Origin of the sequence: Acinetobacter sp. YH12231 (genome assembly GCF_013417755.1) — a bacterium.
Lineage (GTDB): Bacteria > Pseudomonadota > Gammaproteobacteria > Pseudomonadales > Moraxellaceae > Acinetobacter > Acinetobacter amyesii.
The window spans coordinates 1-57671 of record NZ_VPDJ01000009.1 but is presented as its reverse complement, the minus strand read 5'-3'; the positions used below and the strand labels follow the sequence as shown (position 1 = coordinate 57671).

Below are 57671 nucleotides of genomic sequence, written 5' to 3'. Positions count from 1 at the left end.
TTTAATAACTCAGCTTTTTCACCATGATGTAAAACCGCATCAAAATTGCCATGATAAATATCCGTGATCACTTTAAATTGGTCCACGAGGATTTTTGGCATGCTATTTAAGTGTTTCAACACAAAAGTATTGTCTGCAAGTACGACGGGCTGACTACCCACCGATAAAATCGCAGCAATTTGATTCAGTTGATCTGCATCATTATTAGCTAATGAAAGCACACCCTTACGTGCCAAAATGGCATATTGGTTGTTTTCACCGGTTGGGCCTTGTAGCTCAAAACTTTGTCCAGCGGCTATGGCCTGCGGTGCTTGAATCGCAATGTCTGAAAAATGCTGCTTCGCCCAAGTGTTAAAAGCTTCATATGCAGGGAAGTGTGTAGCTTGCGTTTCTGCCTGAGCCGCATAAGGTGTAGCCAGTTTTTTCACAGACACTTGATGCATTAAACGGTAGAGATATAAAGGACCGCCCGCTTTTGGACCTGTACCTGATAAGCCTTCGCCGCCAAAGGGTTGTACACCAACCACAGCACCTACAATATTACGGTTAATGTACAGGTTGCCGACTTCTGCATGACCGATGACTTTTTGAATCGTGTCATCAATACGTGTATGCAAGCCCATGGTTAAACCATAACCTTTGGCATTAATTTGTGTTAATAGGTTTTCAATCTCACCATATTTGTAGGTGATTAAATGCAATACTGGCCCAAAAACTTCGCGTTCTAAATCATTTAAATTTGGCAGTTCAATCAAAGTTGGTGCAACGAAGGTTCCCGTACTTAAGGCATTGCTATCAGCATTAAACATGATTTGATGTACGGGATAGCCTTTGCTACGCATCTTCTCAATATGTTTTTCAATATTTTGCTGTGCTTCAAGGTCGATCACTGGGCCAATGTCAGTTGCTAATAGTGCGGGATTTCCGACACGAAGTTGCTTCATCGCACCTTGTAACATGGTACGGACAACGTCCACATTATCTTCTTGTACACAGAGAATACGTAGGGCAGAACAGCGTTGACCTGCACTGTCATAGGCAGAGTTAACGACATCCAATACCACTTGTTCTGTCAATGCTGATGAGTCAACAATCATGGCATTTTGACCGCCAGTTTCAGCAATCAATACCACGCTTTCGCCAAATTGGTTTAAGCGCTGTGCCACGGTTTTTTGCAAGATACGTGCGACTTCCGTTGAGCCAGTAAACATGATGCCTTGGACACGTGAGTCCGCGCTGAGTTTGGCACCAATGATTTCGCCACGGCCAGGAAGGAGTTGCAATACATCAAACGGAACACCTGCTTCCCATAAAATATGTACAGCTTGAGCAGCAATCAGAGGCGTTTGTTCAGCAGGCTTGGCAATCACGGTATTACCTGCAACCAAGGCTGCAGCAATTTGACCTGTGAAAATAGCAAGCGGGAAGTTCCATGGGCTAATGCACAGCACAGTGCCAAGAGGTTCAATTTGCGTATTTTCTGCTAGATCAATCATTTGAGCTGCATAATAACGTAGGAAATCTACAGCTTCACGGACTTCAGCAATAGCATTGGCATAAGTTTTACCACTTTCACGTGACAACAACACCAAGAGAGATTGCAATTGTGCTTCCATCAAATCTGCCGCACGGTTTAAGCATGCAGCACGCTGATCTTTGTCTAAAGTTTTCCATGAAGCTTGGGCATTTACAGCATTATTGAGAGCGATTTCCGCTTGTTCTAAACTGGCTTCGCTGACACTACCGACCACATCACTACGGTTTGCAGGGTTTGTAATGTTGATACTTGCAGTATGAATTTCTTCTAAATTAGCGCCCATTGCACTAGCATGCCACTGGGTATGTGCATGCTGTACGGCCGTGGTATTGAGCTGAGATAAGTCGCGATCATTGGTTAAATCGAGTCCTTTTGAGTTGCGACGTTCTGTGCCATACAAATCTTGCGGAAATGGGATGGATGGATGCTTAGCGCCAGTCACACCTTCTTTTTCAGCAGCCGCTAATATCGTCTGTCTTGGATTTTCAATTAAATCTTCAATTTTTAAATTTTTATCTGCAATACGGTTAACGAAAGACGTATTCGCACCATTTTCCAGTAAACGTCGAACCAAATAGGCCAATAAGGTTTCATGGTTACCCACTGGTGCATAAATTCGACACGGCACACCCAGTTTGTTGTCTGACTTCGAACCCACCACTTGTTCATAGAGGGGTTCACCCATGCCGTGAAGGCACTGGAATTCATACTGGCCTGGATAGTAAAGCTCTGGCTGTGCTAATTGGTAGATCGTAGCAACAGTTTGCGCATTGTGTGTTGCAAACTGAGGGTAAATTTGCTCAGGCGCTGCCAAGAGCTTTTTAGCACATGCAATATAAGATAGGTCGGTATGAACTTTGCGCGTAAATACAGGATAGTCACTCATACCTTCAATTTGCGCTTTCTTAATTTCGCTGTCCCAGTATGCACCTTTCACTAAGCGGATCATTAAACGTTTTTGGCTACGCTTAGCGAGGTCAATAATATGGTCGACCACATAGAAACAGCGTTTTTGGTAGGCTTGAATCACAAATCCAATACCTTTCCAGTCCGCTAATTTAGGCTCAAAACACAGGCGCTCAAGTAGTTCCAAAGAAATTTCTAGGCGGTCAGTTTCTTCAGCATCAATGTTTAGACCAATATTGTAATGCTTGGCTAATACAGCAAGTTCTAGCACTTTGCCATAAAGCTCGTTATGCACACGATCGATCTGCGAGCGTTGGTAGCGTGGGTGTAGGGCAGATAATTTGATCGAAATGCCTGCTCCGTTATAAACATCCTTACCTTCAGAAGCTTGACCAATCGCGTGGATCGCATCGGTATAGTCTTGATAATAACGTTCTGCATCAGGTTCAGTTAATGCTGCTTCACCTAACATGTCATATGAATAGCGGAAGCCTTTGTCTTCTAAAACTTCTGCATGTTTAAGCGCTTCATTGATGGTTTCACCTGTAACAAACTGTTCACCCATCATACGCATAGCCACGTCTACAGCTTTACGGATAATGCCACGACCACTGCGTGCTAAAATACCCGTCAATAGACTAGAAAGACTTTTTTGTTGAGGGGTTTCCATTAATTTACCCGTCAGCATTAAGCCCCAAGCAGCAGCATTTACGAACATGAGGCTACTTTGGCCAACATGATCTTTCCAGTTACCTTGGTTGATTTTATCTTTGATTAGTAAATCACGTGTTGCTTTGTCTGGAATACGGAGTAGCGCTTCAGCTAAACACATGAGCGCGATGCCTTCCTGTGAAGACAATGAAAACTCTTGTAGCAAGCCTTGTACAATGCCTGCTTTACCTGTACCGCTTTTACGTTCACGTAATGAATGGGCTAAGTCAAAAGCCAATTGTTGAATTTGATCGCTGATCGGGGAAGGGATTTCACTGTGTGCTAATAAGTTTTCAATGCACTCAGTTTCAGCACGAAGCCATGCTGTATTAATCGATTGTTCAAAGCTATTCTTGTCTTTAAATTCAATGATGTAGTCATCGCTTCCCGTGACTTCAAATACTTTTCCATTCATGTTTCAATTTTCCGTGTCAAAGTTCTATGACGAGCAAATAAATCTTGAGCTTGATCCTTTATTTAATTTATCATCACAGAATATTTAGCGAATAACTCACTATAGTTTTAATAATATTTAGAGAAAAATTCAGATGACTAGCCCATATTTGAGCTTAGACCGTATAGATATTCGAATTTTAGAGCTGCTGCAAGACGACGGAAAATTGTCCAATATTAAGCTTGCAGAAATGGTGAATTTATCACCCACTGCGGCGTTGGCACGTGTGCAAAAATTATCGAAAGAGGGCTTTATTTTAGGCTATGAAGCACGTTTAAATCCGGTCTTACTCAACAATGGATTTGTGGTTTTTGTAGAGATTTTACTAGATAAAACCACGCCCAATGTATTGGAAGATTTTTCGGATGCAGTGCGTCAAATTCCAGAAATCGTAGAATGTCATATGATCAGCGGTGGTTTTGATTTTGTAGTGAAAATACGCTGTGCAAATATGGAAGAATTTAGAAAAATTTCAGGGCAGGTGCTTTGGCAGCTACCCGGCATCAAGGAAACGCGCAGTTATCCTGTGATGGAAGTAATCAAAGAAAGTATGCAAATTAAGCTGAAACCTGCGGCTAGGCCGAAGTAGCTAATCATCAATAATCGAGTATAAAAAAAGGGGCATTTAGCCCCTTTTTTAGTGTCAAAAATTTTAGATTTCAGACATTTCTTTTTGATATTGCGCTTCGGCTTTTTCAAAGCGTTCAACAACTTCAGCCTCAGGTGCTTTGCCCAATAAGCTCACGACAACGATACTGATTGCAGAGAAAATAAAGCCTGGAATGATTTCGTATAAACCAAGGTGGCCTAAGTAGTTTTTCCACACGATTACAGTCACAGCACCCACGATCATGCCAATGATTGCTCCGTTAAGCGTCATACGTTTCCACAGCAATGAAAGAATAATCAGTGGGCCAAATGCAGCTCCGAAACCTGCCCATGCATAAGCTACTAAGCCTAAAACTTTACTTGCAGGGTTCATTGCAAAGGTGATTGCAAATACGGCAATTGCCAAGACCATCGCACGTCCAATCCAAACCAATTCTTTTTGCGATGCATTTTTACGAATAAAACCTTTGTACAAATCTTCCGTCAAGGTGGTTGAACACACCAATAACTGGCAACTGAGTGTGCTCATCACCGCAGCTAAAATTGCGGCTAAAATAATCCCTGCAATCCACGGATTGAATAGAATTTTAGTCAATTCCATAAATACCGTTTCAGGGTTGGCATTAACGACGCTTGCCAGTTCTGGGTGAACTTGGAAGTAAGCAATACCGATATAACCCGCTGCTACAGCACCGCCTAGACACAGGATCATCCATGTCATACCAATGCGTCGTGCATTTGGAATGGATTTAACAGAATCGGCTGCCATAAAGCGAACCAAAATATGCGGCTGACCAAAATAGCCTAAGCCCCACGCCATGCTGGATAAAATCGCCACTGTACTTAAACCTTCAAATAAATTAGAAGCTTGTGGGCGAGCTGTTTCCAAAATAGCCGCAAGATTTTGACTGTTATCACCTAAAGCAAGGTAGGCGATGATCGGTGTGATCAGCAGTGCAAAGATCATCAGACCCGCTTGGAAAGTATCGGTCCAACTGATCGCTAAGAATCCACCAATGCAGACATAACTGATGGTTGCAATTGCACCAATCCACAGTGCTGTTGTGTAGTTCCAACCGAATAAACTTTCGAAAAGTCGTGCGCCAGCCACCATGCCAGAAGCACAGTAAATCGCAAAGAAAACTAAAATCACTACAGCTGAAATGATACGTAAAATCTTTTTACGGTCTGCAAAACGGCTCGTGAAATAATCGGGCAGGGTCAGGGCATTATTTTGATATTCGGTATGAACACGCAAGCGACCTGCAACGATCAGCCAGTTCAACCAAGCACCAATAATTAAGCCGATTGCAATCCAAGCTTCAGAAAGACCAGATAGATAAATTGCACCAGGGAGACCCATGAGTAGCCAACCACTCATGTCGGATGCACCTGCTGAAAGTGCAGTCACAACACTTCCTAAACTTCGTCCACCTAAAATGTATTCGTCAAAGTTATGCGTTGCTTTGTAGGCATACAAACCAATGGCAAGCATTGCAAGAATATAAAAAATAAAGGTGACTAATGTCGGGTTTAAATGGCTCATAGGCGGTTCGTCCTTATTGAAAGCAAATCATCTCTGTCCTAGATGAAAATTTGTACTTCTGTCGTAAGTCGCAGATTCAAGCACGATTTAAAAATTACACTCTGTAACCTTTAAGCATATTTTATGTATGTTTTACGTAAATGATATTTTTTCTTATTACAAATCGAATTTTTTATTGTGCTGCTGAAATGTTGTACAGAAGGGAATTTAAATTTTGAAATGTAAATCTACTTAAGACTTTTCATCACAAAAAGAGAACTAATGAAATTAGGTAAAAATTACACAATGTTACATGGTGAACAAGAAATGTGCATTTGAAATATTTGGTTGCAAATGTGCATCACATCATCTGTAGTGAGATGATTTGAACAGGTCGAATATGAGGTATGCACAGTCTTGGTGCGTAATTAGAGGGAATGCGCAGTGACAACGGTTCAAATGGAAAAAACGAGAATAGAGCATGATTTATTGGGGGATAAAGCAGTCCCGCAGTCATGTTATTACGGTATACATACATTGCGTGCCATCGAAAACTTTCAAATATCAAAGCAGCATGTCGGACAAAATTTAAACTTTGTACGCGCTATTGCTCAGGTAAAAAAAGCGTCAGCAGAAACCAATTACCAATTTAACTTAATACAAGATGATATTCGCCAAGCGATTCAGCAGGCGTGTGATGCATTGATTGATCATCCAGAACAATGGGCAGATTCATTTCCAATTGATATTTATCAAGGTGGAGCAGGCACTTCTATTAACATGAATGCCAATGAAGTCATTGCCAATATTGCTCTTGAATCACTCGGAGATGCAAAAGGCAGTTATCAACGAATTCATCCAAACGACCATGTCAATAAGTCACAATCGACCAATGATGTCTATCCAACAGCGCTGCGTCTAGCGACATATAGTGCTTTTGATGCTTTATTTGGGGTGTTAAATCAGCTAATTGTAAGCTTACATGTTAAAGCCGATGAGTTTAAACATGTCATCAAAATGGGGCGTACACAGTTACAAGATGCTGTTCCGATGACATTGGGGCAAGAGTTCCGAGCATTTGCAACATTATTAAAAGAAGATTTGAAGTTGATTGAACAAAATCGACAGCTTTTATTGGAAATTAATTTAGGTGCGACGGCAATTGGTACTGGTGTGAATTCTCCTGGAGGTTATGCGGCCAAGGCCGTTGAAAATCTAGCTCATTTGACCGGTCTAAAATTGCAAGGTGCAGAAGACTATGTCGAAGCAACCAGCGATTGTGGCGTATTTATTTTATTATCGAGTTGCTTAAAACGTTTAGCTGTCAAACTTTCTAAAATTTGTAATGACTTACGTCTTTTAAGTTCTGGGCCACGTACAGGTTTAGCGGAAATTCGATTACCTGAGTTACAAGCAGGTTCGTCGATCATGCCTGCAAAGGTCAATCCCGTGATCCCAGAAGTGGTCAACCAAATTGCATTTCGAGTAATGGGGAATGATTTAACCATCACTTTGGCTGCAGAAGCAGGGCAATTACAATTAAATGTCATGGAGCCTGTGATTGCATTGTCCATGAATGAATCGATTGAGCTTTTGGTGAATGCAGTAAAAACATTAGACAGCAAATGTATTCAAGGGATTCAGGCAAATGAGCAAGCATGTTTTGATGCTGTGATGCGTAGTGTAGGTATTGTGACCTTACTTGATCCATATTTAGGTCATGCAAAATGTGATGAAATCGGTAAGCAATGTATTGCCGAAAATAAAACCATTCGCCAAGTGGTTTTAGAGCAAGAGCTGTTAACTGTAAGTCAATTGGATGAAATTTTCTCGATTGAAAATTTAGTTTCTGAAGTGACACCATTTAGTATGCCACTCGCTCAAGTGAGTTAAATGCTTATTTAAGACTTTTAAATAGTAAATGATGAGTAAATGACGAAGGTTAATCTTTCGTTTTTTATTTGAAGAAATTAGTGGTAAATCTAGAAAACTAATCTGATGGCAGTGATGTTTTAGATTTCTAAAAGAAAGTATTAGGTTGAGAATAAAACGCTATATTTGCTTAGGATTGTAATTATTGTTCTATATATAGTCATGAAGGTTTGGATGAAAAATTTAGTGCATAGATAAAGTCAGAAAAGCTTTAACTTGCCCAAAAAAGGATGTAATCGAAGTACAATAGGTTTTTTATCATGTTGTAGATAGTCAGATGTTTAATAAGTTAGTCGATTTATTCAAAGGCGCTAAAGAGTCGCCTGAGCAACTTTACTTAGAACAACACCACATTCAATATGATGAAACTCAGGGCTATATCATTGAAGGTGTAGTTTTAAATACTTTGTCTGAACGTATGGAATATTTGTCGAATAGAAAAATGACAAATTTCGACGATTTAAAACAGCTCTATGCGACTGCAATGATTATCAATGAAAAAATAGACTTGGAAATTGCAAATCAACGCTTTGTTGCACGATTAGGCAATACTGAAGAAAATCTGTTGCAATTTAAACATTATGTCAAACTATTGAATGATTATTATCGTCAATTCATCCGTGATCGTAAGTAAGTGAATGGACTGCAGTGTTTGAGTTTGATGTGTGCGTTAAGGGTACTCTTCAATAGAAAATACAATCGCAAATCCATATTGGTTAAAACACTGTATATAGTTGCTTAAATCTCGGAATGTAAAAAGCATCGTGTTAATATGATCACTAAGTGATTAAAACATTAAAAGCTATTTACATCATGTTCCAGCAAGAAATTTCACAACTCAATCTTAAACAGCTCAAAGCTGGCGAAAAGCGGTGGGTCGGAAACTTACAAGGCTCATCTGCTGCATTATTATTTAAAGAAATTAGCAAACAATCGAAACAGTTGTTTGTGATTGTAGCACGTAATAATCAGCATCTCGGGCAGTTAGAAAGTGAGCTGGAATTTTACGGAATTAAGCCGACTATTTTCCCAGATTGGGAAATTTTACCTTATGACCGGCTGTCGCCACATCAAGACATCGTTTCTGAGCGCTTGGCGATTTTGTCCAATATGCCACAGCAAGGTGTGTTGTTGGTTTCAGCAACAACTTTAGCGCAGCGAGTTGCGCCTGCATCTTGGGTATTAGGTGAACACTTTGATATTAAAGTAGGTCAAAAATTTGATATAGAACAACAAAAATTAAGATTAGTACAAGCGGGCTATCACTTGGTGGATACCGTTTATGATCATGGTGAATTTGCAGTACGCGGCAGCATCATGGATATTTACGCTTCGGGGCAAAGTTCACCGATTCGTATTGACTTATTTGATGATGAAATCGATACCCTCAAATTCTTTGATCCTGAAACTCAGCGAACCACCCAAAATTTAGATCATTTTACGGTTTTACCTGCAAAAGAATTTCCATTAAAAGAAGCGCGTTCACTGTTTCGTGATCGATATGCGGAAAATTTTCCGACGGCAAATCCAAAGAAAAATCCAATTTATCAGGATGTACAAGATGGCATAGCTTCACCGGGTATTGAGTTTTATTTTCCGTTGTTCTTCTCTGAACAAGCCATGAGAGAGCAAAGTACGCTATTTTCGTACTTACCAGAGAATGGCATTGTCATTACAGATAAAGCTATTGATGACACATTGATTCAGTTTTGGTCAGACATTGTGCGTCGTTATGAAGACCGTCGTCATAATGTCGACCAACCGATTTTGCCGCCAGAGCAGATTTTCCTACAACCAAATCAAGTGTTAGAACAATTAAATCTTTGCCGTCGTATTGTGGCTTCACCTGAGGCTTTTGATGAACGTAATGGCGTGATCAATCTTGCTGCTGAGATTCCACCCCGTTTACCGGTCGATCCAAAACGTGAAAAGCCATTTTCTGCGGTTAAGCAATATATCGATGCGGCAAATTATCCGGTGCTTTTGGTGGCTGAAAGCGCAGGTCGACGTGAAACCTTAAAAGATGCGTTGCGTCCGAGTTTGGGTGATATCCCGACGGTCGAAAGTTTTGATGATTTTATGCATTCTATGCATGCGATTGCGATCACCAATGCGCCCTTAGATCGTGGTTTATTGCTAACTGACAAGCTCAGTGTAATTTCTGAAAATCAGCTGTATGAACATCGTGTGGTTCAACGTCGTCGTAAACGCCAACAGGAAGTATCAGAAGAGTTTCTTGTTCGTAGTTTAACCGAGCTAAGTATTGGCGCACCTGTGGTTCATATTGATTATGGTGTGGGGCGATATGCAGGTTTAATTACCTTGAGTATCGATGACCAAGACCATGAATTTTTGCAGTTAGACTATGCCGATGCAGCTAAGGTGTATGTCCCTGTAACAAACCTGCATTTAATTAGCCGATACAGTGGTGGTGACCCAGATCTAGCACCATTACATAAATTGGGCACAGATGCATGGTCTAAAGCCAAACGCAAAGCTTTAGAGCAGATTCATGATGTGGCGGCAGAACTTTTACATATTCAAGCCCGTCGTCACTCGAAGCCGGGTTATGGATTTGAACTGGATCAAAGTCTCTATATGCAGTTTGCCAGTGGCTTCGCCTATGAGGAAACCCTAGATCAAGCCAATGCTATTGAAGCGACACTGTATGACATGCAACAAGCGAAGCCGATGGATCGCTTGGTTTGTGGTGATGTCGGTTTTGGTAAAACAGAAGTAGCTATGCGTGCTGCATTTGTGGCAGTACAAAATAACAAACAAGTGGCAGTACTTGTTCCAACCACGTTGTTGGCGCAGCAACATTATGAGTCATTCAAAGACCGCTTCGCGGATTGGCCTGTACGTATCGAAGTTCTTTCACGTTTTGGATCATCAAAATCACATACTAAAACCATTGAAGACCTCGCAGAAGGTAAAGTGGATATTGTGATTGGCACACATAAAATTTTGCAGGAAAGTGTGCAATTTAAAAATCTCGGTCTCATGATCGTGGATGAAGAGCACCGTTTTGGTGTACGTGATAAAGAGCGAATTAAAGCCTTACGTGCCGATGTCGATATGCTGACGCTAACTGCAACGCCTATTCCACGTACGCTGAATATGGCTTTTAGTGGTATGCGTGATCTATCAATTATTGCAACGCCACCTGCACGTCGTCTTGCTGTGAAAACCTTTGTGCAAGAACACACTGGAGATTCGATTAAAGAAGCCATCTTGCGTGAACTATTACGTGGCGGGCAAGTGTATTTCTTACACAATGAAGTCGAGACCATTGAACGTACGGCAGAAACTCTACGTGAATTGGTTCCTGAAGCCCGAGTTGCGGTAGCACATGGTCAAATGCGTGAGCGTGAGCTAGAGCAAATCATGCAGCAGTTCTATCACAAAGAATATAACGTACTGGTGTGTTCAACCATTATTGAAACTGGGATTGACGTGCCAAACGCCAATACCATTTTGATTGAGCGTGCAGATAAACTTGGACTAGCGCAGTTGCACCAACTACGTGGTCGTGTTGGTCGATCGCACCATCAAGCCTATGCTTATTTACTAGTGCCTTCGCTCAAAGGTTTAAAAGGTGATGCTGAAAAACGCCTAGATGCCATTTCTCGTGCATCGACTTTGGGTGCGGGCTTCATGTTGGCTACAGAAGACTTAGAAATTCGTGGCGCAGGTGAGTTGCTGGGTGAACAGCAAAGTGGCTCAATGCAAACCATCGGTTATAGCCTGTATATGGAAATGCTTGAAAAAGCCACCAAAGCCATTCAAAAAGGTAAAACGCCTAACTTTGACTCTCCATTGTCATTAACGGCTGAAATTAGCATGCACATGCCAGCCTTAATTCCAGATGATTATTTAGGTGATGTACATCAACGGTTATTGTTCTATAAACGCATTAGTAATACGGATACTCAAGAGAAACTCGATAACATTCGTATGGAGTTGATCGATCGTTTTGGCTTACCGCCGCAAGCCGTTAAGCAGTTATTCTCTGTCCATCAGTTACGTTTAAAAGCGGAACAATTGGGTATTACTAAAATTGATATCAGCTCACATGGCGGCAGTATTGAGTTCTCACCAGATACACCAGTTCAAGCCATATCGATCATCCAAATGATGCAAAAGCATCCGACTTTCTTCCGAATGGAAGGTGGACAGCGTCTAAAAGTGATGGTCATACTCGAAGAGTATGACAAACGCATTCAATTTATAAATGACTTATTAGACAGTTTACTGAAGGAATTAGCGCCAAATCACTAGATTTGGCGTATAAATTGCTTGTTTAGAATGAGTAGATTTTTATGCGTGTTTTTTATATAGAAGAAACGCTTGATTTTTTTGAAAAATTTATTAGAGTCATAAGCAAGCAACGTTTTATTCAAATGCGGTTTATTTGTAATGAAACGTTCTGTACAGAATATTCACACCCATAAGGATGTGATAGTATTAGCCATCATTCTAATTTTGCATCATTTATAAAGATATGTTTAGTTTACATCCACAACTTGCTCAAGATACGTTTTATGTAGGCGACTTTCCTCTGTCAACATGTCGTTTGATGAATGATATGCAATTCCCGTGGCTTATTTTGATTCCACGTGTTCCGGGAATTACAGAGCTTTATGAATTAAGTCAGGCAGACCAAGAGCAGTTTTTACGTGAATCAAGCTGGTTATCAAGCCAATTGTCACGTGTATTCCGTGCAGACAAAATGAATGTAGCTGCATTGGGTAATATGGTTCCACAATTACATTTTCATCATGTTGTTCGTTATCAAAATGATGTGGCTTGGCCGAAACCAGTTTGGGGTACGCCAGCAGTTCCTTATAACAATGATGTCTTGGCACATATGCGCCAAACACTAATGCTTGCACTACGTGGTCAAGGCGATATGCCTTTCGATTGGCGTATGGACTAATCCCGATTTACGGACAATATCAGGATAGTAGAAGAATGAGTGTCCGTATGGGGGCGATCGAGTGCCGTTAGACAATTTAATCAGCAAAGAGCCTAAACAGTTTGAATATTTTCATCGTTTGATGGGATATATCATGCTGTCTTTGGTGATTGTTGTCTATCATTACACTCAGCCAGATACGCATTATCAAATCTATATTCCTGCATTTTTATTTTTTCTGATTTTAGTCGTTCCTAAGTTTTCTCATTGGCTAATTTATCGATATAGCAATCAAACTAAACGCAATGTGCTGTTTCTGATCGATATCATCGTTATTGCTGTACTGATGTCTGCGGTACATTTAAGTCTTGTTTTAACCTTTCTTGCGGTTTTTGCGCTGCTATACACAACAATCTATAACAAGATCAATTTCTTAATGATGTCGTTGGCAGGGATTGTAGGCGTCACTGTATTCTATTTATGTAATATTTATATATTTGGTTTTCAAGAATATTTTGAATCGACCAGTAGTGAATTAACCGTTCTTGGCTTTCTGTGCTTAATTACATATTTCAGTGTGGGGACTTTTTATCAACATACCCAAGTTCAGTCTTTGAGTAATAAAAAGAACCATTATTATGATCAGATGAATCGTTATATGGAATTCGCCAATCAGCTGAGTCGTTATGCGCCAATGCAACTTTGGCAATCGATTATGAAAGGTGAGTCTGAAGCTAAAATCGAATATAAACGTAAAAAACTCACGATTTTCTTTTCAGATATCCAAGGATTTACCGAGCTTTCTGAAACATTAATCCCAGACGATTTAGCATTTCTACTCAATGACTATTTGAGTCATATGACTGAAATTGCCAAGCAGTATGAAGCGACTGTCGATAAATTTATGGGGGATGCAATTCTAATCTTCTTTGGTGATCCACATAGCCAAGGCGTAGAGCAAGATGCAAAAACCTGTTTAGAGATGGCAATGGTCATGCGTCAGCAAATGAAGTTACTGCGTGAACGCTGGATTAAAATGGGTTATCCGCCGCTACACATTCGTATGGGTATTTCTACAGGGTATTGCCACGTTGGGAACTATGGTGCAGCTCACCGTATGGCATATACCATCGTGGGTCGTGATGCGAACTTGGCTGCACGATTGCAAAGTGCGGCCGAAGTCGATGAAATTTTGATTTCAGACGATACGCATCATTTAGTGAAAAATGACTATTTATGTGCACCTAAAGCACCGATCTTCTTAAAAGGTATCAAAGGCCCAGTACGTACTTGGCAAGTGATGGAAAAATACACCTCACAGAAAACAGATTATCAACGTTGGTTCGATTACGAATATAAAGGCTTCAATCTATTATTGAACTTAGATGAAGTGCAAAACTTTGAATATCCTGAACTAATACATGTTTTAGAACGTATGATTCAACGCTTACAAACTCAGCAAAGAATGACCAACTCTGCTGGTATCGTAAAACTGAATTTAGAAGATGAAGTGATCGAAGAAGTCAAAAAAACTGAATCGCACTCTTAATTTCACATATACATTATATAAATTAGATCTAATCGTATTGCCTTAAATTGTAAAAATAACTCAATTCATTCTTTTATCAAAACGTCTTCTTTTTTTTGAATTGTTGAATAGTTTTATGCATAAAAAGCCAGTTACGATGAACTGGCTTTTTGATTATAGAAAATTATCTATAAATTAATGATTTTCTGAAGCATGGTTGATGGTGTATTTGGGAATTTCAATTTCCAAATCTTCATCTTCAATTTTTACTTGGCATGACAGACGAGAGTCTGGTTCTAACCCCCAAGCACGATCGAGAAGATCTGCTTCGACATCATCCATTTCATCTAGACCATCAAAACCTTTACGTACAACCACATGGCAAGTGGTGCATGCTTTAGACATATCACATGCATGCTCAATTTTGATGCCGTTTTTTAACATGCTTTCGCAAAGGTTAGCATTTGATTCGACTTCAAACTCAGCGCCGTTTGGGCAGATTGTTGCGTGAGGCAGTACTTTAATACGTGGCATAATCTTGACCTATAAATTAATTTGAGTTTGACCAGTCATCGAGTTTTGTGCCTTTCAGTGCGGCATCAATGTGCTGATTCATACGAGCTGCAGCAAATGCATCGCTATGTATTTTAAGCTGTTCTACAGCATGTTCAATAGCTTTGATATCAGTCGTTTCAAGTGCAGCATCTAAAACACTGCGTGCAGAAGTGAGGGAACTGAGTTGCTCTTGGCTGAGGAGTTGAGCATCCACTTTAAGTGCTTGATCAAGTGCTTCAAGTTCACGTTTTGCTTCAACTTTGGTTTCTTGAAGATGACGTAAGTTTTTGTCTTCTTCAGCAAACTTATAACCATCAACCAGTAAGCGTTCAGTGTCGGCATCAGATAAACCATAAGAAGGTTTGATGTCAATTTGAGCATGCACACCAGAAGTGGTTTCTTTGGCTGACACCGTCAATAAACCATCTGCGTCAACTTGGAAAGTCACTTCGATACGTGCTTGACCTGCAGTCATCGGTGGAATACCACGAAGTACAAAACGACCTAGACTACGGCAATGTTCAACCAGATCACGTTCACCTTGTACAACATGAATTAACATCGCTGTTTGACCATCTTGATAGGTTGTGAATTCTTGGCGACGCGCCACTGGAATGGCTGTATTACGCGAAATAAGGCGCTCAACCAAACCGCCCATGGTTTCTAAACCTAAAGAAAGCGGAGTGACGTCTAAAAGCAATGAACCATCTTTAGAGTTACCAATAAGTTGGTTTGCTGTAATCGACGCGCCAATGGCCACAACTTCATCAGGGTTAATTGTGCAGAGTGGTTCTTGATTGAAGACATCTTGAACAGCTTTTTGCACAGCATATGAACGGGTAGAACCACCGACCAATACCACATTTTGAATATCGCTGAGCTCAAGCTTGGCATCACGCATGACACGTTTGCAAACGCTGATGGTTTTATCCAAAGCAACTTTGATGATGGATTCAAAAGTAGGGCGGTCTAAAGTCAATGATTGATCAAGGACTTTAAGCTCTACAGATTCGGCCTCGGTTAGAGCTTCTTTTGCTTTACGAGCAGAAACGATGAAATGGGCATATTCAGCATCATCTAAAGTTTCAATATTCAGTTGTTTTTTTGCCCATTTTACAATCAGACGGTCTAAGTCATCACCACCAAGCGCCGTGTGGCCACCCGTTGCTAGAACTTCAAAAACACCTTGAGAGAAACGTAAAATTGAAACGTCAAAAGTACCACCACCCAGATCGTAGATCACATAGTTTTGATCATGTGCAAGATTGGTGTCTTGGTCTAAGCCATAAGCCACTGCCGCAGCAGTCGGTTCATTTAAAAGACGGAGTACATTTAAGCCTGCAAGCTGTGCTGCATCACGCGTTGCTTGACGCTGTGCTTCATCAAAATAGGCAGGCACAGTAATGACAGCACCATTTACTGGATTGTTTAAGCTGCTTTCTGCACGGTCTTTAAGTTGTTTTAAAATTTCAGCAGAAATTTCAACTGGTGTTTTGCGACCTTGTGCAGTTTCAAAAGCAGGCATTTCATTCGCTTCACCGACTAAGTTGTACGGGTGTTGGAATTTAATATCTGCCTTAGAGCGACCCATAAAGCGTTTTACAGAAACGATGGTGTTTTTAGGATCAGTCGTTAAGAATGCCTTTGCGTCGTCACCATATTGCGTAGTGGATTCGCCATAGTGTGCAATAGAAGGGAGTAACACACGACCATGTTCATCGTTAAGCACTTTCGCTTTACCAGAAAGTACCGTGGCTACTAAAGAGTGTGTAGTCCCAAGATCGATACCAATTGCGATGCGGTGTTCATGCGGCGCACTTGATTGACCAGGTTCTGCAATTTGCAAGAGAGCCATGTGTGTTACATCCTTTGAACGTCAAATATAAAAAATAAATTAAAAATCATCGTCTAAATCAAAGCTATCGTCGTCTAAGAAGCGATCTTCAGCTTTATCGATGTCAGCCATTACTTTTTGGAAGAAGCGTAATTTACGTACGGTATCACGTGCTTCAGCCCAGTCTTCGTCGTCATAATCAATCTTGAATTCACGAACCAAACCGTCAATCCATTGCTGAACTTCAGTTTTAAGTGAAGTGAGGTCATCAGCAGAGCCTGCCTCATCTAACTGTTCACGAATTTCTAAGGCATCTTGTAGGAACTCAAAATCACTAATTGATTGATCAAGGTGATAATCTTGTTTTTTGAGACTTAATAGATATGCAGCGCGGCTATCAACATTGGATAAAGCTTTAAATGCTTGATTAATCTCACTGGATTTAATCAGGGCTAGATCTTTGTCTTCGGCTTTATCTGGATGATATTGTTGCTGCAACTTTAAAAATTCAGATTTTAAAACTGCTAAATCAATATCGAGTGCTACAGGTAAGTTAAACAACTCAAAATGATTCATGGGAGATGGTGTCCGCAATAGAGGTGCAAAAAGTGTTGCTTTAAATGCAATTAAAACAGTGAATTTTACACTGTTTTAATGCGAAAAAGGAGCGTGGAAAAGGCTTAAACCGTAAACGATTCGCCGCAGCCACATTCGCCTTTTTTATTTGGGTTATTAAATTCAAAACCTTCGTTTAATCCATTTTTCACATAGTCCATCTCCATACCTTCGAGATAAACTAAGCTTTTTGGGTCAACGAATACTTTTACGCCAAACTGATCGAATACTTGGTCATGCGTGTCAATATCATCGACAAACTCAAGTACATAAGCTAAACCAGAACAGCCAGAAGTTTTCACGCCAACGCGAATGCCTTCACCCTTACCGCGATTCTTGATGTAATTGCTGATATGAGTTGCAGCATTTTCAGTTAAATGAATCATGAAAACTCCGTTAATCTTTTTTAAAACACGTAAACAATTAAGCTTTTACTTTCTTGCTACGGTAGTCTTCTACAGCAGCTTTGATTGCATCTTCAGCAAGTACAGAGCAGTGTACTTTTACTGGTGGAAGTGCAAGTTCAGTTGCAATATCAATGTTCTTAATTGCTTGAGCTTCATCAAGAGTTTTGCCTTTTAGCCACTCTGTTACTAATGAGCTAGATGCAATTGCTGAACCACAACCGTAAGTTTTGAAGCGAGCTTCTTCAATTACGCCATTGTCATCAACTTGAATCTGTAGACGCATAACATCGCCACAAGCTGGTGCACCGACCATACCTGTACCAACGTTTTCTGCATTTTTGTCTAAAACACCAACATTACGAGGGTTTTCGTAATGATCAATTACTTTTTCGCTATAAGCCATGATGCTTCTCCAAACCTCGGGGTCAGCCTTAAGATTAATATGGGGGTGAAATTACGTTAATCAATGAGATAGCCTTAAAATAAAAGCTATCTCACCGGGATGAATTAGTGTTCAGCCCATTCTACAGAATTAAGGTCGATACCTTCTTTGTACATGTCCCAAAGCGGTGAAAGATCACGTAGTTTTTCAACTGCTGCTTTGGTAATTTCAAGTACATGGTCAATATCGGCTTCAGTGGTGTATTTACCAAAGCTGAAACGAATCGAGCTATGAGCCAATTCATCTGAAAGACCCAATGCACGAAGTACATAAGATGGCTCTAAAGTTGCTGATGTACATGCAGAACCAGAAGATACTGCGCAATCTTTAAGTGCCATCATTAACGATTCACCTTCAACAAAGTTAAAGCTGACGTTTAGATAGTTTGCAACGTTGTATTCTGGGTGACCGTTCAGGAAGACTTGTTCAAGACCTTGCAAGCCATTCCAAAGTTTGTCACGAAGTACACGAATACGAGTTTGTTCGGCATGAAGGTTTTTACCTGCAAGTTCGAACGCTTCGCCCATACCCACGATTTGGTGAGTCGCTAGCGTACCTGAACGCATACCACGTTCATGACCGCCACCGTGCATTTGCGCTTTAATACGTACACGTGGTTGACGACGTACATAAAGAGCACCAATACCTTTAGGACCATAGATTTTGTGGCCAGAGAAACTCATCAAATCAACTTTCATTGTTGAAAGATCAATTTCTACTTTACCAGCAGCTTGCGCAGCATCTACATGGAAATAAGTTTTGTTTGCACGAGTCAATTCACCGATTGCAGCTACATCTGTAGTTGTACCGATTTCATTGTTCACCATCATCAAAGATACAAGAATTGTATCTGGACGAAGGGCTGCTTGAACCATTTCAGGTGTGATTAAACCTGTTTTTGCTTCTGGCTCAAGATAAGTAATTTCGAAGCCTTCTTCTTCAAGCTCGCGGCAAGTATCAAGAATTGCTTTATGTTCAATTTTACTTGTAATAATGTGCTTGCCTTTAGATGCATAGAACTGAGCAATACCTTTAAGCGCAAGGTTGTCAGATTCAGTTGCACCAGAAGTCCAAACGATTTCGCGTGGATCAGCTTTTACTAGATTAGCAACTTGTTCACGTGCATATTCTACTTTTTCTTCTGCCTGCCAGCCGTAAGCATGAGAACGAGAAGCTGCATTACCAAAAGTACCGTCAAACGTTAGACATTCCATCATACGTTCTGCGACTTGAGGGTCTACAGGTGTAGTTGCTGCATAGTCAAGATAAATAGGACGCTTCATGTCAAATACCTGTAACCGATAAAAGGGCTGAATCAAAGTTTGCTGAATTTTGACGAATTGATACGGTTTGAACGTTATCGCGTGCTACAAGGTCAGCAAGGGTGATTTTTGCAAGATAATCGGCAATGTGGTGGGAGAGTTCCTGCCATAAATCATGAGTCAAGCACATTGCACCATTTTGGCAGTTGCCTTTGTGGTCACAACGGGTTGCATCAACTGTTTCATTTACAGCTTCAATAATTTCCAAAACAGTGATGTCTTCAGCACTACGAGCAAGGTGATAACCACCGTTTGCTCCACGGATGCTGGAAACTAAGCCGTGACGCTTTAATTTTGCAAATAACTGCTCAAGATAGGCCACTGAAATGGTTTGACGAGCTGCAATTTCTGCAAGAGTGATCGTTTGTTCAGTTGGCTGCAAAGCTAGATCAAGTAGAGCAGTCACTGCGTAGCGACCGCGAGTTGTTAAGCGCATGATTCGATACACATGTTAAGTCTAGATGTGCAGATTTTATGAATCCTGACTAAAATAGTCAAGTTTTTTTGAGATTGTTTATTTGTTTTATTTTGTCTGAAAAATTATATATTTATTTGAACCACACATTATACACTAATAACGTTATTAAAAGAACAGATATTAGACTAAAAGCGATATTAATCCGTTTTTGACGACGTTCGATACGCTTAATACGGTTTTTGTATTGTTTAACTTCAACTTGCAGCGTGTTGATTTTTGAGCGTTGCTGTTCGATTTTTTCTAAAAGTGGGGCAATACGTTTTTTAGACGCAACGATATCGTTTTCTTCGACAGGTTCAGACAGCCAGTGTTTCCAGTCAGATAAAATTTTCGGCACACTAAATAATGAAACCAGATCACGAAATTCATCTTTTAGAACTACATCACCATCGATACGCATGGTTTTGATGCTTTTACGATTACCAAAGACAAAGATTTTCACCAAATCCATTAGTGTCGTACGGACATCAAGGTCGATCGCTTTATCTGGGGATTTTGTGTCGAAAAGAATACCGTGTTCAGTAAACTGAACATAAAAATCAAAATAAGGGATATAGCTATTTATCTTAAGTGCGACTTTTTGATCAACAAATTTTTTAGCTTGTAATGCTACAACGCGGTCATGTTTTAAAATGAAAGTAAAAATCGTTTCTAAAACAATCAGGGTCATAGTAAGCAACAAATGTGGTTGAGCTTGTGTTTGTTGCGTATCACTCATAAAAAAAATGTCCTTGTTAAAATATGAAAGCACTGGAAATTGAGCATCCTGCTCTAGAGGAACTTAGAATATACCAAAAAGTTGGTAATTCACCAGCTTTGTAGAACAGTTTAATCAATCTATCAAGTCATATGTTTGCTATTATGCTATTAAAATGAAGAATCACATGTTGTTGTGCACATAAAATAATCAGGAGAAGTGCGGATTATGGAAAATACAGAAAGCATAATTGACGATGTGCAAGAAACATCAGAAAAGCCGGCTAAAACTCGCGTACGTAGTCATTCTGATCGTCGCTCTAAAATGGATTTTCGCAAATATACCAAACAGATTTGGTTGGCTGGATTAGGTGCTTTTTCACGTGCTGAGGGTGAAGGAAATAAGCTTTTTGACTCTTTAGTCAAAGTTGGAGAGGAGCTTGAGTCCAAAACGATTGATATTGCAGATCAAACTGTCGAAAAAGTTTCAGAAAAAGCCAAAGAATCTGTAACCGATACGAAAGATAAAGTAGAAAAAATTTTAGATAATGGTGTTAATCATTCTTTAAACCGTTTAGGATTGGTGACTGTAAAGGATTTACAGCACTTAGAAAGGCTTATACTTCAATTACATACTAAAGTTGACCAATTGGCCGAAGAAAATGCCCAACTGAGGGCCGAAATACTAAAAAAACACTAACTTTTTTACTATTATCGAATTTTCAAGGTTTTTTTCGTCAAAAAATTCTATAAAAAGAGGTTGATGAGTATTGCGTTTAACCCTAAAGCATTGCTATAAAGGCGTTATGGCGTTTTATACAAATTCTTGAACCTTAAATAAACGATATTAAGAGGACGTAATTTTCATGAATAAATCAGAATTAATTGATGCAATTGCCGAAAATGGGGGATTATCTAAGGCCGATGCCGGTAAAGCTTTAGATGCTACAATTGCTGCAGTTACCAATGCATTAAAAGCTGGTGATACAGTTACTTTAGTTGGTTTCGGTACTTTCAGCGTTAAAGAACGCGCTGCACGTACTGGTCGTAACCCACAAACTGGTGCGACTTTAGAAATCAAAGCAAGCAAAGTTCCTAGCTTCAAAGCTGGTAAAGGCTTGAAAGATTCTGTAGCTTAAGCTTATTAAGCACATGAGACGCGCCATTATTTGGCGCGTTTTTTATTGGTAAATGTGATTAATTGATATATCGCATTCATTCATCTCGGGTTTTCGGTTAAAATTCACCGCAAATAAAATATTGGAATACTTATGGAATCGTTTCGTAAAGTCATTAAGGGTTGGCTGGGCAAGGTCTTGCTCGTTTTGTTTTTAACCCCTTTAGCACTTGTAGGTATTGAAGGATATTTTAGTGGTGGATCTAAAGATGCAGCAAAGACTGTAAACGGTACTGAAATTTCTCAAAAAGAACTCGAAGCACTGACGAACTCATTAAAAGAACAATATCTGGCATATGCTCAGGGTGATGAAACATTATTGAATCAAAATTTCATTAGCAATAAAGCGATGGATACCTTGGTTTCACGCCAATTGTTATTGCAACAAGCTGATAAATTAGGCATTAGCTTGAGTGATGCACAAATTGTGCAAATGATTCATCAGCAGCCAAGCTTCCAAGTCAATGGTCAATTTTCAGATGAAGCGTTTGGGAGATACCTCGAATCGATTGGTATGACGAACCGCACATTCATTGATAATTTACGTAAAGACCATGCTTTAAAAATGTTGTCTACTACATTTATGGAATATGCATTGGTGAGTAAGCTTGATATCTTGCAAATTGCGAACTTACAAACGGAACAACGTAGTATTCAGTTGGCGAGCATTAATCTTGAAAATTACAAGAAAAATGTAAAAGTATCTGATGCTGAAATTGCCGCTTATTATGAGCAGCATAAAAACAAATTTAAGCAAGCAACCAGTGTTGATGCTGATTTTGTCGTATTAACACCTGCCAATATTACTGCACCAGTAGAAGCTGCAACTGATGCTGAATTGAAAGAAGCGTATAACAGCTTTGTTGAGAATGCACAGAAGTCAGTTAAACCACTCGTTAAGCACATCATGATCACTGCAGACAGTCGTTCAGATGTCGAAGCTAAAAAACTGGCTGAAAGTGTTCAAGCTAAAATTAAAGCGGGTTTAAGCTTTGACCAAGCTGCAGCGCAATTCTCTGAAGATCCGGAATCTAAAGCAAAAGGTGGTGAACTGGTTGCTTATGAAAAAGGTGTGTTTGGTGATGCGTTTGATGCTGCAGTTGAAGGTGCTCAAGCTGGTCAAGTGACTGCTCCAGTAAAAACAGACAGTGGTTATCACTTGATCGAAAAAGTGGCGCCAGCTGTAAAAGTGGCTTCATTTGAACAGGAAAAGGCACGTCTACAAGCAGAAGTCGCTGCTTCGAAAAAAGCCAATGTTTTTTCTGACACTGTAAACAGCCTCAATGATATGGTTGTGAGCAGTGATGCCCTTGATGTCGTGGGTCAAGAAGTGAAAGGTGTAAAAGTTCAATCATTGAATGGCTTAACATTAGCATCGCAACATCCAGTTTTAAGTGATGCAAACGTCAAAGTTAAATTGTTTAACGATGATGTTAAAAATGGTGAACGTAATGTTTCATCGAGCATTCAGTTGAAAAACGGTGATGTAGTTTGGGTGAAAGTGCGTAACTACCATGCTGCAGGTGTTCAAACCTTAGCTGAAGCGAAAGCGCATGTGAAAACTCAGCTGATTGAAAAGAAAGCGTCTGATGCTGCAAAAGCCCAGATTCAAGCGACATTGAAAGAGTTTGCTGCAAAACCTGCTGCTTCAGTCGCGAAAGGCAATTTAAACTTTGAAAATGCGGGTACCTTCACTCGTGCTGATGGTTTGTTGAAACGCGAAATTCAACGTGCTGCATTTAGTGTAAAAGCGCCGAAAGCAGGTCATTGGTCTGTTACGACTACAAATCTACCAAATGAGTTGGTTGTGGTTGCTGTGACTGCAGTGAACAAACAATCTGATGAGGCATTAACGGGTGAGCAGTTAGATGAGTTAAAAAAACTTTATCAACAGCTTCGTGGTCAGCAAGAATTTGATGACTACACACGTTATCTAAAAGATCATGCCAAAATTAAATAATTAAGGCAGCTTTAAAAAAACCAGCTTCTGAGCTGGTTTTTTTATGTTTAAGTTTAATGCATCACACTTTAAGAAAAACTTTTAAAAACAAAGATTAAATAAAATTGACTATTTAAATAATTCTCTTAAATTGAGTTTGGGAAGGCAGTTTCCTAAAAAATATAATGATGTGATTTGAGGGTGCTATGCAAAAGATGAGAGATTTAAACAGTATTTTAAAAAATATTTTGGGACAAGTTGAAATAAAGCAGTTGCTGATTCAGGGGAAATCACAGCATCAGCATATTCCCTCAACACCAGAAGTGACAGGACTAAATGACCTTTTAACTGGCACGGCAGAGCCAAAAACATGGGTGATCATTTCGGTCGGTGAAACTTTTACACGGGTCAAAGTGGATAAACAAGGACATTAGCAGATTGAAAATCCACTTAAAGAGGGCGGAGTTGTCACAATTTATGCGGCAAATCATCATGGCTTACGCTCAGAGGCAATAATGATTGCTCCAATTGCAGAGCCAATTGTACTACCGAAGATGCCAGAAATTCTTGAAAAAGGTGAATACTTGATAGGTAAAGCTGAAGCAGGAAATACGGTAGTTGTGACCTATGGTGAGCAAGAGTTTATAACAGTTGCTGATGAAAATGGCGATTGGTCGATGCTCAATCCTTTAACGACCACAGGTGCAATAAGTGTTGTGGCAATTGATCAGGACGGTAATCGTTCTGAGGCGTTGCATACAGCACAAATCATTTTACCGCAAGCTGTTACGATTTTAGAGTCTGGCGCGGTGATATCAGGTACTGCCGCACCAAATACGACAGTTGTGATTGAGTCGGATCAAGCGGTCTATCGTATTCAGGTCGATGAAAATGGTGATTGGTCAATAGAAAATCCAGTGGCAAATGGTGGCACGTTGATGATTGTTGTGGAAGATCAATTTGGTCAGCAATCTCCTGCGATTGGCTTGGCATTTCCATTTATTCAGACCCCGCCTGAAAATCCAAGCTATGTACTACCAGCACCAGAAGTGACGCTAAATAGTGAAAAACTCGAAGGTAATGTATTTCAACAGGCTAAAATCATTGTGACAGCCAATGGTCAAGAGTACGTGACGTATGCCAATGAAAGTGGTTTCTGGTCGATGGATAACCCGATTCAAAATGGCGGTTTTGCAACAATCGTGGCGGAAGACAGTCGTGGTGTTCAATCGCCTGAAATCTCAATAGCTAAACTGATACTTGCACAACCTGAATCATCAGCTGAACTTACAGAGATTTTATTGGTCAGTGATGAACTGAGTGATGAACAAAGTGAAAACCAAAATGACAGTCAAATTGAGCCTATTCAGGCTGTGATCAATCTAGGTACGCTTTTGCAGGATGCGAATGAAGTCCCATTTGTATTGCATACTGATGAGCAGGATTTGATCGCATTGGGCAGCGACGTTTCAAATCCGCCATCTATGCTGCCTGCGCTTGAATATTCAAGCTTACTCATTGAAGCTCCACTGACACCGTCTGATTGGCTTGCTTAGAAATATAAACCAGCTTTCGAGCTGGTTTTTTGGCTTAAATTGACAGATATAATTTTTATTTAAAAGATTTGGCAAATGAAATATCGACTTTAGCATCGTAGATTGGAGTTCTCAAAAAAATAATATGAAGACGAAATAACTCATCACGACAAAGGATTAAGCAGATGACATCTCTGTATATGCTTCAATACAAACATTTAAAGAACCGATTATTGCGATGGATGGATCATTATTTTAAACACATGATACTGATGCTACTAACAATTTGCGTTGCGAGTAGTATTCAAGCTGCAGAACTGAACTTTCAAAAAGTTCTAGAGCAGGAAAGAGCTTGGGCGGGCTTGAGCAGTAAAAAAGTCAAAAATAATGAAATCGAGTGGACATATAGTGAAGGAGGAGATCCACGAAAACCGACGCTGTTATTGCTACATGGTTTGTCAGGCACGCGTGATAATTGGAACCGCGTTGCCCGTTATTTAACGCCCAATTATCATGTCATTATTCCAGATCTGCCAGCACATGGAGAAACTATTGTCACAGATAAATTTGATCTATCAATTCCAAATTTAACTGAAAAATTACGACGATTTATTGATGCTGCAAAGTTAGATCCAAATTTACATATCGCAGGGCATTCGATGGGTGGTGCAATTGCCATGCTCTATAGCGCTCAGTATCCCTTAGAAGTGAAATCTTTATTGTTGGTGGATTCAGCAGGTGTCTTTAAGTCGAGCAATACAACGTATCTAAAAGATACGGCAAAGCTTGCAGAGCTAGTGGTCAGAAAAACCGGTGATTTTGATCGCGTGATGAAGATCGTGATGCAATCTCCGCCTTTTATTCCACAAGAATTAAAAACTGGGCAAGAAAAGTTGATGATCGTTCAGTCTAGACAAACCAATAAAATGGTGGAGCAACTGCAAAAAATGGCCACCTTGTATACGCCAGAGTCCTTTGCTTTGGCTGCACGAGGCATTGATGCACCTGTGTTTATTATCTGGGGGAAGCAAGATCAGATTATCAATGTTGAAGTAGCAGAAGAACTGAGACGCTTATTTAAAAAAGCCGAAAAGCCTCTGATTTTAGACCATGTTGGTCATATGCCAATCTTAGAAGCGGAGCAGTTAATGGCGTTGCCATATTTAAAGTTTCTTTCAACTGTTCAATGAATCAGATTGGTAGAGTAGGTGTAAAAAAGCGAGAAATATCTCGCTTTTTTAAACTTAACTAGACTTTGAGTCGATTTAAGTACGTACTTTAATTTCATAGCCAGTGTATTTTCGAATATTAATCACACCGGTATCCAAAATCAGATACTGACCTTTAATCCCTTGTAATTTTCCTCGAATAATCGGTGTTTTGTCCAAATTATGCGATTTGATTTTTTCAGGATATTCATCTACCGGGTAGATAAATTGGCGTGGCAACTCATCTTCTAGCAGTTCAACGGTTTCATTAAACTCTAAATTTTGGCTAAATTCTTCACGAATGGTCTGAATTTTTGGTGCGAATTCTTCCACTAATTGGTCGCGAATTTCGATCAGGTTGATCGGTTCTGCTTCACCTTTGAGCAATTTACGCCAATCGGTTTTATCGGCCACTTGCGTACCAAACATGACTTCAAGCTGACCAGATAAACGACGTGAACCAACTTTCATAATAGGCAAAGCTTGCGTCGCACCTTGGTCTAGCCAACGTGTAGGCATTTGACCCAAGCGGGTAATCCCCACTTTTAAGGCACTCGAATTGGCTAAATAGACAATATGCGGTTGAAAGCAAACTTCATGGGCAAAATCATCTTCACGGCAAGTCCCGAGATGATAATGACAGGTTTCAGGCTTCATAATGCACATATCACAAGCAGCCTTAGTCTTCATGCATTTGAAGCAATGACCTTGTGAATACGATTTAGGCGTTTTTGCGCCGCAAGAAATGCAGTAGATATTTCCAGTGGCTTCAATTTCAATTTCTTGGCCAAGGCTAAACGGTAGATCAACTTCTGAGCGATCTAGAATAAATTTATACTCAACATTTGCCTTGTGTGTATGTTGATCAGTTACACTAAGGTCTTTAAGACCTGCATGCATTTTATGGCAAATGCCTTGTAGTTCCATACGAATACTCACTTCATTATTAAGGATGCGGTCAATGGCTGAACAAAATGTCATCACTTCTATGCTAGACGATTTGTCAAAAGAGCAGCCCATTTCAACCGCAATCTGCATTGGTCAAGATCTTGAGCAATACAATCAATTTCATCCAATTCAATGGCAACATTTTAACGTAACTGAGTTTTTAAATCTGCCTTTTACCCAGCGTTTTGACCTTGGATTTGTGATTCTTGATACTGAAATGATGTTGAGTTTGGATCAGCAGCAGAAAACTCAGATGTTGGTAAAATTGCGTGACCTATTTGCCAAACGCATCGTGGTGGTGAGTAAATTACACGATGAACAATTATTACGTGCTTTAGGCTTTACTCAGCTCATTGATAAAACCACACATGAAAGTGATTTTGCTTTATGGCAGTTTAATATTTTGACTTATAAACACATTCCAGATTGGTTTAACTCTAAATTTTGGGCAAATCCTGAAAACTGGGATAAATTCCGTTGGTAACAAATACTTAGCCTGCGAGAAATTGCAAAAATTAACAAACATTTATGATAAAACTGTCTTTTCCCACGTATGCTGTAATTAAGTTTATCTAGGTTTCACTGGGAAAAATAAAATGACAAATTTAAATAATATTGTTGAGATTTTAGCAAAGCAGGCCCTTGGTGGTGCAAACAATCAAAATCAACAAGGTGGCTTGGGCGGTATTTTAGGTTCGGTGCTGGGTCAATTTGGTGCAAATGCAGGCACTCAAAATACCCAAACCAATGCTCAAAACCAAGCGGGTGGTTTGGGTGGAATTCTAGGCTCTGTGTTGAGCCAACTGGGCGGTGCTGCGCAGTCGCAGCAACGTAGTAGTGGTGGCAATGCTTCAACCATTTTAGTTGCAGTGTTACCTCTGGTGCTGGCTTGGATTCAAAAACAAGGTGGCCTACAAGGTGCTTTGGATAAATTACGTGGACAGGGCTTGAGCAGTCAGGTTGATGATTGGGTATCTACAGGCCCTGGCGATAATGCCGCTGTGAATAATCAACAAGTACAAAATTTATTTGATGATGCCGAAGTGGAGCAAGTTGCACAAGAAACTCAAACTCAGAAACAAGATGTGTACAGTGCAATTTCAACAGTATTGCCGCAAATTATTGACTCATTGACGCCACAAGCTGGACAAACCAATCAGCAAGAAGCGAATGCTGATATTCAACAAGTGATGAATTTGGTTTCAGGTTTTCTTAAGCGTTAATCACAATATCGTTTGATGGTATTTGATTGAATACAAGCCAGTGAACACTGGCTTTTTTATGATTTGAAAAATGATAACAATGTGACGCTAAGATGGATTAAATAAACGGTTCGACACACTGATTTTTTTGCCAATATAGTGTGATTTTTTTTGACGAATCAAAATGATTTTTGACTGAAATTCTAACTCACCAAACTCTGGTTCAACTTGCACATAATGTAGTTGACCAAACTCATCACGCACACGCGCTTGAGCCGAAAAGCCGGGACGGGCATTTCCACTTGAAATGGTTGCTAGACGACCCAGTAGGTTAACGGTTTGTTTTTTATATTTGGGCGGTACAACCTGATCCAAACAATGAATCATAAATACCGTAAAGAATATGGCAATAATCAACGCAGGTAAAATAAGATAATAAGCGGGAACGAATTGACCTTCTTTAGCGTGAATACAGAACTGAAGTACATAGCCTGCAAAGCTAAAATTCATCAGTAGAAAGAACAAAATCAGAGTCTTGGAAAATTTGACATTCAATAATGCCAATTCTTGTATGCGCTGTGGGGCAATTCTTTTCAAAACTTGGCTAGGACTAATATTGATGTAATAGCCAATGGTTTCAACCATGCCCAATAACAGTACGGCCAATAAACTTAAATGAAAGGGTATTAAGTTATAGTCTGTTAAAAATGCGGACATGGTTGTATTCCAGTGTTTATTCTTCTGTGAGGTAGATTCCACCATCAGAATGCACGTTAATGTTCACTTTTTCAAGGGCTTGACCTTGGCATGGGCCAGAAATACATTCCCCAGAGTCGACCATAAACAGTGCGCCGTGTGTTGAGCACTCAATAAACTCTTGGTCACGATCTAGAAACTGATTTTCAAGAAACTCAAGTTCCACGTGCAAGTGTGGGCAGTTATTTTGATAAGCGTAAAACATGCCATCACGTTGGGTGATAAAAATCGTTTCACCTTCAGGCGTTTCGAATGATCGTGCTTCACGTTCAGGCACATCATCCGTCATGCAAATTTTAAACATTAAGCACATTCCTTCTGAAATGATTGTAAAAGCTGAGCATAGTCTTCAACTGCTAGGCGTGGACCAAACTGAGCCACAACTTCACTTGAGATCAAGATGGCAAGTTCAGCAGCCGTTTGATAGTCATGACCTGCATTGAGTGCATATAGGAAAGCACCAGCAAAAGCATCACCAGCACCATTGGTATCTACTGCGGTAACTTTACGACCTGGCACGGTAAATGTTGCGGCTTCATTATGAATTAAGGCACCTTTGGCACTTAATGTAATGACAATGTGTTTGCTTAGTGATTGCAATTTCGTAAGTGCAGCATCTAAATGATCTGTTTCTGTATACATCAGCGCTTCTTGTTCATTACAGAACAATAAGTCCACGCCATCATCGAGTAAATCATCTAGACCTTGACGTGCATATTGCACCATTGCTGGATCAGATAAGGTCAATGCAATTTGTACCCCATTGGCTTTGGCGATTTGGCGTGCTTGTTTTACCGCAAGGCGTGCGCTGTCTGATGTTGAAAGATAACCTTCGATATATAACCATTTCGCAGTATTTAAGCTGCCAAAATCAATTTGGCTATCAGTCAATTCCGCAGTAATACCGAGGTAAGTATGCATCGTACGTTCAGAATCAGGGCTGACCAATACCATACATGTGCCAGTTACACCTTCACTGATTGATTGAGTTGCAGTTTGGATACCTGCGTCGTTTAAACCATTTAGGTAAATTTGACCTAAGTCATCATTGCCGACACGACAACCATAAAATGCAGTTCCGCCTAAAGCACTAAAAGCAACCGTTGTATTTGCTGCAGAACCACCAGAAGCTTGACCTTTATATTCTTGAGTGGCTTTTAGATTGTTATAAAGGGCTGCTTGAGTATCGCCATCTGTCAGTTGCATCGTACCTTTTTGCAGATTGTGTTGAATTAGGAATTCGTCAGAGACTTTAAATTCTTGGTCAATAAGTGCATTACCAATTGCAAAAAGGTCAACAGTTGCCATGTTGTATGTTCACATCAAAAAAATGAAAGTGCTAAGTTTACACGAATGCTCAGGATTGCTGTAGTTTGTTGAAAAAAATTCAATTAAAGGACAAGTGTGTATAAAAATCGGGCAAATCCATTATATTTTTACATTTTTTTTGAATTAGTTGCCGTTTTAATCAGCTTTGCTATTGTGCAAATCGAAAAATTTTACTTTTATAGAGCTATAGGGTGTTCAGACTGAATCAAGATGATTTGGTCATCATAAATAGATAACAGATTAAAAGTGTGAATATATGGAAATTACGATTCGTCCAGCAGAGCAACTTCCTGCTCAAATCGAAAATATTGCTGCTTTGGCGCAGCATGAAGGCTATACATTTATACACCGTTTAATTGAAGAATATCAAAGTGGTAAAAATCGTTTTGACCAAACGGGTGAGCAATTATTGCTTGCTTATGATGGCGATAAATTAATTGCTTGTGGCGGTTTAAATCAGCAATGGGGTGATACTGGTGTAGAAGAACGGATTGGTCGAGTTCGCCGTTTCTATGTGCATCCGCAGTACCGTCAGCATGGCGTGGGTAAGCAGCTATTGGTGGAATTGGAAAAGGGTGCAAAAAAACACTTTTCTGCACTGTGCTTAAATACTGAGCTTAAAAATGCTGCAAAATTCTATCAAAAACAGAATTATGTCTATGTTGAAAGCCATCCAAATTATAATTATTTCAAATATCTAGTTTAGTTTTAAATCCACAAATAGACAGTAAATACTGTAAATGAAGCATCCGATATCGGGTGCTTTTTTTCTTGTGACAATTCTAAAAAAAGAGTGCCTTATTATAAGCAAATTTTTAAGCAAAAATTCATTTCAGTTATCGAAGATATAAGCATCAAAATAACTGCATTGAGTGATGCATATGCATATGCAAGTGCATGAACTACAAGACTACGTTAAAAAAGTCCCCCAGATTACCGCGCTGTTTTGGTTGACCAAAATTTTTGCGACCACCTTTGGTGAAACCAGTGGTGATGCACTGTCCATGTCCTTAAATTTGGGCTATTTACTCAGTACCTTTATTTTCGCAGGCATATTTATCAGTTTGCTGTATTTTCAAATAAAGTCCAAAGCCTATAAACCTTATTTATATTGGGCCACGATTATTGCCAGTACAACGGTAGGTACGACTTTAGCGGATTTTGTAGATCGTTCTTTAGGGATTGGCTACTTGGGTGGTAGTTTGCTGTTGCTGAGTTTGGTGCTCATATCGCTTTTCAGCTGGTATCAGGTCGAAGGGGCAATTAATCCGAGTGTAGAGAATTTGCCGCGAACACAGATCTTTTATTGGTTGACGATTACCTTTTCTCAAACATTAGGTACAGCTTTGGGGGGCTGGACTTCCGATAGTGCAGGATTAGGCTATAGCGGTGGTATATGGCTATTTGGTGGTCTAATCGTATTGATGGCGTTGTTGTATTTTTTTAGTCGGGTCTCAAAGACGATTTTATTTTGGGCTACTTTTGTTTTGACACGTCCATTGGGCGCAGTTGTCGGCGATTTTTTAGATAAGCCCATCAGTTCAGGTGGATTGGATTTAAGTCGCTTTATGGCTTCCTTTGTATTGCTGTTGGCGATTGTGATTTGTGTCTATTGGTCAACACGAAATGATAGGCAATCCATAAAACAAGTCTAAATGTCTTAGTGCTAAAACAAGTGATTTTTAAAATTAAAGTTCAAGTTGATTAAAACAGTTGGAAATGTTGTTTCGGTGAATCTAGTTGTGATTTTTTAAGGTATACTTTGCCTAATTTAAATGAATAGATTAGGAGCACACATGACTGTAGATGTCACTGAAACCATTTCTCAAACTGTACATCCCGCGTTTCAGTTGATTCGTCAACATCATGTTGAAGCTTTAGACATTTTAGTGTCTGAATATAAACACAAAGTGACTGGCGCAGTGCATTATCACTTAGCCACAAACCATGACGAAAACGTATTTTTAGTTGCCTTCCGTACACAGCCGATGGATTCAAAAGGCGAGGCGCATATTCTTGAGCATACAGCACTGTGTGGCTCAGAAAAGTTCCCTGTACGTGACCCATTCTTTTTAATGATTCGTCGTTCACTCAATACATTTATGAACGCGTTTACCGCAGCGGATTGGACGGCTTATCCATTTGCAACGCAAAATAAAAAAGATTTCCAAAACTTGTTAGAAGTTTATATGGATGCTGCTTTTGCTGCGAATTTGAACCCGCTTGATTTTGCGCAAGAAGGGATTCGTATTGAGCTAGAAAATGGCGAAGCTGTATATAAAGGCGTGGTATTTAATGAAATGAAAGGTGCCATGAGTTCACCTTCAGATCAGTTGTATCACCAACTTGCCCATCATTTATTCCCAGAAACGACATATCATTACAACTCAGGTGGTGATCCTAAAGACATTCCTGACTTAAGCTATGAAGAGCTAGTAAGTTTCTACAAATCACATTATCACCCAAGTAATGCGGTGTTCATGACCTTTGGTAATGAGCCTGCTTATAACTTACAAGAACAGTTTGAAACGCTTGCTTTGTCAAAATTTGAAAAAGGTCAAACGCTGTATTCAAAACCTGAACGTCGTTTAACTGCGCCTGTAACGGTAACTGAAACGTATGCAGTTGATGCTGAAGACCTCAAAGACAAAACCTATCATGTGCTTTCTTGGTTATTGCCTGAAGCAAGTAATATTAAATTACGTTTAGGTATGCGTTTGGTTGAGGGGGTATTGCTTGAAGATTCTGCTTCGCCATTACGTCATTACTTAGAAACCTGTGGTTATGCACAGTCTACTGGTCCATTCATGGGCGTAGATGACTCAAACTATGAAATGACGTTCTACTGTGCAATTCAAGGTTCAAACCCTGAGCATGCAGAACAATTTAAAAATGGCGTGTTTAAAGTATTAGAAGACGTTGCGGCTAAGCCTGTTGATCCAGCTTTAGTTGAGGCGATTTTACATCAGATTGAATTGCATCAGCGTGAAATCAATGGTGATGGTACACCATATGGCCTAAGCTTAATTCTGAATGGTTTAAGCAGTGCGATTCACCATTCAGACCCTGTGGATGTTTGGGATGTGGATACGGCCATTGAACAAGTGAAGGAAGAGTTGAAAGACCCAATGTGGTTATCTAACTTAATCAAAACCTACTTGCTTGATAATCAACATCGTGTGCAATTAACTTTGGTTCCAGATGCTGAAAAAAATGCGTTGGAAGCGGCAGCAGAAAAAGCACGTTTAAAAGAAATTGATGCGAACTTAACTGAAGCGCAAAAAGCAGAGATTATTGCGCAGACTGAAGCACTGAACATTCGTCAAGATACCCCAGATGATTTGAACCTATTGCCTAAAGTAGGTTTAGAAGACGTTCCTGCACAATTACAGATTGTACAAGGTCAATTACGCGAAATTATCAGTAATGGCTTGGATACGCCGTTAAATCTTTACCACGCAGGCACCAATGGTCTTTACTACCAACAAGTTTTGATTCAGATTCCTGATGAAGTGGTGCAATCGCCGTATTTCAATCTTTTATCGATTTTGATGGGTGAAGTTGGTGCAGGTGAATACGACTACTTAGAGCTACAACAGTTGCAAACAGCTGTGAGTGGCGGTTTAGGTATGGGTGCATCGCTGCGTTCAAAAGTGGACGACAAAGGTCAAATTAGTGCTTGGCTGACTCTAACCACTAAATCATTGGTGAATAATCTTGAAGCTATTCGCTTATTGAAATTGGCTTTTGAACAGCTACGTTTTGATGAGAAAAACCGTATCGTAGAGTTATTGCAACAACGTAAAGCACGTTGGCAGTCACGTGTTTCTGGCTCTGGTCATAGCTATGCAATGCAAATTGCAGGTCGTCAACATAGTGCATTGGCGTTACGTGATTATCATAATACAGGGCTAAGCGCGCTGAACTGGTTGTCAGAACTTGTCAGCAAAATTGAGCAAGACGACACGGCTTATAATGCCTTGATTGATGAGCTTAAGTTAATTCATAACCGTTTGCTTAAAGCACCAAAACAATTCTTGGTGGTGTGTGAAGAACATCATTCAGACCGATTGGTTGAGGAAGTTCAAACCATTTGGGATAAAGTGGCGATTGACGATAACCCACATGATTTAACTCAAGTGAATTTTGCGGATAGCAACAATGACGAAGCTTGGCTCATTCAAGCCAATGTTCAGTTCTGCGCTTCAGCATATCCTGCGGTGGAAGTGTCGCATCCTGATGCAGCACCTTTAATGATTTTGGCGGCTTATTTGCGTAATGGCTTCTTGCATAGCGCGATTCGTGAAAAAGGTGGTGCTTATGGTGGTGGTGCAAGCTATGACGGTAATGCATGTTCATTCCGTTTCTATAGCTACCGTGACCCACGTTTAGCTGAAACGTTTAAAGATTTTGACGCAAGTGTGCAGTGGCTACTGAATGCTGAACAACAACCTCATCAGCTAGAAGAAGCGATTTTGGGTCTAATTGCTAGCATGGATAAACCGGGATCACCAGCGGGTGAAGCTATTACAGCTTGCTACGCTTTATTGCATAAACGCACGCCAGCTTTCCGTCAAATGTTACGTGAACGTTTGTTGAATGTGACTTTGGAAGATCTAAAACGTGTTGCTGTAGCGTACTTGGTTGAACAACAACCGACAAAAGCTGTGGTTGCACCGATGGCTAAGCGAGATGCTTTGGTTGAGCTTGGTTTCGAAATAAAACAAGTGAATTAAAACAAAAAAGGGGTTTTTATGGCGTTCAAATCTCTTGAGCGTACGACATTGCAACTGAGCCTAATTGCGCTCAGTTCAATGTATGTCAATACTGTAAATGCACAAAATGCGGAAGTGGCTGTTAAACCAGCTACCGCTGAAGCATGTGTGGCACTTGAGTCAAATGCAGAGCGATTATCGTGTTATGACGCTTTGTTTAAAGTGCAACCTGCTGAAAAAGAAATGTTGGTTTCTGAGCGCCAAGCCGCCCAAGAAATTAAACCTGAGCCGACTGAAAAGCTGACTTTGAAAGAAAAAGTCAGTCATGCGTTTACGGACCGTTTATTTGCTGTAGAAGCACCGAACCTCAATCCAAATCTTTCATTATTGGATAGTCGTTGGGAGCTTTCTCCAGAAAGTAAATTGGGAACATGGAATATTCGCGGCTATCAACCTGTGTATTTAATGCCGGGATATTGGACGTCGGATAAAAATGAACGTCCATCTAGCCCGAATGAAAACAACACGGTACAAGCCGATCAGGAACAAAACCTGAAATCGATGGAAGCCAAATTCCAATTGTCATTAAAAACCAAAGCTGTTGAAAACTTATTTGGTGATAATGGTGATATCTGGTTGGGCTATACCCAGTCTTCTCGTTGGCAAGTCTACAACGAAGACGAATCACGACCATTCCGTGAAACCAACTATGAACCTGAAGCTAGTCTGGTTTTTCGTACCAACTATGAACTCTTAGGTTTGAATTGGCGTATGTTGGGTCTAACCTTTAACCATCAGTCTAATGGACGTTCTGATCCCTTATCGCGGAGTTGGAACCGTGTCATGTTAAATCTAGGATTTGAACGTGATAATTTTGCACTGATGTTACGTCCTTGGTATCGTTTCGAAGAAGATACCAAAGATGATAACAACCCAGATATTACCGATTATGTGGGACGTGGGGATTTAACAGCGTTTTATCGTCATAAAGATCATGACTTTAGTTTGATGTTGCGCCATTCACTAAAAGGTGGTGATGATTCACATGGTGCTGTGCAGTTTGATTGGACTTTCCCAATCAATGGTAAATTGCGCGGTACAGTTCAATTGTTTGATGGTTATGGTGAAAGTCTGATTGACTATAACCATCGTGCAACCTATGTCGGTGTCGGTGTGTCATTAATGAATTGGTTTTAATGATTGCTCAATAATTAATTTACGGACGTAAAAGTAATTTCGCATTTTTAAGATGCTTTTAAGTCTAATCGACGGAGTCTTATATCTAGGGATTGAATAAAGGGATTAGCCTTCGGCTGGAGGTACTTTTGTTTCGGCAAAAGTACCCAAAACCATTGTCATCCGCAAAACTCGCTCTCTAGCGTCTATTTATTTAAAGTATCGCAAAAACATTTTTGATTAGAAGTCATCCTGTCTCAAACACTTGCGGATGACCTTACCGCGTATCGTTCTTTCATTTGAATCAAATTACGCTTCTGATGTTACTATGTAACATCAGTAAATAAAAAAACCATGCTATGGCGTGGTTTTTTTATAACTGTGAGAAAATGTACAAATCAACCAATCTGAATCTCAGAAGGTGGGTGTTTTAAGCGACTCTTCTTCGGTGTGGCAATCAGATAAGCCAGTGTTAAGGGTCCAAGTCGACCTGCGAACATTAATAACATCAGGGCAACTAAACTAGCAGGTTGTAAGTCACTGGTGATGCCACGAGATAGGCCTACTGTACAGGCAGCGGATACCGCTTCGAACAACAAATCTAAAAAGCGTTTATCAGGTTCGAGAAGCAATAGACTGAAAAAGCCAATGAAAATCAACGTTACTGTAATGAAAATCACCGCTAATGCTTTAAAGGTCGTTTTTTCAGAAACAGAGTGGTTAAACACACGCAGTTCATCTTCACGTCTTAAAAAACTGACCACACTGAGTACAACAATAATAAACGTCCCGACTTTGATGCCACCAGCTGTACTGAGAGAACCACCACCAATAAACATCAGTAACATCGTGATCAGTGAAGATGCATCGCTCATGCTTTCCATGGGTAAGCTGTTAAAACCCGAAGAGCGCGGAACAGTTGCATGGAACCAAGCATTTAGGGCTTGGTCACCAAGTGACATCGTAGCTAAGGTAGCAGCATTATTAGCTTCTAATAACCAAATGGTGATGAAGGCAAAGACATTTAAACCCGCAATAGTCGATAAAATCAGCTTGCTATTGGTACTGAGTTTTTTCCAACTTTTATTGCGCTTAATGTCCATCAGTACCAAAAAGCCGATACCCCCAATAATGTAAAGCATACTGATGGTAAACGTAATGAAATAACGGTCAGCAAAGCTCATTAAACTATTGGGAAATAATGAAAATCCACCATTATTAAATGCTGAAACACTATAAAAGGCAGCATAGAACAGGGCCTGGTTAAAATTGTATTCTTGCATCCAAGCGATGGTCAAAATAACCGTTCCCACCATTTCAAAAAATAGCGAATAAAGCAGTACGCCTTTAATAGTCATGGTCACTTTGGCAAGACTGGTTTGTCCAATGGTTTCTTGAGCCATAATTTGTTGTTTTAGCCCAATTTTAGGGGACAAACTCATAGCGGCCAATATCGCAAAGGTCATAAAACCGAGACCACCGCATTGTAGTAAACCCATAATCACGACTTTACCAAACACCGTATAGGCTTCGCCGACATTCACAACTGAAAGTCCAGTAATGGTTACGGCAGAGGTCGCTGTAAAGAGGGCATTGATCCAACTTAAATCACCATGATGTGAATATGGGAGCTTTAACAGCAAGGTGCCAATGATAATGAGCCCAAGAAAACCCAATGCCAAAATACTGGGTGGGCTGAGATTAATGGTATTACGCTGTTTATTGTGCAGTTTCATGTTTTTTACTGTCATCTTGCGTGATTATGTGCAAAAGGAGCTCGACGCTGATTACAAAGTTGCTTTAAAGTGTTTAGCCAGTCGACGTAAATGTTCGAGTAAACCTTCAACCACTAAAATATCGCCTGTTTGTAAAATCAGGTTCGGATCTAAACTATATTGAAGCTCGGTGCCACGTTTATGCAAAATCGTCTTCACTTCAGGGACATGATCCATTATTTGATTTAAACGCGTGCCTTGTTGTGATTCTTTAATTTCAACTTTCACCAAATAATGGTCATCTTCGAGTACCATGTAGCGGCTCACCATTGGATAACTTAGTGACTGAGCAACACGGACACCCATATCTTCTTCAGGATGGATGATTTTGCTGATGCCTAAATGGGTTAAAATCATGTGATGCGCTTTGGACTTGGCTTTGGCCCAAATTTTGTTGATCCCCATGTTTTTAAGATGGAGCACACATAAGATGCTGGCTTCAATATCTTCACCAATTGCGACTACGACGGCTTCACAATTTTGAATATTGAGTTCATGTAAAACGTGCTCATCTGTTGCGTCAGCAATCACTGCATGGGTCAGTTGGTCCGAAATACTTTCAACAAACTTTTTGTTGCTATCGATTCCAATGACATCGTGTTTTAAACCCATGAGTTCAGTGGCTACAGTTGCGCCAAAACTTCCTAAGCCAATCACAGCGAATTGAGCCATGCCGTATTCCTAAATTATTCTAAAGTTATTGAATATGTTGATGTTAGCTTGTTCAGCCTGGAGCGGCTATGGAAATTTACATAATCCATCTAAACCGAAAAGCTCTAATTTTTAATTTCTTCAGCATTTTGATAGGCATAAAGTTCAACAATATTGGGGCAATTATCCATAACTTGTTGGTATTTAAAAATTTCATAGCCTAATTTATTTTTTAGAATGTATTGAAATTGATGCTGATCTTCTTTAATGACATTTAAGGTGGCTTTACGAACGAGCTCAGAATTGTTCTTTAAACGGTTTAAGCCATCGCATGAAAATTCACGGATGATGGCTTGAACAGGTTCGGGAGCGGTTTGATCACTTAGCTCATCAAAGCGAATATATACAATGTAATTTGGATATTGATTCAACATTTCAGCTTGCGCGGTATAGCCGTAAATATTTTCTAGATTTTGCGTACGGGACTGATTTGGAATTTGTTTCATACTTTGACGAATCTTATCTTCCTCTTGCTTAAGTTGATAAGCCGGATATGCATAAAAATATCCACCTAAACCTACAATAGCGATCATAAATAAGGCATAAAAATTCAATTTTAAATATCCATTTTGTTTTATTTTCAATGGATTATAGGGTATGGTTAAATTAACAACAATGACAGCGTTGATGAATTAATTTGATGAATTTATTTATTTTGATTCAGGAAATAGTTGATGCAAATAAAAAAGCTGGAACCTAGATCCCAGCTTTCATATAGAAATTTTACTTATTTCAAGAAACGTTGATAACCGAGGTTATTGGTAATCTCAACATATGGATAGGTAATATTTTCCAATGTTTCAATCAAACCATCTGGGTTTTGTTTCGCATCCGTTGCTTCCATACCCACCAATACACGACCTTCCGCAGCACCGTGGTTACGGTAGTGGAATAGGGTGATGTTATGCGTTGGGCCTAGACGTTCTAAGAAAGTCAGTAATGCGCCTGGACGTTCAGGGAATTCCACGCGGAATAGGCGTTCATTCTCGATATCGGCATGACCGCCAATTAAATAACGGATATGGAGTTTAGCCACTTCATCGTCTGAAAGATCGTCTACATCGTATTGGAATTTTAAGGTTTCAAAAATTTCCTGACGTTCTTTTTCGCCATTTTTGAGACTAATACCCACAAACACTTGAGCGGCACTTGAGTAGCTTGCGCGGTAGTTAAACTCAGTGATGTTACGGCCTTGTAGTGCGCGGCAGAATTGGAGGAATGAACCTTTTTCTTCTGGAATGGTCACAGCAAAGATCGCTTCTTTACGTTCACCCAGTTCAGTACGTTCTGCAATGTAGCGCAGACGGTCAAAGTTCATATTAGCGCCGCATACAATCGACACCATATTTTTATTTTCTAGACCATGCTCTGCAACATACTTCTTAATACCTGCAAGCGCCATTGCACCTGACGGCTCTACAATGCTGCGGCACTCATCAAAGGTATCTTTAATTGCAGCACAGATTTCATCTGTATTCACCAAAATAACGTCACGCTCAACAATTGGGCCTGAGTTATCTGATTTTTGTAGCTGAATCACTTCAAATGGTTTTTCACCAATTTGTGCAACTGCTGTACCGTCGGCAAAAAGACCAACAGATGGAAGAATGACACGTTCATTAGCTTCAAAGGCTGCTTTTAAACATGCTGATTCGTCATATTCAACAGGAATGACTTTAACATGCGGTGCCACATCACCTAAATAAGCAGCTACACCGGCAATGAGACCGCCACCGCCAACAGCAACAAATACATACTCTACATCACGCCATTGACGCAAAATTTCGTTGGCAATGGTTCCTTGACCGGCCATAACGAGTTCGTCGTCATAAGGTGGAATAAAGGTCATACCTTCATCTTTTGCACATTGGATTGCATATTTATTGGCTACGTCAAAAGAATCACCATGCAGAACTACCTCACCACCTAAGCGTTTAACCGCTTGTACTTTAATGTCTGGTGTGGTTTTAGGCATAACAATAATGGCGCGAATACCCAACTTTTTACCAGATAACGCCACGCCTTGAGCATGGTTACCTGCAGAAGCAGTAATAACGCCACGTTCCAACTGAGATTTCGGTAATTGACTAATACGGTTGTAGGCACCGCGTAGCTTGAAAGAAAAGACAGGTTGTAAATCTTCGCGTTTAAAGCGAATGTTATTGTTTAGTTTTTCACTAATTCGTGGCGCTGCTTCGAGTGGGGTTTCGATTGCAACGTCATAGACTGTTGCCTGTAATATTTGTCGAACCAAACGAGACAGCATGTTAATTTTCCATCTAACAGTTTAAAATAGGCGTTCATTGTAACAAACACCCGTACATTTGGGCTGTAAAATCAGCAACAAATGTCAAAAAATAGTTGAGCCAAGTTATGAGTCTGTATGCTACCCAAGATGAAAAGAAACAAGCTGCCGCAAAAGCTGCATTAAAGCATTTGCCAAAGGGCGGTATTTTGGGTGTTGGTACAGGAAGTACTGTGAACTTCCTCATCGAATTATTGCCAGAGCTTCAACTCGAAGCTGCGGTTGCCAGTTCTGAAGCAACTGCACAACGTTTGAAAAAATTAGGCATTGAAGTGGTTGATATGAACCATGTTGGTGGTTTAGATGCCTATGTGGATGGCGCAGATGAAATCGACCGTCATATGCACATGATTAAAGGCGGCGGCGCTGCGTTGACTCGAGAAAAAATCGTGGCGTCTATTGCGAAAAAATTCGTTTGTATCGTAGATGATTCTAAATGGGTTGATCAGTTGGCACGTGAATTTCCGCTTCCTGTAGAAGTGATTCCAATGGCACGTTCTGCTGTGGCACGTAAAATCGTTTCTTTAGGCGGCGATCCTGTGTACCGTGAAGGCGTAGTAACAGATAACGGTAATGTAATTTTAGACGTACACAACTTAAATATCCTAAATGCATTGGAACTTGAAAAAACTTTAAACAATATTCCGGGTGTAGTGTGTAACGGTATCTTTGCTCTAAACAAGGCGGATATTGCGGTTGTAGCCACTGATAACGGTATTGAAGAGCGTACTGCGGTTTAATCTATAGAAAATTTAAATGTAAATAGAGTTTCGATTTATATTTAAATTTCTAATGGAAGTTCCCTCTCCTTTGAGGAGAGGGTTAGGGAGAGGTCAATTTAAATGTCCCCCTCATCCTAACCTTCTCCCAGAGGGAGAAGGAACCCTCAATATACTTTTGAAAACTGCTTAAAGTTAAATTTTATGCATTATTAATAAGCTTTTAAAAAGAATAAATGACTCCCAACCTCCCTGAAATTCAAATCACCCGAAAATTACGTGCCACACGCTTAAGGCTGCGTGTAGGACCAACTCAAATTAAATTAACTGTTCCCCAGTTTTGTACACAGCGCCAAGTTCAAGATTTTCTGAAACAAGCAGAACAATGGATGATTGAGACATGGCAGAAGCAGCAGGAAAAAACAGGGCAGATTGATAAAACGCTTCCAGCCGAATTAAAACTATTCAATTTAGAACAGCCTCTAAGCATTGTTTATAAAGTTCAAAAACATTCATTCATCTTAGATGAAGAAAATCATCAACTTTTCATTAGTGACCGACAGCCTGAACAATATTTAAAAAGCTTTGTGATTGCTTACGCTAAAAAGTATTTACCGATTTATTTAAAGAAAGTGAGCAGTGAAACAGGCTTGAAATATGGTGAGTGCTCGATTCGTCAGCCCAAAACGCGCTGGGGAAGCTGTTCAGCGCGCCATGATATTATGCTGAATAGCGCATTGGTGCTGTTTCCAGAGCAAGTTGCACGATATGTGGCTGTACATGAGTTAGCGCATACCAAGCACTTTGACCATAGCCCAAACTTTTGGGCTGAAGTTCAAAAACATGATGTTCATTTCCAGCAGCATCGGAAAACGTTGAAGAGCAGTCCAATGGCGTGGTGGTGGAATATTGTTTGAGGTTAATTTTTATTTTAAAAATTAATGCAAAATGCGGTAGCTTTTGATTAAGACAAAAATTATTAACAGAAGTATTAAAAAGAAGAAATTTTCAACTGAAAAGGCTTCTGCAAGATATAGTTTGTAATGAAGGATAATAACAATAAGTAAGATTACGCCGATGTTGTAAAGCATATTGGTGTGGTTAATATTGAAATTGTTTTTTATTAAATTTAACTAATTATTATATTCTAACTCCAAATATCCATTGTCTTGCTCTTGCTACTTTACGAAATCTTTATTTCCGCGTAAGTGTAGAAACTGGATTATGATTATTTTCTTATGGTAATAATTAGAGTTTTTACTCCACTATTTATTGAGATAATTATAAATAATTTAAAAAAGTTGTTATATAAGTCACATTTTATTGTTGTTTTGTGAAGCTTTGTTGGTATTATGTGTTTGGGTTGGGGCGTGGTTTTGAGCACATTGTCTGATTGGTTAAAAACCAATCTAAAATGTTCTAATGTATTGATATTTATTCATTGTATTTTTTACGTGCGCGTTCAGTTTGTTTTCTCTCCAGGCGTTATTGTCTGACGCTTAAAGCATTTGTATATGGTTACTCATGATCGTAGCAGTGTTGCTACACGGTTTTATATTTCTGTACGCGTTAAATTTGTTATTGCTTTCATTGGGGCTTGTCTTTGGACATATTTTTCATTATGGATGGCTGAAAATTGGATTAGAGATTTAAGTGAATTAATTGGCTCTGTAGCAGCAATATTTTTTATTTTCGGCATTGCCATTATTCCTGGATTTATGAATTCCTTTGCTGCACTAAGTTTGTTGATGGATAAAAGGCCTAAACGACAAATTTTAGATGTATATCCGAATATTACAATTCTCATAGCTGCATACAATGAAGAATCTTCTATCCTAGACACGCTTCAGAGTGTGGATCGACAAAATTATCCGGGTGGACTGCAAGTCATTGTGATTAATGATGGTTCTAAAGATAGTACTGCACAATTGGTAAAACAGGCTGAAGCTCAGTATTCATGGCTGACTTTATTGGATTTAACCCAAAATGCGGGTAAGGCTCATGCCTTAAATGAAGGGTTGAAATTAGCCAAACATGATTTGGTGCTCACCGTTGATGCAGACTCTTACTTACACCGTATTGCTTTGCAATGCATTGTGGAGCGCTATGTTGCAGATCCGCCGAATACACGCGCTGTTGCAGGTAAAATTTTGGTACGAAATTCACGTCAAAATTTACTGACAAAAACGCAAGAGTGGGATTATTTTTTGGGAATTGCAGCGACAAAACGCTTACAGTCTTTATATCAAGGCACCTTGGTTGCTCAAGGGGCATTTTCAATTTATGACCGTAATGCACTTGTTGAAGTGGGTGGTTGGCCTGAATGTGTAGGTGAGGATATTGTTCTTACTTGGGCTCTGCTCAGAGCAGGTTACCGTGTTGGACATTCGGAGGATGCCTGTGTATTTACCAATGCGCCGACGGAACTCAACGTTTTTGTTAAACAACGTCAGCGTTGGGCACGTGGCATGATGGAGGCTTTTATTAAGCATCCTGGTATTTTGATTAAGCCGCGGTTATCTACATTCTTTATTCATTGGAATGTGCTGTTTCCATGGTTAGACATTGCCTTTACCTTTGGTTTTATTCCTGGAATTATTTTGGCATGTTTTGGTCATTTTTGGATAGTTGGCCCAATGACTTTGGCTCTCTTACCTATGGCTTTTTTGTTGGGTTTTCTCAATTACAGTATTGAAAAGCGAATGTTTAAAACTATGGATCTTAAAATACGTAAAAACCTAACGGGTTTTTTTATTTATGTTTTGGCTTATAGTTTCTTGTTGCAACCAGCAAGCATTTTAGGCTATTTGGATGAAATTTTGAAAACACGTAAAAAATGGGGTACTAAATGAAATCTAGCAATATGAATTTTGGTTTCTCATTATGCTTTTTGTGCTTATTTTCAGCCTATGTGCAGGCGGGTGAGTCGTCAGCAACCCAACCTTCAAATTGGGCTGCAGGCACAGAGTTTTTCATTAGCCATGATAGTGAAGGTTTTGAAATCCAAAAATTATCAGCTGAAGTTTTTCCTCAATACAACAATGCAAATGATTATTTAGGCGCACGTTTTAGTGCCTATAACTATAAAATCGATGATTGGCAGAGTGATGCTTATAAAGTATCAATCATTGCTAAAAATGTAGAAGCTGCAACTGCAAATGGATGGACGCTTGAAGCTGGGGTTTTTGAACAAAATGACCATACCTTAGCCACCTTTGATGGTAGCTATCGTCAACCATTAACTAAAAGTACTGCAGTAGAAGTATTTGCAAATCGTGATTGGGTCGAAACACGACCAGCTTTAGAGCACGGTATTCATTTTACCTATTTGGGTGGCGCGGTTGATCAGCAAATAGGGCCACATGTTACCGTGGTTGGTTTGGTAGCAACGCAATTATTTTCAGATGACAATCGCCGTGATCATGGTCGCTTAAAATTAATCTATCAGCCATCCTTAGAACATGGCTTAACATTGCAGGCGCGATACCGTTTGTATCAAAGTGATGCGGATGATGTTGCAGGGTTGTATTTTAATCCTAAAGATTATGAAGAAAGTATGTTAGCTCTGGGGTGGCGTAAAAGATACAATGGTTGGACGACTGGGATTACAGTCGGTTATGGACGAGAAAAAGTGGCTGATGCACCGAGCCAATCAACAAAACTGCTGGAACTGAACATACAGAGTCCAATTCATCAAAACCAATTTGTGCGCTTAAATGCGGGTTATAGTAACAGTGCTTCATATTATGGTGCCGATTATAGCTATCGTTATTTAATGGGCGAATGGGTGCTTAAATTTTAGTAAATTTATTATGAGTTAAAACCAGATGCTAGCTTGGATTCTTTATGATAAAGAAAATGCTAATTTCAACTAATAACTAAGCAAAACAGTTCAGAAATCCTCAACTTCCTGTCATACTAGGCAGTCATCAAATGGATACTTTGAATAGAGGTAATGAGCGTGATTTCAGTAGGTATTGTCGGCGGTACAGGTTACACAGGTGTTGAATTACTGCGTATTTTACTGCGACACCCAAATGCGGAAGTGAAAGTTTTAACTTCGCGTACTGAAAATGGCCGCCGTGTGGATGATATGTTCCCAAGTTTGCGTGGACATACAGACCTTTGCTATTCAGATCTAAATATTGAAGAACTAAAACACTGTGACGTTGTATTCTTTGCGACGCCGCACGGTGTTGCAATGAAACACGCAGAAGAGTTAGTTGCTGCAAATACTAAAGTGATTGACCTTGCTGCTGACTTCCGCTTGCAAGATTTAGCTCAATTTGAGAAATGGTATGGCCTAGACCATGCATGTCCAGAGCTATTAAAAGAGTCAGTTTATGGTTTGTCTGAATTAAACCGTGAAAAAATTCAAAAGGCTTCAGTGATTGGTAACCCAGGTTGTTACCCAACAACTGTTCAGCTCGGTTTAGCGCCAGTATTAAAAGCTGAAGGATTAGTGAAACCTGAAAGCATTATTATTGATGCAAAATCAGGTGTGTCTGGTGCAGGTCGTAAAGCCAGCCTAGGTATGATCTATTCTGAAAATGCAGATAACTTTAAGGCCTATGGCGTAGCGGGTCACCGTCATCATCCTGAAATTGTAGAAGCCTTAGAAAATATTTCAGGTCAAAAAGGTGTGTTTAACGAAATTTTATTCGTACCGCATTTGGTACCAATGATTCGTGGCATGCTCAGCACTATCTATATAGATTTGACAGACGCAGGTGCTTCTGCGGATTTACAAAGCATATATGAACAGTTCTATGCCAATGAGCAGTTTGTAGATGTTATGCCGGCAGGTAGCTCACCTGAAACACGTACTGTGCGTGGTGCGAACCAATTACGTATTGCGATTTGCAAACCTCAACCGAAAAAATTAGTGATTTTGGTGGCTCAAGACAACTTGGTGAAAGGTGCTGCAGGTCAAGCCGTACAAAATATGAACTTGATGTTTAGTTTTGCTGAAAATGCAGGACTTCAAGGCATTGGTTTATTACCATAAGAAACGATTTAAAACTTCACACACATTTAAAACTGGATTTAAATGTGTGCCTTGAGTGAACTAAAAATAAGAGATGACGATGTCGAATACAGAATCTAATTTCAAGTCAGAACCAGAAAACAGTGAAAAAACGCCTTTTATGAAGACGAATATGCCACTGGCGATTGGTGCAGTTGTACTTGCATTGAGCAGCGGTTTGCTCGGATATAGTATCGGTCATCGTCAGGGCTTAACTGTGGTCGGATATGATGCAGATGCAGAGCAACTGGTTGATGTGGTGCAAAAGCAAAAAACTGAATTAGCAGGCCTGAATAAAAGTTTAAATGCGGCAATTCAAGAGCGTGATGTCGCTGTAAGTAATTCAAATGATTTATATTTGGCTGTTAAAAAAGCACGTGATGATCAAGAATTAACCGGTAATTTGGGTGTTTTGTATCGTGAAGTATTGCGCCAACGTGGTGGTATGCCGCTTGCAGTACAACATTTAGCGATTAAACCGTTACCTGAAAATGCGTATGAATACCAACTTGATCTCGTTCAAGTAAGTCCGTCAAAAAGTAATGTGTCTGGAAGTGTTGAGCTGCGTTTAATTAAGGGTACAGAAGTACTTGTAGTGCCTTTAGAAGACAAAAACTTTAACTTTAGCGAAAGTGAGCGACTCACTGGACGTTGGACCATGCCAAAAGGCTTTAGTCCAGACTTTATTGAAGTGCGTTTAAGCGGTTCTAAACCCGTTATTCGCCGTTTTAGCTGGTCGAAAGGTCAGCCTGTTGAAAATCAATCTGCCTTCCTTTCAGAAATTCCTCAAACTGAAGCAAGTGCAAACTAAGTGTGAAACCTAAATCCTATGCGAACCAATAAGCGTCAAACGTGTTTATCTGACATTAAAAATTCATTTTACCAATCTGGTTTAGTGGACTGGCATCTAAACCCGACTCTCAGCCAAGGTATGCAGGATGATGGTGATTCAGACATTCAAGTATTGACTGCGCCACCTGAGTTAAAGCGTCCTCCTATGTATGCTGTCGTTTTAATGAACGATGATTACACTCCAATGGACTTTGTAATTGAAATTTTACAACAATACTTTGCTTTGAATCTTGACCAAGCCACTCAAGTAATGCTAACTGTACATTATGAAGGAAAGGGTGTTGCAGGGGTTTATCCGCGAGACATCGCAGAGACTAAAGCAAATCAGGTCAATAATTACGCTCGGTCGCAAAGTCATCCATTACTTTGTCAGATTGAGCCAAAAGATTAATAAGGGGATTACATGCTCAGTCGTCAATTAGAAGTATCACTACGTTTGGCTGTCAGCATGGCTCGTCAAAAGAGACATGAATTTTTGACGGTAGAACATTTATTATTGGCTTTACTGGATAATGATTCCGCTGTTAATGCATTGAAAGCATGTGGCGCAGACATTATTGTGCTTCGCAAAGAACTTGAAGAATACGTAGAACAACATACCCCTAAGCTTGGCGAAAATAGCGATCAAGCACCACATCCTACAGAAAGTTTTGATCGCATTTTGCAACGTGCAATTTTCCATGTGCAATCGAGTGGTAATGACCGCACTGTAGAAGGTGCAGACATTTTAGTTGCGATGTATTCAGAGCGTGATTCATTTGCGGTGTATTTACTTAAACGCCATCAAATCAACCGTTTGACATTAACGCAGTATTTGTCACATGGCACACGTAAAGATGAAGTCCAAGCCGAAGAAGAAATCGAAGAGCTCGATGGTGAAAGCACCACGTCTTCAAATTCTGGCCCATTAGAGCTATATACGACCAATCTCAATGTTGAAGCTCAAAAAGGCAAAACAGATCCACTGATTGGTCGTGAAAAAGAGATTGAACGTACAGCTCAAATTCTATGCCGTCGCCGTAAAAACAACCCACTTTTGGTGGGTGATCCGGGTGTAGGTAAAACTTCGATTGCTGAAGGTTTGGCTTGGCTCATTGTAAATGGCAAAGCACCTAAACCGCTTGAAAATGCAGAAGTATTTAGTTTAGACATTGGTGCTTTAGTTGCAGGAACTAAATACCGTGGTGATTTTGAAAAGCGTTTAAAACAACTGCTAAATGCCTTGAAGAAAAAGCCCGAAGCTATTTTATTTATTGATGAAATTCACATGATCATCGGTGCAGGCTCAAGTATGGGCAGCACGATGGATGCATCGAACCTCATCAAACCAGCTTTGGCAAATGGTACTTTGCGTTGTATCGGTTCAACGACTTTCCAAGAATACCGTCAAGTCTTTGAAAAAGATCATGCATTATCTCGTCGCTTCCAAAAAATTGATGTCAATGAACCATCTATTTCAGAAACGATTGATATTCTGCGTGGCTTAAAAGGCAAATTTGAAGAATTCCATCATGTGAAATACGAAGATCAAGCTTTGGTTTCTGCGGTAGAACTATCAGCGAAATTTATCAATGATCGTTTCTTGCCAGATAAAGCCATTGATGTGATTGATGAAGCTGGTGCGCAGCGTCGTTTAAAAGCTGAGCAGGATGATACGGTCATTTCAGTTGAAAACATTGAAGATATCGTATCGAAAATTGCCCGTATTCCACCGAAAACTGTGTCTAAAGATGATAAGAGCGTCCTTGAAAATCTTGAGCGTGATCTGAAACGTGTGGTGTTTGGTCAGGATGAAGCGATTGAAGCGCTTGCATCTGCGATTAAATTATCTCGTGCAGGTCTAAAAGCGCCAGATAAGCCAGTGGGTAATTTTGTCTTTGCGGGTCCTACAGGTGTGGGTAAAACTGAAGTCACTAAGCAATTGGCGAAATTATTAGGCGTCGAACTAGTACGTTTTGATATGTCAGAATACATGGAACGTCATGCCGTATCTCGTTTAATTGGTGCGCCTCCGGGTTATGTCGGTTTTGATCAAGGTGGTTTGCTGACCGACGCGATTCATAAAAATCCGCATTGCGTGCTATTACTAGACGAAATTGAGAAAGCACATCCAGATGTCTTTAATTTGTTACTGCAAATTATGGATCATGGTTCATTAACAGATAATAACGGTCGTAAGTCTGACTTCCGTAACGTTGTGTTAGTACTGACTACCAATATTGGTGCAGAATCAATTTCACGTGTGAGCATTGGTTTCATGGACCAAGACAACAGTAATGATAACCAAGACGCGATGAAAAAAGCCTTCTCACCAGAGTTCCGTAACCGTTTAGATGGTGTTATTCAATTTAAAGCATTGCCAACAACGGTCATTGAAAGTGTGGTTGATAAGTTCTTAACAGAGCTTCAGGCACAGTTAGATGATAAGAAAGTGGTTCTTGAGGTTGATCAAGATGCACGCGAATGGATGGCTGAGCAAGGATACGATCGCTTGATGGGCGCTCGTCCAATGCAGCGTTTAATCCAAGAGCATTTGAAAAAACCGCTTGCTGAAATGATTCTGTTTGGTGAGCTTGCGGAACATGGCGGCAATGTTGCTGTTTCAGTGAAGAAAGAAAATGGTAAAGCTGTGGGCTTAAAACTCGAAGTGTTTGAAGACCAAACCGCTGAACCTGCTTAAGTAATTTAATTAACGAAAAACCCGTGCTTGCACGGGTTTTTTATATTTATTCGACGCTAGATTTGGGTTTCTCAATGATGGACATACCATTAACAAAAGTGCTGACCACATTTGGTTTATTTGCACTGACAGCACTGATGGAAATTTTAGGCTGTTACTTCCCATATTTGATTTTAAATCAGCAAAAATCGCAGTGGTTATGGATTCCAACAGCGCTTGCATTGGCTGCATTTGTTTGGTTATTGACGTTGCATCCAGCAGCTTCGGGTCGTATCTATGCAGCCTATGGCGGAATCTACATTTTCTCTGCATTGCTGTGGTTGCGTTTTGTCGATCACGTAGTTCTAACACGTTGGGATATGCTAGGTGGCGTCATTGTGTTGGTGGGCGCAGCTGTGATTGTATTACAGCCTCAAGGTTTAATTCGTTAAGTTAAACAATGCAAAAGTTAAACCAAGAGCTGTAAGAAATTAGATATTTATTTAAATTTGCACTCTGTATTTTTAATGATAATTTCGTATTGTTTGCTACCCGAGCTTAGATCCATTTCAATTTTATATGGATTAACACGTTGAAATTGATGCTCGAATAGTAATTCACAGTTTTGGAGTGAATTATGCTTGATGAGTTGCTTCACCTTATGTTCACCGACTGATTGTTCAAATTGCGCAAAATCAGGGGTGGTGATAATACCATCAATTTCAATCTTATCCGCTTCCATTTCCATTTTTTCCATCAACATATTCTGATCAACTTGATAGGGAAGAGTGCGTGAATCTTCATCACTAATGGCAGCCAGTATTTCGTTTAAACCTGTTTTATTTTTAATTTTAAAATTGCTATCTAAAATCTGATTTTTCACCAAGTATTGATCTAATTCACTTGGTTCACCAGCAAAGCTAAAAGTAGATAAGCTCAATCCAAGAGCCAATAAGCAAATATTTCTTAAACGCATAATCTTAATCACTTATAAAATATATGGTTTTATTAAAGCATGCAAAAACAAAAAAAGCACCCGAAGGTGCTTCATTTATCTAAGTAAAACCTTAGTCTTTTTTAAGATTTTCGTTAATTAAGAATTCAACAAGTGCTTTTTGTGCATGTAAGCGATTTTCAGCTTCATCCCAAACCACAGCATTTTTGTGGTCAAGCATATTTTCAGAAATTTCTTCGCCACGATGCGCAGGTAAGCAGTGCATAAATAGGCAGTCAGCGTGAGCAAGATCCATCAGGCGTTCATTCACTTGATAATCAGCAAACGCTTTTTCACGAATTTTTTGTTCTTCTTCTTGGCCCATACTTGCCCAAACATCTGTCACGATTAAATCTGCATTAACCGCAGCATCTTCGGCAGAATCAACAAGTTCCACACAGTGTGCAAATTCAGATAAAAATTCAGCTTTAGGTTCATAGCCCTTAGGTGCAGCGATTTTTAATTTAAAGCCCCACATATGAGCAGCTTCAATATATGAGTTACACATATTGTTGCCATCACCAATCCAAGCAACCGTTTTACCTTCAATAGAACCACGGTGTTCAACGAATGTTTGAACATCGGCAAGTAATTGGCAAGGGTGGTGATCATCTGTTAATGCATTGATGACAGGAACTTTTGAATAAGAAGCAAAACGTTCAACAATGTCATGACCAAAAGTACGAATCATCACAATATCAAGCATGCTTGAAATCACACGTGCAGAATCTTCTACTGGCTCACCACGACCTAATTGAGAGTCACGAGATGAAAGGAAAATTGCGCTACCACCAAATTGGCTCATTCCTGCTTCAAACGATACACGTGTACGGGTGCTCGATTTCTCAAAAATCATGCCCATGACTTTACCAACGAAAGGTTGGAAAACTTCATTGTTATGCTGTTTGCGCTTGAGTTCGATACCGCGCTGTACAATTTGATTAAGTTCTAAAGTCGATAAATCGCGTAAAGTTAGAAAGTGACGTAGAGCCATTGTTACTCCACAATAATTGCTGAATCAAAAAACAAAACAACAATTAGTTGTTGGTTGGTTAGAGAAAAAGGAATCGATTAATATACTATAAGAGAGGTAAATTGCAAAAAATCTAGCGCTTTTGGTGACCGTCTAGGAAACGATCGACGCAATAACTGATGTAATTGATGGTTTCTTGATCATTTTCATCAATGGTGATGCCCATGAGAACGCGCCATTCTAAATTTCGCAAAATTCCAAAATAAAATTGAGCCGAAAACAGCGGGTTTTCACAATACAGCAAACCGTGTTGACGTGCTTGATATAAAATTTCCGCAACGGTGTTCTGAATTTGTTTTGAGCCTTGCTCATGAATATAACGTGCTATTTCAGGATTACGTCCTGTTTGTTCTAAGACTAACCGCATAAATGCCGCATTTTCAGGCATCACGATATGCTGATGAAAGTCACTTAAAGTATTGATGAGATAAGCACGAATATCGGTGTCAGGGCTCACCGTAAATGGTAGGCAAATATCTTTGAAAAATAAGCAGCGACGATAGTCACAAATGGCCTTAAATAATCCGTCTTTATTACCAAAATATTTATAGATTGACGCTTTTGAACCACCTGCATGATTCACGATGTCATCTAATGAAACTGCATCAAAACCACGTTTTAAAAAAAGCTCCGTAGCACTTTCTAAAAGCGCAACACATCGTTCATGTCCGCGCCGCGTTTGTGGCTGGTCATGCGTTAGAGGTTCAATGTGTATTAAATCTTGCATAAAGTGATAATTTTTAAAAAAAAAAGAGCTGATTTGACGATAATTATAGCAAAAAAATTAGTACTTTTCTGCTTTGCTTATAAATTAGAGTTCTTTGACTAAAGAATAACAACAGATAGGTGATAAGTGAAATATTTGACTAAAGTTTTAGAGTTAATATTCTACAAAGCCATAGAGTTGGAAAAAAATATGGATATACTCAAACTTCGAAAATTAAAGTAAATGCCGTGGAAAGGAATATGACACAACAAACGTCTGCAGGCTTAAGATTTAGACAAGCATTGGAAATCGAAAAACCATTACAAATCATTGGCACAGTAAATGCCTATGCAGCAATGATGGCAAAAGAAGTTGGCTATAAAGCCATTTATTTATCTGGTGCAGGTGTTGCGAACTATTCATATGGTTTACCTGACTTAGGCATGACCAGTTTAGACAATGTTTTGGAAGATGTTCGTCGTATTACCGAACGTGTAGATACACCATTACTTGTCGATATCGACACAGGTTGGGGCGGTGCATTTAATATTGCCCGTACTGTGAAACAAATGATTGCTGCGGGTGCAGCAGCAGTTCACATCGAAGACCAAGTGGCACAAAAACGCTGCGGACACCGTCCGAACAAAGAAATCGTGTCACAACAAGAAATGGTTGACCGTATTAAAGCGGCAGTCGATGCAAAAACCGATTCAAACTTTGTGGTGATGGCACGTACAGATGCATTACAAAAAGAAGGTTTGCAGGCAGTGATCGACCGCGCATGTGCATGTGTAGAAGCAGGAGCAGATGCGATCTTTGCTGAAGCAATGACAGACATCACCATGTACAAAACAGTCTGCGATGCTGTGGGTGTACCAGTATTGGCAAATATCACAGAGTTTGGTGATACCCCTTACTACACCAAAGAAGAATTAGGCGAGCAAGGCATTTCAATGGTGCTTTATCCATTGTCTCCGACACGTGCAATGCAAAAAGCGGCACTCGAAGTGATGCATGCAATCCGCAATGACGGTACACAAGTCAATGTACTGGATAAAATGCAACAACGAAAAGAACTCTATCAATTCCTCGATTATCACACTTTTGAAAATACCTTAGATAAATTGTTCACTGAAGGAAAATAAAAAATGGCTGAAGGAAAAGTACTCACGGGCGCAGGACTGCGCGGACAAGTAGCGGGTAAAACGGCACTTTCAACTGTAGGCAAAAGCGGTGCGGGCTTAACCTATCGTGGTTATGACGTTCAAGACTTGGCAGAAAACTGTCAGTTTGAAGAAGTTGCGTACCTGATTTTCTTTGGTGAATTGCCAACAACAGAACAATTAGCAGCATACAAAGCTAAACTCAAATCATTGCGTCAATTGCCACAAGCGTTGAAAGAAGTATTAGAACGTATTCCTGCGGACTCACATCCAATGGATGTGATGCGTACAGGCGTTTCAATGTTAGGCAACCTTGAAACTGAACAATCGTTTGAACAACAACAAGATGTTGCAGACCGTATTTTGGCAACGCTACCTGCGATCATTTGCTACTGGTACCGTTTCAGCCATGATGGTGTACGTGTAGAAGAAAACACCGATGATGATTCAATCGGCGCTCAATTCCTACATTTACTGCGTGGCGAAAAACCAAATGAATTGCACGAGCAAGTGATGAACGTATCACTGATTTTGTATGCAGAGCATGAGTTTAACGCATCTACATTCACAGCGCGTGTATGTGCATCAACATTGTCAGATATGCATTCATGCATCACAGGTGCAATTGGTTCACTACGTGGCCCATTACATGGCGGTGCGAACGAAGCTGCGATGGAAATGATTGAAAACTGGACGTCTCCAGAAGAAGCTGAACGTGAAATGCTCGGCAAACTTGAGCGTAAAGAAAAGATCATGGGCTTTGGTCATGCGATCTATAAAGACAATGATCCACGTAATGGCATCATCAAAATTTGGTCTGAACGCCTAGCTAAAGACGTCGGTGATACTGTGCTTTATCCAGTATCAGTACGCTGTGAAGAAGTGATGTGGCGCGAGAAGAAATTGTTCTGTAATGCAGACTTCTTCCATGCATCTGCATACCATTTCATGGATATTGCAACCAAATTATTCACGCCAATCTTTGTGATGAGCCGTGTAACAGGTTGGGCAGCGCATGTGATGGAACAACGTGCGGACAATCGTATTATTCGCCCAAGTGCGGACTATACAGGTCCGGAATTACGTAAAGTTGTGCCAATTGCAGAGCGTTCTGCAGCATAATTTTAAGTGTAATAAAAAAGCCTCAAAAGAGGCTTTTTTATTATTTGTTATTTAATTTAACAATCTATTTGGTTAATAAAACTGGATCTTCAACGCTATATCCTGTTTCAAATGGAATCCCTAGATATTTAACAGTTACTAAATAAAAAGGCTTTTGCACTACACGATAAGTTTTAGAGATTTTTAAACCTTCTTTATAGGTCTCAGCCTTTTGTACAGCGCTTTTATACTGCGAATTTTTAACACGATATTGATAGGTCCATTTATCAATGGTTTCAGTGGGGTCATACCATGATTTTGCAGTGCCATTCTTGGTTGTTAATACCTGTATTCGAGCATTATTGTTATTTACTGGTGTTAATTCGACCAAACGTTTTTTTATTTTCGCGATTTCTTTATCAAACTGGGTGCTGTCTTGATCGTAATCAATCCGTTTTGTCTTTGGATTAATATACAAAGACTTCACTGTAATTAATTGCGTCGGTTTTTGGCTATTTAATTGATAATAATATAATTGTGGTAAACGACCACGACCATCTTCAAAATGACGCATTAAATAGATTTTTTGGTCTTTTTTATCAAAACCTAAAACCTCAATGGTTTGAGGGCCGCCTACCGTAGCCAAAGCAGAGCAGGACAGTAGTGTGCTAATTGCGAATGCATTGAAATGACGTAGCTGCATTTTCTTGTCCTGATGAGAAAAATTTCTCAATACAGTATGCTATGCAAAATGATATTTAAATATGAAGATTATGTATGTTTTATTCTGCATTTAAGATGTCTAATACACTGTGAGCAACATTTTCAGTTAACTGATCTAAGCGTTCTAAAGCTGTACCTAAAATAAAATAGTGGTAATTATAAATACGACTGTCATGTAAGATTGAAATATAAAATGTTCCTTCGGGTTTTTCTACAGTTGCGCTGCCACCGGATTTGAGTAATCCAGTGCAGGCAACCACAAAGTTTGCACGTGAAAAAAGCTGTTGTCCGTGCTCAGCCATCGCTTGAGTCACTTCTGCCGATTCGGCCGTATATTGTTCTATCAGTAGAGGATCTACTTTTAAAATTTCACGCTTGATCGACGGATCATAGCTGACCAGACCACCTAACAAGATATCTGCACCACTATTCTTATAAATTGAAAATTGGCTACATAAATAACCAGAGCTTGCACTCTCGATAAATGCGATAGTCATGGATTTTTGTTCTAAAGCATCGCAACACTGTTTAAGCATGTGCTTACCCCAAAGTAGAATGGTGAATGATCATTAGTATTCTTAAAATTTTAGCATTGATTCCGCTCGCCTGTAATTTCACTAAAAGTCTAAGTTGGTACTGTGGGTGTTGTGGAATTCACAAAAATAGCGTGATTGCTTAGAAGCTGTACGAAAATATGAAATAAAGGTTTTTTCGGAAGGAAAACGATGTTAAAACTTAAAATAAAGAGCGTAACAAAAGTAGGTTTATTTCAATGAAAACGACTGTTAAATATGTAGTATTAAAAAGCCTAGACTATCAATTGGGCACGCCACTTTTTCAAGAAGAATTAGACGCAGATAGCCTGTATTTTGATCAAATTCCGGCTGTAATTCAGTATCAAAATCATCAATTCAAAGTGAAAAGTAAAGAGTTAAAGCGTGTTTATTTGGCTGAAGAAAATGAAGACATGCAAACCATTATTGTGAAAGTACTTGCTGTTTAATTTCGATCAATTTGTAGTATTAATAATACAGTTCTCATTGAGTTGGGAACTGTATTTTTGTATTTGCCTGATTCAAACTTTAGATAAGTCTAGATTCAAAAGTAATACATATTTTTTTAATGATCACTTGATCCATAGCTCTAGCTATTCGACCAACGGCTATTTAATCCACTAGATATTATTGAGTATAATTTATTTATTTTTTCATGGGGGGAAGAAATAATGGATTTATTTAAATTTCTAAAAAGCTTTAATACAACGGGTACTTAAGAGGTGGATCAGGAAATTTGAACAACACTTATAAGTGATATTTTGCTCCCCAAATGATGTTATAAACATCAATATATGGAGTATTTTATGGCACGTAGACCAAGAAGAAATCATTCAAACGACTTTAAGGCTAAGGTAGCACTTGCTGCGATCAAAGCAGAAAAAACACTTGCTGAA

General features: G+C 39.7%; 53 protein-coding genes (1 of these 53 running past the window's edge). 30 read left to right on the top strand and 23 right to left on the bottom strand.

What is annotated here, in order from left to right; all coding sequences use genetic code 11:
* Nucleotides 1-3569: the 5' portion of a trifunctional transcriptional regulator/proline dehydrogenase/L-glutamate gamma-semialdehyde dehydrogenase gene (putA, locus tag FTV11_RS06690; RefSeq protein ID WP_180073617.1), read on the bottom strand. It extends 163 nt beyond the left edge of the window; 3569 of the gene's 3732 nt are visible here — the first part of the coding sequence; its start codon is at nucleotides 3567-3569; its stop codon lies beyond the left edge, outside the window.
* Nucleotides 3570-3702: 133 nt separating this feature from the next.
* Here putA and FTV11_RS06685 point away from each other — a divergent pair, with 133 nt between their 5' ends.
* The gene (locus tag FTV11_RS06685; RefSeq protein WP_180063832.1) at nucleotides 3703-4197 is read left to right on the top strand and encodes an Lrp/AsnC ligand binding domain-containing protein; all 495 of its coding nucleotides are present in this window, start codon (nucleotides 3703-3705) and stop codon (nucleotides 4195-4197) included.
* 63 nt (nucleotides 4198-4260) lie between these two features.
* On the opposite strand, the gene putP is transcribed toward FTV11_RS06685, so the two are convergent.
* Complete coding sequence (putP, locus tag FTV11_RS06680; protein ID WP_180073616.1) at nucleotides 4261-5763, bottom strand: sodium/proline symporter PutP; 1503 nt, start codon at nucleotides 5761-5763, stop codon at nucleotides 4261-4263.
* Between the two features lie 423 nt (nucleotides 5764-6186).
* On the opposite strand from putP, the gene aspA reads away from it, so the two are divergent.
* The 5 genes from aspA (at nucleotide 6187) to FTV11_RS06655 (ending at nucleotide 14141) form a co-directional block, all read left to right on the top strand.
* Nucleotides 6187-7635 (top strand): aspartate ammonia-lyase, encoded by a 1449-nt coding sequence (gene aspA, locus FTV11_RS06675; protein WP_180073615.1) that lies wholly within the window; start codon nucleotides 6187-6189, stop codon nucleotides 7633-7635.
* Nucleotides 7636-7951: 316 nt separating this feature from the next.
* The gene (locus FTV11_RS06670; protein ID WP_180007827.1) at nucleotides 7952-8308 is read left to right on the top strand and encodes a hypothetical protein; all 357 of its coding nucleotides are present in this window, start codon (nucleotides 7952-7954) and stop codon (nucleotides 8306-8308) included.
* 179 nt (nucleotides 8309-8487) lie between these two features.
* Nucleotides 8488-11955 carry a transcription-repair coupling factor gene (gene mfd, locus FTV11_RS06665; protein WP_180073650.1) on the top strand — a complete coding sequence of 1156 codons (3468 nt, stop codon included), beginning with the start codon at nucleotides 8488-8490 and terminating at the stop codon, nucleotides 11953-11955.
* 223 nt (nucleotides 11956-12178) lie between these two features.
* Nucleotides 12179-12613: an HIT domain-containing protein gene (locus FTV11_RS06660; protein WP_067762788.1), complete on the top strand. Its 435-nt coding sequence runs from the start codon at nucleotides 12179-12181 to the stop codon at nucleotides 12611-12613.
* A 61-nt stretch (nucleotides 12614-12674) separates the two neighbouring features.
* A complete protein-coding gene (locus FTV11_RS06655; RefSeq protein ID WP_180073614.1) occupies nucleotides 12675-14141 on the top strand; it encodes an adenylate/guanylate cyclase domain-containing protein in 1467 nt (488 codons plus the stop codon).
* A 174-nt stretch (nucleotides 14142-14315) separates the two neighbouring features.
* Here FTV11_RS06655 and fdx read toward each other — a convergent pair whose 3' ends face one another.
* From fdx to FTV11_RS06615, 8 genes are all read right to left on the bottom strand, one after another.
* Nucleotides 14316-14654, bottom strand: coding sequence for an ISC system 2Fe-2S type ferredoxin (gene fdx / locus FTV11_RS06650; RefSeq protein WP_078193483.1), 339 nt, complete (start codon nucleotides 14652-14654; stop codon nucleotides 14316-14318).
* Nucleotides 14655-14670: 16 nt separating this feature from the next.
* A complete protein-coding gene (gene hscA, locus FTV11_RS06645; protein ID WP_180026249.1) occupies nucleotides 14671-16530 on the bottom strand; it encodes a Fe-S protein assembly chaperone HscA in 1860 nt (619 codons plus the stop codon).
* 39 nt (nucleotides 16531-16569) lie between these two features.
* Nucleotides 16570-17085 (bottom strand): Fe-S protein assembly co-chaperone HscB, encoded by a 516-nt coding sequence (hscB, locus tag FTV11_RS06640; protein WP_078188669.1) that lies wholly within the window; start codon nucleotides 17083-17085, stop codon nucleotides 16570-16572.
* Nucleotides 17086-17189: 104 nt separating this feature from the next.
* Nucleotides 17190-17510: an iron-sulfur cluster assembly protein IscA gene (gene iscA, locus FTV11_RS06635; protein WP_078188668.1), complete on the bottom strand. Its 321-nt coding sequence runs from the start codon at nucleotides 17508-17510 to the stop codon at nucleotides 17190-17192.
* Nucleotides 17511-17547: 37 nt separating this feature from the next.
* The gene (iscU, locus tag FTV11_RS06630) at nucleotides 17548-17934 is read right to left on the bottom strand and encodes a Fe-S cluster assembly scaffold IscU (RefSeq protein ID WP_078188667.1); all 387 of its coding nucleotides are present in this window, start codon (nucleotides 17932-17934) and stop codon (nucleotides 17548-17550) included.
* A gap of 104 nt (nucleotides 17935-18038) precedes the next feature.
* The gene (locus FTV11_RS06625; RefSeq protein ID WP_078188666.1) at nucleotides 18039-19256 is read right to left on the bottom strand and encodes an IscS subfamily cysteine desulfurase; all 1218 of its coding nucleotides are present in this window, start codon (nucleotides 19254-19256) and stop codon (nucleotides 18039-18041) included.
* A gap of 1 nt (nucleotide 19257) precedes the next feature.
* Nucleotides 19258-19731: an Rrf2 family transcriptional regulator gene (locus FTV11_RS06620; RefSeq protein ID WP_078188665.1), complete on the bottom strand. Its 474-nt coding sequence runs from the start codon at nucleotides 19729-19731 to the stop codon at nucleotides 19258-19260.
* A 112-nt stretch (nucleotides 19732-19843) separates the two neighbouring features.
* Nucleotides 19844-20491: a hypothetical protein gene (locus FTV11_RS06615; RefSeq protein WP_078188664.1), complete on the bottom strand. Its 648-nt coding sequence runs from the start codon at nucleotides 20489-20491 to the stop codon at nucleotides 19844-19846.
* Nucleotides 20492-20698: 207 nt separating this feature from the next.
* On the opposite strand from FTV11_RS06615, the gene FTV11_RS06610 reads away from it, so the two are divergent.
* The 6 genes from FTV11_RS06610 (at nucleotide 20699) to FTV11_RS06585 (ending at nucleotide 26310) form a co-directional block, all read left to right on the top strand.
* Nucleotides 20699-21169, top strand: a complete 471-nt coding sequence (locus tag FTV11_RS06610; RefSeq protein ID WP_180073613.1) for a phasin family protein — start codon at nucleotides 20699-20701, stop codon at nucleotides 21167-21169.
* Nucleotides 21170-21335: 166 nt separating this feature from the next.
* The gene (locus FTV11_RS06605) at nucleotides 21336-21608 is read left to right on the top strand and encodes an HU family DNA-binding protein (RefSeq protein ID WP_078188662.1); all 273 of its coding nucleotides are present in this window, start codon (nucleotides 21336-21338) and stop codon (nucleotides 21606-21608) included.
* 132 nt (nucleotides 21609-21740) lie between these two features.
* Nucleotides 21741-23606 carry a SurA N-terminal domain-containing protein gene (locus tag FTV11_RS06600; protein ID WP_180073612.1) on the top strand — a complete coding sequence of 622 codons (1866 nt, stop codon included), beginning with the start codon at nucleotides 21741-21743 and terminating at the stop codon, nucleotides 23604-23606.
* A gap of 185 nt (nucleotides 23607-23791) precedes the next feature.
* Nucleotides 23792-24019, top strand: coding sequence for a hypothetical protein (locus FTV11_RS06595; RefSeq protein WP_180026247.1), 228 nt, complete (start codon nucleotides 23792-23794; stop codon nucleotides 24017-24019).
* A gap of 81 nt (nucleotides 24020-24100) precedes the next feature.
* The gene (locus FTV11_RS06590) at nucleotides 24101-25141 is read left to right on the top strand and encodes an Ig-like domain-containing protein (protein ID WP_180073611.1); all 1041 of its coding nucleotides are present in this window, start codon (nucleotides 24101-24103) and stop codon (nucleotides 25139-25141) included.
* Between the two features lie 251 nt (nucleotides 25142-25392).
* Entirely contained in the window at nucleotides 25393-26310 is a 918-nt protein-coding gene (locus tag FTV11_RS06585; RefSeq protein WP_373685405.1) for an alpha/beta fold hydrolase, read from the top strand.
* Nucleotides 26311-26385: 75 nt separating this feature from the next.
* On the opposite strand, the gene FTV11_RS06580 is transcribed toward FTV11_RS06585, so the two are convergent.
* Nucleotides 26386-27255: a DUF2797 domain-containing protein gene (locus FTV11_RS06580; protein ID WP_180054623.1), complete on the bottom strand. Its 870-nt coding sequence runs from the start codon at nucleotides 27253-27255 to the stop codon at nucleotides 26386-26388.
* 34 nt (nucleotides 27256-27289) lie between these two features.
* On the opposite strand from FTV11_RS06580, the gene FTV11_RS06575 reads away from it, so the two are divergent.
* Complete coding sequence (locus tag FTV11_RS06575; RefSeq protein WP_168378602.1) at nucleotides 27290-27760, top strand: DUF6231 family protein; 471 nt, start codon at nucleotides 27290-27292, stop codon at nucleotides 27758-27760.
* A gap of 112 nt (nucleotides 27761-27872) precedes the next feature.
* Nucleotides 27873-28499, top strand: a complete 627-nt coding sequence (locus FTV11_RS06570) for a YidB family protein (RefSeq protein WP_180073610.1) — start codon at nucleotides 27873-27875, stop codon at nucleotides 28497-28499.
* Between the two features lie 87 nt (nucleotides 28500-28586).
* Here FTV11_RS06570 and FTV11_RS06565 read toward each other — a convergent pair whose 3' ends face one another.
* Genes FTV11_RS06565 through FTV11_RS06555 form a run of 3 tightly spaced genes read right to left on the bottom strand, consistent with a single transcriptional unit; the run spans nucleotide 28587 to nucleotide 30542 of the window.
* Nucleotides 28587-29195, bottom strand: a complete 609-nt coding sequence (locus FTV11_RS06565) for an OB-fold-containig protein (RefSeq protein WP_168378601.1) — start codon at nucleotides 29193-29195, stop codon at nucleotides 28587-28589.
* Nucleotides 29196-29211: 16 nt separating this feature from the next.
* Nucleotides 29212-29538 (bottom strand): Rieske (2Fe-2S) protein, encoded by a 327-nt coding sequence (locus tag FTV11_RS06560; protein ID WP_180004656.1) that lies wholly within the window; start codon nucleotides 29536-29538, stop codon nucleotides 29212-29214.
* Nucleotides 29538-30542, bottom strand: coding sequence for an adenosine kinase (locus tag FTV11_RS06555; RefSeq protein ID WP_180073609.1), 1005 nt, complete (start codon nucleotides 30540-30542; stop codon nucleotides 29538-29540). Before FTV11_RS06555 ends, FTV11_RS06560 begins: the two co-directional genes overlap by 1 nt.
* Before the next feature lie 277 nt (nucleotides 30543-30819).
* On the opposite strand from FTV11_RS06555, the gene FTV11_RS06550 reads away from it, so the two are divergent.
* The 4 genes from FTV11_RS06550 (at nucleotide 30820) to FTV11_RS06535 (ending at nucleotide 36475) form a co-directional block, all read left to right on the top strand.
* Nucleotides 30820-31269: a GNAT family N-acetyltransferase gene (locus FTV11_RS06550; RefSeq protein WP_078188654.1), complete on the top strand. Its 450-nt coding sequence runs from the start codon at nucleotides 30820-30822 to the stop codon at nucleotides 31267-31269.
* Between the two features lie 175 nt (nucleotides 31270-31444).
* Nucleotides 31445-32218: a hypothetical protein gene (locus FTV11_RS06545; protein WP_180073608.1), complete on the top strand. Its 774-nt coding sequence runs from the start codon at nucleotides 31445-31447 to the stop codon at nucleotides 32216-32218.
* Between the two features lie 141 nt (nucleotides 32219-32359).
* The gene (locus tag FTV11_RS06540) at nucleotides 32360-35299 is read left to right on the top strand and encodes an insulinase family protein (RefSeq protein ID WP_180073607.1); all 2940 of its coding nucleotides are present in this window, start codon (nucleotides 32360-32362) and stop codon (nucleotides 35297-35299) included.
* An 18-nt stretch (nucleotides 35300-35317) separates the two neighbouring features.
* A complete protein-coding gene (locus FTV11_RS06535) occupies nucleotides 35318-36475 on the top strand; it encodes a phospholipase A (RefSeq protein ID WP_180004659.1) in 1158 nt (385 codons plus the stop codon).
* Between the two features lie 377 nt (nucleotides 36476-36852).
* Here the strand turns inward: FTV11_RS06535 and FTV11_RS06530 are convergent, their stop codons facing one another.
* From FTV11_RS06530 to ilvA, 4 genes are all read right to left on the bottom strand, one after another.
* On the bottom strand, nucleotides 36853-38190 hold the full coding sequence (locus FTV11_RS06530) for a TrkH family potassium uptake protein (protein ID WP_078188650.1): 1338 nt from the start codon (nucleotides 38188-38190) through the stop codon (nucleotides 36853-36855).
* Between the two features lie 51 nt (nucleotides 38191-38241).
* Nucleotides 38242-38901 (bottom strand): TrkA family potassium uptake protein, encoded by a 660-nt coding sequence (locus FTV11_RS06525; RefSeq protein ID WP_168378595.1) that lies wholly within the window; start codon nucleotides 38899-38901, stop codon nucleotides 38242-38244.
* Nucleotides 38902-39005: 104 nt separating this feature from the next.
* On the bottom strand, nucleotides 39006-39473 hold the full coding sequence (locus FTV11_RS06520) for a hypothetical protein (protein ID WP_180007813.1): 468 nt from the start codon (nucleotides 39471-39473) through the stop codon (nucleotides 39006-39008).
* A gap of 194 nt (nucleotides 39474-39667) precedes the next feature.
* Entirely contained in the window at nucleotides 39668-41206 is a 1539-nt protein-coding gene (ilvA, locus tag FTV11_RS06515; protein ID WP_180007812.1) for a threonine ammonia-lyase, biosynthetic, read from the bottom strand.
* Nucleotides 41207-41313: 107 nt separating this feature from the next.
* Here ilvA and rpiA point away from each other — a divergent pair, with 107 nt between their 5' ends.
* The 9 genes from rpiA (at nucleotide 41314) to FTV11_RS06470 (ending at nucleotide 50953) form a co-directional block, all read left to right on the top strand.
* Nucleotides 41314-41985 (top strand): ribose-5-phosphate isomerase RpiA, encoded by a 672-nt coding sequence (gene rpiA / locus FTV11_RS06510; protein WP_180004663.1) that lies wholly within the window; start codon nucleotides 41314-41316, stop codon nucleotides 41983-41985.
* Between the two features lie 215 nt (nucleotides 41986-42200).
* A complete protein-coding gene (locus FTV11_RS06505) occupies nucleotides 42201-42881 on the top strand; it encodes a SprT family zinc-dependent metalloprotease (protein WP_180073606.1) in 681 nt (226 codons plus the stop codon).
* Nucleotides 42882-43478: 597 nt separating this feature from the next.
* A complete protein-coding gene (locus tag FTV11_RS06500; protein ID WP_257223196.1) occupies nucleotides 43479-44816 on the top strand; it encodes a glycosyltransferase family 2 protein in 1338 nt (445 codons plus the stop codon).
* Nucleotides 44813-45766 carry a hypothetical protein gene (locus FTV11_RS06495; RefSeq protein ID WP_218950473.1) on the top strand — a complete coding sequence of 318 codons (954 nt, stop codon included), beginning with the start codon at nucleotides 44813-44815 and terminating at the stop codon, nucleotides 45764-45766. The genes FTV11_RS06500 and FTV11_RS06495 overlap by 4 nt, the downstream gene beginning before the upstream one ends.
* A gap of 153 nt (nucleotides 45767-45919) precedes the next feature.
* Nucleotides 45920-46972 (top strand): N-acetyl-gamma-glutamyl-phosphate reductase, encoded by a 1053-nt coding sequence (gene argC / locus FTV11_RS06490; protein WP_180073605.1) that lies wholly within the window; start codon nucleotides 45920-45922, stop codon nucleotides 46970-46972.
* A 79-nt stretch (nucleotides 46973-47051) separates the two neighbouring features.
* Nucleotides 47052-47801: a hypothetical protein gene (locus tag FTV11_RS06485; protein ID WP_180023759.1), complete on the top strand. Its 750-nt coding sequence runs from the start codon at nucleotides 47052-47054 to the stop codon at nucleotides 47799-47801.
* A gap of 18 nt (nucleotides 47802-47819) precedes the next feature.
* Nucleotides 47820-48233, top strand: a complete 414-nt coding sequence (gene clpS / locus FTV11_RS06480; protein ID WP_180051274.1) for an ATP-dependent Clp protease adapter ClpS — start codon at nucleotides 47820-47822, stop codon at nucleotides 48231-48233.
* 12 nt (nucleotides 48234-48245) lie between these two features.
* Nucleotides 48246-50522 (top strand): ATP-dependent Clp protease ATP-binding subunit ClpA, encoded by a 2277-nt coding sequence (gene clpA / locus FTV11_RS06475; RefSeq protein ID WP_078188640.1) that lies wholly within the window; start codon nucleotides 48246-48248, stop codon nucleotides 50520-50522.
* Between the two features lie 77 nt (nucleotides 50523-50599).
* Entirely contained in the window at nucleotides 50600-50953 is a 354-nt protein-coding gene (locus tag FTV11_RS06470) for a YnfA family protein (RefSeq protein WP_111883867.1), read from the top strand.
* 47 nt (nucleotides 50954-51000) lie between these two features.
* On the opposite strand, the gene FTV11_RS06465 is transcribed toward FTV11_RS06470, so the two are convergent.
* The 3 genes from FTV11_RS06465 to FTV11_RS06455 form a co-directional block, all read right to left on the bottom strand.
* Nucleotides 51001-51477: a hypothetical protein gene (locus tag FTV11_RS06465; protein WP_180026239.1), complete on the bottom strand. Its 477-nt coding sequence runs from the start codon at nucleotides 51475-51477 to the stop codon at nucleotides 51001-51003.
* 91 nt (nucleotides 51478-51568) lie between these two features.
* Nucleotides 51569-52489, bottom strand: a complete 921-nt coding sequence (argF, locus tag FTV11_RS06460; protein WP_078193464.1) for an ornithine carbamoyltransferase — start codon at nucleotides 52487-52489, stop codon at nucleotides 51569-51571.
* Between the two features lie 112 nt (nucleotides 52490-52601).
* Nucleotides 52602-53255 carry a TetR/AcrR family transcriptional regulator gene (locus FTV11_RS06455; RefSeq protein WP_180073604.1) on the bottom strand — a complete coding sequence of 218 codons (654 nt, stop codon included), beginning with the start codon at nucleotides 53253-53255 and terminating at the stop codon, nucleotides 52602-52604.
* A gap of 239 nt (nucleotides 53256-53494) precedes the next feature.
* Here FTV11_RS06455 and prpB point away from each other — a divergent pair, with 239 nt between their 5' ends.
* On the top strand, nucleotides 53495-54379 hold the full coding sequence (gene prpB / locus FTV11_RS06450; RefSeq protein ID WP_180007805.1) for a methylisocitrate lyase: 885 nt from the start codon (nucleotides 53495-53497) through the stop codon (nucleotides 54377-54379).
* Nucleotides 54380-54382: 3 nt separating this feature from the next.
* Entirely contained in the window at nucleotides 54383-55519 is a 1137-nt protein-coding gene (gene prpC / locus FTV11_RS06445) for a 2-methylcitrate synthase (RefSeq protein WP_180007804.1), read from the top strand.
* 64 nt (nucleotides 55520-55583) lie between these two features.
* On the opposite strand, the gene FTV11_RS06440 is transcribed toward prpC, so the two are convergent.
* Nucleotides 55584-56201, bottom strand: a complete 618-nt coding sequence (locus FTV11_RS06440; protein WP_180007803.1) for an aminotransferase — start codon at nucleotides 56199-56201, stop codon at nucleotides 55584-55586.
* A gap of 79 nt (nucleotides 56202-56280) precedes the next feature.
* Entirely contained in the window at nucleotides 56281-56757 is a 477-nt protein-coding gene (locus FTV11_RS06435; RefSeq protein WP_180007802.1) for a CinA family protein, read from the bottom strand.
* 236 nt (nucleotides 56758-56993) lie between these two features.
* Here FTV11_RS06435 and FTV11_RS06430 point away from each other — a divergent pair, with 236 nt between their 5' ends.
* Complete coding sequence (locus tag FTV11_RS06430) at nucleotides 56994-57224, top strand: hypothetical protein (protein WP_078190858.1); 231 nt, start codon at nucleotides 56994-56996, stop codon at nucleotides 57222-57224.
* Nucleotides 57225-57671 lie beyond the last annotated feature (447 nt).

Bases quoted from the DNA above. Each gene is read 5' to 3' on its own strand.
- FTV11_RS06685 (WP_180063832.1), top strand. From the start codon at position 3,703: ATGACTAGCCCATATTTGAGCTTAGACCGTATAGATATTCGAATTTTA.
- putP (WP_180073616.1), bottom strand. From the start codon at position 5,763: ATGAGCCATTTAAACCCGACATTAGTCACCTTTATTTTTTATATTCTT.
- FTV11_RS06670 (WP_180007827.1), top strand. From the start codon at position 7,952: ATGTTTAATAAGTTAGTCGATTTATTCAAAGGCGCTAAAGAGTCGCCT.
- mfd (WP_180073650.1), top strand. From the start codon at position 8,488: ATGTTCCAGCAAGAAATTTCACAACTCAATCTTAAACAGCTCAAAGCT.
- FTV11_RS06660 (WP_067762788.1), top strand. From the start codon at position 12,179: ATGTTTAGTTTACATCCACAACTTGCTCAAGATACGTTTTATGTAGGC.
- fdx (WP_078193483.1), bottom strand. From the start codon at position 14,654: ATGCCACGTATTAAAGTACTGCCTCACGCAACAATCTGCCCAAACGGC.
- hscA (WP_180026249.1), bottom strand. From the start codon at position 16,530: ATGGCTCTCTTGCAAATTGCAGAACCTGGTCAATCAAGTGCGCCGCAT.
- hscB (WP_078188669.1), bottom strand. From the start codon at position 17,085: ATGAATCATTTTGAGTTGTTTAACTTACCTGTAGCACTCGATATTGAT.
- iscA (WP_078188668.1), bottom strand. From the start codon at position 17,510: ATGATTCATTTAACTGAAAATGCTGCAACTCATATCAGCAATTACATC.
- iscU (WP_078188667.1), bottom strand. From the start codon at position 17,934: ATGGCTTATAGCGAAAAAGTAATTGATCATTACGAAAACCCTCGTAAT.
- FTV11_RS06625 (WP_078188666.1), bottom strand. From the start codon at position 19,256: ATGAAGCGTCCTATTTATCTTGACTATGCAGCAACTACACCTGTAGAC.
- FTV11_RS06620 (WP_078188665.1), bottom strand. From the start codon at position 19,731: ATGCGCTTAACAACTCGCGGTCGCTACGCAGTGACTGCTCTACTTGAT.
- FTV11_RS06615 (WP_078188664.1), bottom strand. From the start codon at position 20,491: ATGAGTGATACGCAACAAACACAAGCTCAACCACATTTGTTGCTTACT.
- FTV11_RS06610 (WP_180073613.1), top strand. From the start codon at position 20,699: ATGGAAAATACAGAAAGCATAATTGACGATGTGCAAGAAACATCAGAA.
- FTV11_RS06605 (WP_078188662.1), top strand. From the start codon at position 21,336: ATGAATAAATCAGAATTAATTGATGCAATTGCCGAAAATGGGGGATTA.
- FTV11_RS06600 (WP_180073612.1), top strand. From the start codon at position 21,741: ATGGAATCGTTTCGTAAAGTCATTAAGGGTTGGCTGGGCAAGGTCTTG.
- FTV11_RS06595 (WP_180026247.1), top strand. From the start codon at position 23,792: ATGCAAAAGATGAGAGATTTAAACAGTATTTTAAAAAATATTTTGGGA.
- FTV11_RS06590 (WP_180073611.1), top strand. From the start codon at position 24,101: ATGATTGCTCCAATTGCAGAGCCAATTGTACTACCGAAGATGCCAGAA.
- FTV11_RS06585 (WP_373685405.1), top strand. From the start codon at position 25,393: ATGCTACTAACAATTTGCGTTGCGAGTAGTATTCAAGCTGCAGAACTG.
- FTV11_RS06580 (WP_180054623.1), bottom strand. From the start codon at position 27,255: ATGGAACTACAAGGCATTTGCCATAAAATGCATGCAGGTCTTAAAGAC.
- FTV11_RS06575 (WP_168378602.1), top strand. From the start codon at position 27,290: ATGGCTGAACAAAATGTCATCACTTCTATGCTAGACGATTTGTCAAAA.
- FTV11_RS06570 (WP_180073610.1), top strand. From the start codon at position 27,873: ATGACAAATTTAAATAATATTGTTGAGATTTTAGCAAAGCAGGCCCTT.
- FTV11_RS06565 (WP_168378601.1), bottom strand. From the start codon at position 29,195: ATGTCCGCATTTTTAACAGACTATAACTTAATACCCTTTCATTTAAGT.
- FTV11_RS06560 (WP_180004656.1), bottom strand. From the start codon at position 29,538: ATGTTTAAAATTTGCATGACGGATGATGTGCCTGAACGTGAAGCACGA.
- FTV11_RS06555 (WP_180073609.1), bottom strand. From the start codon at position 30,542: ATGGCAACTGTTGACCTTTTTGCAATTGGTAATGCACTTATTGACCAA.
- FTV11_RS06550 (WP_078188654.1), top strand. From the start codon at position 30,820: ATGGAAATTACGATTCGTCCAGCAGAGCAACTTCCTGCTCAAATCGAA.
- FTV11_RS06545 (WP_180073608.1), top strand. From the start codon at position 31,445: ATGCATATGCAAGTGCATGAACTACAAGACTACGTTAAAAAAGTCCCC.
- FTV11_RS06540 (WP_180073607.1), top strand. From the start codon at position 32,360: ATGACTGTAGATGTCACTGAAACCATTTCTCAAACTGTACATCCCGCG.
- FTV11_RS06535 (WP_180004659.1), top strand. From the start codon at position 35,318: ATGGCGTTCAAATCTCTTGAGCGTACGACATTGCAACTGAGCCTAATT.
- FTV11_RS06530 (WP_078188650.1), bottom strand. From the start codon at position 38,190: ATGAAACTGCACAATAAACAGCGTAATACCATTAATCTCAGCCCACCC.
- FTV11_RS06525 (WP_168378595.1), bottom strand. From the start codon at position 38,901: ATGGCTCAATTCGCTGTGATTGGCTTAGGAAGTTTTGGCGCAACTGTA.
- FTV11_RS06520 (WP_180007813.1), bottom strand. From the start codon at position 39,473: ATGATCGCTATTGTAGGTTTAGGTGGATATTTTTATGCATATCCGGCT.
- ilvA (WP_180007812.1), bottom strand. From the start codon at position 41,206: ATGCTGTCTCGTTTGGTTCGACAAATATTACAGGCAACAGTCTATGAC.
- rpiA (WP_180004663.1), top strand. From the start codon at position 41,314: ATGAGTCTGTATGCTACCCAAGATGAAAAGAAACAAGCTGCCGCAAAA.
- FTV11_RS06505 (WP_180073606.1), top strand. From the start codon at position 42,201: ATGACTCCCAACCTCCCTGAAATTCAAATCACCCGAAAATTACGTGCC.
- FTV11_RS06500 (WP_257223196.1), top strand. From the start codon at position 43,479: ATGGTTACTCATGATCGTAGCAGTGTTGCTACACGGTTTTATATTTCT.
- FTV11_RS06495 (WP_218950473.1), top strand. From the start codon at position 44,813: ATGAAATCTAGCAATATGAATTTTGGTTTCTCATTATGCTTTTTGTGC.
- argC (WP_180073605.1), top strand. From the start codon at position 45,920: ATGAGCGTGATTTCAGTAGGTATTGTCGGCGGTACAGGTTACACAGGT.
- FTV11_RS06485 (WP_180023759.1), top strand. From the start codon at position 47,052: ATGTCGAATACAGAATCTAATTTCAAGTCAGAACCAGAAAACAGTGAA.
- clpS (WP_180051274.1), top strand. From the start codon at position 47,820: ATGCGAACCAATAAGCGTCAAACGTGTTTATCTGACATTAAAAATTCA.
- clpA (WP_078188640.1), top strand. From the start codon at position 48,246: ATGCTCAGTCGTCAATTAGAAGTATCACTACGTTTGGCTGTCAGCATG.
- FTV11_RS06470 (WP_111883867.1), top strand. From the start codon at position 50,600: ATGGACATACCATTAACAAAAGTGCTGACCACATTTGGTTTATTTGCA.
- FTV11_RS06465 (WP_180026239.1), bottom strand. From the start codon at position 51,477: ATGCGTTTAAGAAATATTTGCTTATTGGCTCTTGGATTGAGCTTATCT.
- argF (WP_078193464.1), bottom strand. From the start codon at position 52,489: ATGGCTCTACGTCACTTTCTAACTTTACGCGATTTATCGACTTTAGAA.
- FTV11_RS06455 (WP_180073604.1), bottom strand. From the start codon at position 53,255: ATGCAAGATTTAATACACATTGAACCTCTAACGCATGACCAGCCACAA.
- prpB (WP_180007805.1), top strand. From the start codon at position 53,495: ATGACACAACAAACGTCTGCAGGCTTAAGATTTAGACAAGCATTGGAA.
- prpC (WP_180007804.1), top strand. From the start codon at position 54,383: ATGGCTGAAGGAAAAGTACTCACGGGCGCAGGACTGCGCGGACAAGTA.
- FTV11_RS06440 (WP_180007803.1), bottom strand. From the start codon at position 56,201: ATGCAGCTACGTCATTTCAATGCATTCGCAATTAGCACACTACTGTCC.
- FTV11_RS06435 (WP_180007802.1), bottom strand. From the start codon at position 56,757: ATGCTTAAACAGTGTTGCGATGCTTTAGAACAAAAATCCATGACTATC.
- FTV11_RS06430 (WP_078190858.1), top strand. From the start codon at position 56,994: ATGAAAACGACTGTTAAATATGTAGTATTAAAAAGCCTAGACTATCAA.